Below are 56,831 nucleotides of genomic sequence, written 5' to 3' on the forward strand. Positions count from 1 at the left end.
TTCGGTAGAATGGGCGCCGTTTCGGCCTGCCGGCTTGCCGCGCACGGCCGTCCCTTTCCCGATACGTTGAAAGAAGAGTCCTCCGCATGCAGATCCTGCTCGCCGCCTTCGTTGCCTACCTGATCGGTTCGGTGTCGTTCGCCGTCGTCGTCAGTTCCGTGATGGGGCTGGCCGACCCGCGTTCGTACGGATCGAAGAATCCCGGCGCGACCAACGTGCTGCGCAGCGGCAACAAGAAGGCCGCGATCCTGACGCTCGTCGGCGACGCGTTCAAGGGCTGGATCGCCGTCTGGCTCGCCCGGCGCTTCGGCCTGCCCGACGTCGCGATCGCGTGGGTCGCGATCGCCGTGTTCCTCGGCCACCTGTACCCGGTGTTCTTCCGCTTCCAGGGCGGCAAGGGCGTCGCGACCGCGGCCGGCGTGCTGCTCGCCGTGCACCCGGTGCTCGGGCTCGCGACCGCGCTGACCTGGCTGATCGTCGCGTTCTTTTTCCGCTATTCGTCGCTCGCGGCGCTGGTCGCGGCCGTGTTCGCGCCGGTATTCGACGTGTTCCTGTTCGGCATGCCGGGCCACAACCCGGTCGCGTGGGCCGTGCTGGCGATGAGCGTGCTGCTCGTGTGGCGTCACCGCGGCAACATTTCGAAGCTGCTCGCGGGGCAGGAGAGCCGGATCGGCGACAAGAAGAAGGCGGCCGCGGACGGCGGCGCGCAGGACGGCGGGAAAGCCTGAGCACGCGCGGCGCTGGCCGCGCGCCGGGCGCGCCGCGTGTGCGGGGCCCGGCCGGATGACGCGACGGATCGGCGGCCGGTCAGTCGCGGAAGTTGTTGAAGTCGAGCGGCGTGTCGGTCACGTCCTTGCGCAGCATCGCGATCGTGCTCTGCAGGTCGTCGCGCTTCGTGCCCGAGATGCGCACCGCGTCGCCCTGGATGCTTGCCTGCACCTTGATCTTGCTGTCCTTCACGAGGCGCACGATCTTCTTCGCCAGGTCGCCCGTCACGCCTTTCTTCACGGTGACGATCTGCTTGACCTTGTCGCCGCCGATCTTCTCGACCTTGCCGTAGTCGAGGAAGCGCACGTCGACGTTGCGCTTGGCCAGCTTGCCGATCAGCACGTCCTTGACCTGGCCGAGCTTGAAATCGTCGTCGGCGAACAGCGTCAGCTCGCGTTCCTTCTGCTCGACGCGCGCGTCGGAGCCCTTGAAGTCGAAGCGCGTCGAAATTTCCTTGTTCGACTGCTCGATGGCGTTCTTCACTTCGATCATGTTCGCTTCGGAAACGACGTCGAACGATGGCATGGCATTCTCCCTTGAGATTCGGGCACCCGGCTCGCGCGCGGGCACTCGCTATAATTGCGGACTGTTTGCCATTTTACCGATGCCCCTCCGTTTGCCCAAGGCCGGCCATGCGCCGCCCGGCCGACGTGACCGCGAATGCCGATGCCTCCTGACGATTGCTCCCTGTCGCTGCTTCCCGACCATCCGCTCGCCGCGCACAATACGTTCGGCATCGCCGCGCGCGCGCGTTTCGCCGCGTGCATCACGCAGGCGGCGCAGTTCGAGGCGCTGCATCGCGACCCGCGGGTCGCGAGCCTGCCGCAGCTCGTGCTCGGCGGCGGCAGCAATATCGTGTTCACGCGCGATTTCGACGGCATCGTGCTGCTCGACGAGATCGCGGGCCGCCGCGTCGTGCGCGAGGACGACGACGCGTGGTATGTCGAGGCCGGTGGCGGCGAGAACTGGCACGCGTTCGTCGCGTGGACGCTCGAGCACGGGATGCCGGGCCTCGAGAATCTCGCACTGATCCCGGGCACCGTCGGCGCCGCGCCGATCCAGAACATCGGCGCGTACGGCCTCGAGATGAAGGCGTATTTCGATTCGCTGGTCGCGGTCGAGCTGGCGACCGGGCGCAGCGAGCGGTTCGACGCCGCGCGCTGCGCGTTCGGCTATCGCGACAGTTTCTTCAAGCGGGAAGGGCGCGGCCGGTTCGCGATCGTCGCGGTGACGTTCCGGCTGCCGAAGCAATGGACGCCGCGGCTCGGCTACGCGGACGTCACGCGCGAGCTCGACGCGCGCGGCATCGCGTCCGATGCGGCGACGCCGCGCGACGTGTTCGATGCGGTCGTCGCGATCCGCCGCGCGAAGCTGCCCGATCCGCTCGTGCTCGGCAATGCGGGCAGTTTCTTCAAGAATCCGGTGATCGACGCCGCGCAGTTCGACACGCTGCGCGCCCGCGTGCCGGAGGTCGTGTCGTATCCGCAGCCGGACGGGCAGGTGAAGCTCGCGGCCGGCTGGCTGATCGACCGCTGCGGCTGGAAGGGGCGCGCACTCGGGGCGGCGGCCGTGCACGACCGCCAGGCGCTCGTGCTCGTCAATCGCGGCGGCGCGACCGGCGCCGACGTGCTGGCGCTGGCGCGGGCGATCCAGGCTGACGTGCGCGCGCAGTTCGGCGTCGAGCTGGAGGCCGAACCGGTCTGCCTGTAACGGCGCGCGCCGGTTTTCGCGCATCCAAACGAAAAGCGCCGGTCGTCGACCGGCGCTTTTTTACGCGGGTGCGTTGGGCGGCGCGTCAGTGCTTGAGGCGGCCGAGCAGCAGGAACTCCATCAGCGCCTTCTGCACGTGCAGGCGGTTTTCCGCTTCGTCCCACACGACGCTCTGCGGGCCGTCGATCACGCCGGCCGTCACTTCCTCGCCGCGGTGCGCGGGCAGGCAGTGCATGAAGAGCGCATCCGGATTCGCGTGGCCCATCATTTCCTCGTCGACGCACCAGTCGGCGAATGCCTGCTTGCGCGCCTCGTTTTCGGCCTCGAAACCCATGCTCGTCCACACGTCGGTGGTGACGAGATCGGCGCCCTTGCACGCTTCGTTCGGATCGTCGAACACCTCGTAGAACGGCGCGCTGTCGGGCGACACGAGCTTCATGTCGAGCGCATAGCCGGGCGGGGTGGACAGGCGCAGCTTGAAGCCGAGGATCTGCGCGGCCTCGATCCACGTGTACAGCATGTTGTTCGCGTCGCCGACCCACGCGACGGTCTTGCCGGCGATCGGCCCGCGGTGCTCGTAGTACGTGAAGATGTCCGCGAGCACCTGGCACGGGTGGTAGTCGTTCGTCAGCCCGTTGATCACCGGCACGCGGGAATTCTGCGCGAAGCGCGTGATCACGTCCTGTTCGAACGTGCGGATCATGATGATGTCGACCATTCGCGAGATGACCTGCGCGGAATCCTCGACGGGCTCGCCGCGGCCGAGCTGCGTGTCGCGCGTGCTCATGAAGACGGCGTGGCCGCCGAGCTGGAAGATCCCGGCCTCGAACGACAGGCGCGTGCGCGTCGAGCTCTTCTCGAAGATCATCGCGAGCGTGCGGTCGTGCAGCGGGTGATAGGTCTCGTAGTTCTTGAACTTGCGCTTCAGGATACCCGTGCGTTCGAGCACGTACTCGTAGTCTTCCAGCGAGAAATCCTTGAACTGCAGGTAGTGACGAATGGTTTTGGCGGTCATGAAACGAAATACGGCGGGTCTCACCCGGCAGCGAGGCCGGACGGCGCCGCCGTCGGGTGTGGATAACTCAAAGCAGCATAAAGGATTTTCTGTGCTTTGACGAGCCGTGAAAAAGCCGTGGAAAGACGCGGGGCAGGATCGCTGCGCGCGACCGGCCGTGCGGGAAGAGGGGTGTCGGGACGACGCGCGATGGCGCGCTGCGGTATAATTCGAAAGTTTTCTCCAGCCCGGCAGGCAAGGCTTTTCGCGCTCTGCCGGACACAAGCCGTGCGCTGCACACATCCGGTGCAGTCCACCGGCGGCGCGCATCGACGCTCCGTTTTCGGGATATCGATCGGCGCGTGCGGCCGACCCTCCAGCTTTGTGTTCGCGTATCCAGGCGCCGTTGCCTGGGCATCGCCGGGCCGTCACTTGGGTAACCACATGGCTGAAACCCCTCCGACCGAATTTTTCATCCAGGGCATCACGAAAGACGGGAAAAAGTTTCGCCCGAGCGACTGGTCGGAACGTCTGGCCGGTGTGATGGCCTGCTTCGGGCCGGGGGCGAGCGGGCCGAACGCGCGTCTCAAGTATTCGCTGTACGTGCGCCCGACGATGCTCGGCGACCTCAAATGCGTGATCCTCGATTCGCGGTTGCGCGACATCGAGCCGATGGCGTTCGATTTCGTGCTGAATTTCGCGAAGGACAACAACCTCGTCGTGACCGAGGCGTGCGAACTGCCGGACTACAACACGAAGAAGTGACTGATGCCGACGGGCGAGGGTGCGTGTCGCGCCCGCCCCCAAGGCAAGCACTGCCGCCGCGCACGATGCGCCGGCGGCAGGCAACGAAAAAGCCCGCCTAGGCGGGCTTTTTCGTGATCGCAGGAAACAGGAACGCCCGCGTGAGCGGGCGCACCGGAGTTACGCTGCTGCCTGCAGGCCCTTGACGGCTGCGGCCAGGCGGCTCTTGCTGCGAGCGGCCTTGTTCTTGTGAACGATCTTCTTGTCGGCGATCGTGTCGATCGTCTTCACGGCAGCCTTGAACAGCTCGGCAGCCTTTGCCTGGTCGCCGGCTTCAACAGCCTTGCGAACCGACTTGATCGCGGTACGGAATTTCGAGCGCAGCGCCGAGTTGTGCGAGTTTGCCTTCGCGGCCTGGCGGGCGCGCTTGCGTGCTTGTGCGGAGTTAGCCATGACGGTTCCTTATCCTGTCCTGTTTCCAGAGCTTGGAGCCTGACGGCCAAGCGCTGCTTTTCGATCCGTCCCCTGAGAATGATTGCCCAGGGGCGCATAAAAAAACGGTGATTTTAACCGAGGCCGGGACATGAAAACGGCAGTTGCCGTGCATGTACGAGCCCAGAAACCGGCGATTATAGCAACAAAATCAAGCGAGTGGCAAGTTCGACGTAACGTCCGCCAACTGGAGCGCCGGCGGCGGCCGCGCTTTTCGGCATCGGCCGGTGGCCGGGTCGCGCAACGTCCGTATAATAAGCGCCCCATGAATCTATTCCGAGCCCTGCTGACGGTCAGCGGCTTCACGCTGCTGTCGCGCGTGACCGGACTGGCCCGCGAGACGCTGATCGCCCGTGCGTTCGGCGCCAGTCAATACACCGACGCGTTCTACGTCGCCTTCCGTATCCCGAACCTGCTGCGCCGCCTGTCCGCCGAAGGCGCGTTCTCGCAGGCGTTCGTGCCGATCCTCGCCGAGTTCAAGAACCAGCGGGGGCACGATGCGACGAAGGCGCTCGTCGACGCGATGTCCACCGTGCTCGCGTGGGCGCTGGCCGTGCTGTCGGTCGTCGGCATCGCCGGCGCGTCGTGGGTCGTGTTCGCGGTCGCGTCCGGCCTGCACGCCGACGGCCAGGCGTTCCCGCTCGCGGTCACGATGACGCGGATCATGTTCCCGTACATCGTGTTCATTTCGCTGACCACGCTCGCGTCGGGCGTGCTGAACACGTACAAGAGCTTCTCGCTGCCCGCGTTCGCGCCGGTGCTGCTCAACGTCGCGTTCATCGCCGCGGCCGTGTTCGTCGCGCCGCACCTGAAGGTGCCGGTCTACGCGCTTGCATGGGCGGTCATCGTCGGCGGCGTGCTGCAGTTTCTCGTGCAGTTGCCGGGCCTCAAGAAGATCGACATGGTGCCGCTGATCGGCATCAACCCGCTGCGCGCGCTGCGTCATCCGGGCGTGAAGCGCGTGCTCGCGAAGATGGTGCCCGCGACGTTCGCGGTGTCCGTTGCGCAACTGTCGCTGATCATCAACACCAACATCGCATCGCGGCTCGGGCAGGGCGCCGTGTCGTGGATCAATTACGCCGACCGCCTGATGGAATTCCCGACCGCGCTGCTCGGCGTCGCGCTCGGCACGATCCTGCTGCCGAGCCTGTCGAAGGCGCACGTCGACGCCGACTCGCACGAGTATTCGGCGCTGCTCGACTGGGGGCTGCGCGTCACGTTCCTGCTCGCGGCGCCGAGCGCGCTCGCGCTGTTCTTCTTCGCGACACCGCTCACCGCGACGCTGTTCAATTACGGCAAGTTCGACGCGCATACCGTCACGATGGTCGCGCGCGCGCTGGCCACCTACGGGATCGGCCTCGTCGGCATCATCCTGATCAAGATCCTCGCGCCGGGCTTCTATGCGAAGCAGGACATCAAGACGCCGGTGAAGATCGCGGTCGGCGTGCTGATCGTCACGCAGCTGTCGAACTACGTGTTCGTGCCGCTGATCGGCCACGCGGGCCTTACGCTCAGCATCGGCGTCGGCGCGTGCCTGAATTCGCTGCTGCTGTTCCTCGGGCTGCGCAAGCGCGGCATCTACCAGCCGTCGCCGGGCTGGCTGCGCTTTTTCGTGCAGCTCGTCGGCGCGGCGCTCGTGCTCGCGGGCCTGATGCACTGGTGCGCGATCAATTTCGACTGGACCGGCATGCGCGCGCAGCCGCTCGATCGCATTGCGCTGATGGCCGCGTGCCTCGTGCTGTTTGCTGCACTATATTTCGGTATGTTGTGGGTGATGGGCTTCAAATACGCTTACTTCAGAAGGCGCGCCAAGTGACGACCGCAATGACCCGCGTCCTCGACTACTTCAGCACGCTCGTGGCGGACGACGACAGTCTGCCCGTCACGGAAGCCGCGCTGTCGCTGGCGCAGGACGCGTATCCCGACCTCGACCTGCAGGGCACGCTGGCCGAACTCGACATGCTGGCGGCGCGGCTGCGCCGGCGGCTCGCCGACGATACGGACCTGAAGGGCCGCGTCGCCGCGCTGAACGACTTCTTCTTCCGCGAGCTCGGCTTCGCGTGCAATCACAACGATTACTACGACCCCGATAACAGCCACCTGAACGCCGTGCTGAAACGGCGCCGCGGGATCCCGATCTCGCTGTCGGTGCTGTACCTGGAGCTCGCCGAGCAGATCGGCGTGCCGGCGCGCGGCGTGTCGTTTCCCGGCCATTTCCTGCTGCGCGTGACGCTGCCGGACGGCGACCTGATCATCGATCCGACCAATGGCCATTCGCTGTCCGAAGCCGAGATGGTCGAGATGCTCGAGCCGTACGTCGCGCGCGCGGCCGGCGCCGTCGACAGCGCGTTGCGCGCGCTGCTGCAGCCGGCGACGAGCCGCGAGATCATCGCGCGGATGCTGCGCAACCTGAAGACGATCTATCTGCAGACGGAGCGCTGGCAGCGGCTGCTCGCGGTGCAGCAGCGGCTCGTGATCCTGTTGCCCGAGCAGCTCGACGAGGTGCGCGACCGCGGCTTCGCGTATGCGCGGCTCGATTACCTGCGTCCCGCGCTCGAGGATCTCGAGCAGTATCTCGGCGAGCGGCCGGAGGCGGAAGACGCGACCGTCGTCGAGTCGCAGGTCAGCGAATTGCGGCAGCGGATGCAGCGCGACGGCGAGGATTGAGCGCGCCGGCACGCCCTTGCCCGCACACGGAAAGAACGCCCGCATCGCGGGCGTTTTTCTTGCACGCGTGCCGTTGCTACTTCGGCTGCATCCGGATCGCGCCGCCCACGCGAATCACTTCGCCGTCGAGCCTCGGACGCTTGCGGCGGCGACACGCGCACGCGCGTGCACGTCGCGGCAGGCGAAAAAAAGCCGCCCGGAACGGGCGGCTTGCGGGTGCGCGACGCGCTGCTTACTTCAGTGCGTCAAACGCGCGCTCGCGGATTTCGTCGACGGTTCCGAGGCCCGAGATCTTGCGATACTGCGGCGCCTTCAAACCGTTTTCCTCGCCGCGCTGCGCCCAGTCGCCGTAGTACGTGATCAGCGGCTTGGTCTGCGCTTCGTATACTTCGAGACGCTTTTTGACAGTTTCTTCCTTGTCGTCGTCGCGCTGGATCAGCGGTTCGCCCGTCACGTCGTCGTGCCCTTCGACCTTCGGCGGGTTGAACTTGACGTGGTACGTGCGGCCCGATGCCGGGTGCGTGCGGCGGCCGCTCATGCGCTCGATGATTTCCGAGAACGGGACGTCGATCTCGAGCACGTAGTCGATCGCGACGCCGGCATCCTTCATCGCGTCAGCCTGCGCGATCGTGCGCGGGAAGCCGTCGAACAGATAGCCGTTCGCGCAGTCGGATTCCTTCAGGCGTTCCTTGACGAGACCGATGATCAGCGCGTCCGGCACGAGCTTGCCGGCATCCATGTAGCCCTTCGCCTCGACGCCGAGCGGCGTGCCGGCCTTGACGGCCGCACGCAGCATGTCGCCGGTCGAGATTTGCGGAATCCCGAATTTTTCCTTGATGAAGTTTGCCTGGGTGCCCTTTCCCGCGCCGGGCGCGCCCAACAGGATCAAACGCATGGTGATATCTCCAAGTATGTAGATTCGTGTGGCGAGACTCGAAGGCGTCGGCGACGGCGGGCGCGGGGCTTGCACGGCGCGTGGCGGACCGGTCTGATGCGGCGCGTCGGTTCGAGCGACGCGCGGCTGCCGGCAGGGCCACGGGCGGGGTCAAGCGAGGACGCGCTGGTCGCGGACGGCTCGCACAATCGCCTGATTATGCCACGGGTTATTTTGAACCCGGCTGAAAAAGGGCCTGCACGCGCGCGAGATCGGCCGGCGTGTCGATGCCGGCTTCGGGCGCGGACTCGGTGATCAGCACTGCGATGCGCTCGCCGTGCCACAGCGCGCGCAGCTGTTCGAGCTGCTCGGCCTGTTCGATCGGCGCCTGCGCGAGCGACGGATAGGTGCGCAGGAAACGCGCGCGATACGCATAGAGGCCGATGTGCCGGTAGACCGGGAAAGCCGGTGCTGGCATGGCCGAGACGTCGGGCCAGTGCGGCTGGTACGCGTCGCGGCTCCACGGAATCGGCGCGCGCGAGAAGTACAGCGCGACGCTCTGCGCGTCGAGCGCGACCTTCACGACGTTCGGGTTGAACACGTCGGCCGCGTCGTGGATCGGATGGGCTGCGGTCGCGATCGCGCACGCCGGATGGGCGGCCAGGTGCGACGCTACGTCGCGGACGAGCGCGGGGTCGATCAGCGGTTCGTCGCCTTGCACGTTGACGACGACGGTGTCGTCGCGCCAGCCGAAGGCCGCCGCGACTTCCGCGAGCCGGTCGGTGCCGGACGGATGATCGGCGCGGGTGAGCACCGCTTCGAAGCCGTGATCGCGCGCCGCGTCGAGCACGCTCTGCGCATCGGATGCGACGAGCACCTGCTGCGCGCCCGCTTCGCGCGCGCGTTCGGCGACACGCACGACCATCGGCTTGCCGCCGAGATCGGCGAGCGGCTTGTTCGGGAGCCGCGTCGACGCGAGCCGGGCGGGAATGACGGCGATGAAGGGTTGCGGCTGAGTCATCGGGGAGCGCTGGGAAGGACGGGGTGGGCGACGCCGGAAGCCGGTCGCCCGGCGGAGGGCGGCGACCCGGCCGGGGCCGGGCCGCCAGTGTCGAATCGGTGCGCCGGGCGAGCGGCGCGGCGGTTCAGCGGCCGGCCGGATCGACCGGCGTGCCTTCGACGGTCTGGCGCGCTTCGTCGACGAGCATCACCGGGATGCCGTCGCGGATCGGGTACGCGAGCTTGTCCGCGTTGCAGATCAGCTCCTGCGCGGCACGGTCGTAGTGGAGCGGGCCTTTGCAGATAGGGCACACAATGATTTCAAGCAGGCGAGCGTCCACGGAGTTTCTCCACAACGAGGGCAATGAGGCGAGGGTCGAGCGCGGCTTCGACGGGGACTACCCACAGTCGGGCGTCGCGCCAGGAAGCGCCCAATTTTACTGCATCCTTCTCGGTGATCAGGATCGCATCGACGGCATCGTCGACGAACGGATTGTCGGCGAACGCGTAATGGTCGGGCAGCGCGCGGGTCGCCGGCGAGAGGCCGGCCGCGCGCAGCGTCGCGAAGAAGCGTTCCGGCGCGCCGATGCCGGCCGCGGCGAGCACGCGTTCGTTCGCGAATTGCGACAGCGGGCGGCGCAGCGCGGGCTGGTCGAGGTGCCATGCGGCGCCCGGCGTCAGCGCGAGCGCGTAGGTGTCGGGCCACGGCGGCAGCGCGCCGCTGTACGGATCGTTGACGAGCGTCGCGTCGCGATGCCGCGACAGCGGCTCGCGCAGCGGGCCGGCCGGCAGCAGGAAGCCGTTGCCGCCGAGCCGGTGGTCGAATACGACGAGCTCGACGGTGCGCGCGAGGCGGTAGTGCTGCAGGCCGTCGTCGCTGACGATCACGTCGACGTCCGGATGCGCGGCGCGCAGCGCCTGCGCGGCCGCGACGCGGTCGGGGCACACCCACACGGGCGCGCCGGTGCGGCGCGCGATCAGCAGCGGTTCGTCGCCGGCCGCGCCCGGGCGCGACGCCGGCGTGACGGCCGTCGGCGCCTTCACGTTCGCGCCGTAGCCGCGCGACACGACGCCGGGCGTGAAGCCGGCCGCGCGCAGCGCGTCGACGAGCGCGATCACGGTCGGCGTCTTGCCGGTGCCGCCGACGGTCACGTTGCCGACCACGACGACCGGCACGCCGACGTCGACCGGCTGCTTCCAGCCTTGCGCGTAAGCGGTGCGCCGCAGCGCCGCGCCCAGGCCGAACACGCAGGCGAACGGCGTGAGCGCCCACGCGAGCGCGCCGCGCCGCTGCCATTCGCGCGTCAGGCGCGCTTCGAGTCGCGCGAGCGGGCCGCCGGGCGCGCTCATCGGGCCGGGCGCGGCGCGTCGGGCGCCGCGGCGAGGGACGGATTCGTCAAGGCGGGTTCTCCATTGGGCGGCGCATGCCGCGGGGTCCGTGGAAGGCGGCACTCTAGCGCGCCGCACGCCGGCGCGGCAAGCGCGACCGGCCGCCGCGGCGCGCGGGGCCGGATCGCGACGGCCTGTGGATAACTCTGTGAAAAACTCGCCGGTCGATCGTGTCAAACGCCCGCCCGGCGGGCATCGAATCGGATGAGAATCATTTCGAAAGGTTTAAAAGATTATAAAAATCAACGTGTTGCGAAGAATCGTCTGGCTTTTTTCGCGGTTTCCGGGCGTTTTACGCGGACGAATGCCAGAGTGTGGACACCTTCCGCGCACGGTGGCGAATGCGGCGGCGCTGGACGCCGCGCGCGCGTCGGACTATCGTGACGCCGCCAGCATTCATCCGACCGCCCATGCTTTCCGATTCTCCTTTTTCCGCACCCGGCGCCACGCGCGGCGGCGACGAAGTGATTCCCGTTTCGGCGCTCAATCGTGCGATCTCGACGATGCTCGAGCGTTCGTTTCCGCTGCTGTGGATTGCCGGCGAAGTGTCGAATTTCACGCGCGCCGCGAGCGGCCACTGGTATTTCTCGATCAAGGACCAGCAGGCGCAGATGCGCTGCGTGATGTTCCGCGGCCGCGCGCAGTACGCGGAATTCACGCCGCGCGAAGGCGACCGCATCGAGGTGCGCGCGGTCGTCACGATGTACGAGCCGCGCGGCGAGGTGCAGCTCAACGTCGAAGCCGTGCGGCGCACCGGGCAGGGGCGCCTGTACGAAGCGTTCCTGCGGCTGAAGGCGCAGCTCGAAGGCGAGGGCCTGTTCGCCGCCGAGCGCAAGCGGCCGCTGCCGGCCCATCCGCGCGCGATCGGCATCGTCACGTCGCTGCAGGCCGCCGCATTGCGCGACGTGCTGACCACGCTCGCCCGCCGCGCGCCGCACATTCCGGTGATCGTCTATCCGGCCCCCGTGCAGGGCGCCGGCTCCGCCGAAAAGCTCGTCGCCGCAGTTGCGACCGCGAACGCGCGGCGCGAGGTCGACGTGCTGCTGGTGTGTCGCGGCGGCGGCTCGATCGAGGATCTGTGGTCGTTCAACGACGAGGCGCTGGCGCGCGCGATCGCAGCGAGCGAGCTGCCGGTCGTCAGCGGCGTCGGGCACGAAACCGATTTCACGATCGCGGACTTCGCGGCCGACCTGCGCGCGCCGACGCCCACTGGCGCGGCCGAACTCGCGAGCCCGCAGCGCGCGCTGCTGCTGCGCGAGGTCGACGAGCGCCAGCGCGCGCTCGCGCGCGGCATGGCGCGCCGGCTCGAACAGCGCGCGCAGCAGCTCGACTGGCTTGCGCGGCGGCTCGTGAGCCCGGCCGAGCGGCTGCAGCGGCAGCGCACGCACGTCGAGCAGCTCGCGGTGCGGCTCGCGTCCGCGGCATCGCGGCCGGTGCGCGATGCACGTGCGCGTTTCGCGCTCGCGCAACTGCGCTGGCAGCGCGCGCGGCCCGATCCGTCCCAGGCGCGCCACGCGCTCGCCGGGCTGTCGCAACGTCTCGCGAGCGCGGTGCAGCGCCGTCACGAACGCGACACCGCGCGTGTGTCGGCCTGTGCGGCACGGCTCGAGGTGCTGAGCCCGCAGCGCACGCTCGAGCGCGGCTATGCGGCGCTGATCGATGCGCAGACGGGCCGCGCGGTGCGCGCACCGAACGCGCTGAAGCCGCAGCGGCGCCTGACCGTGCATCTCGCCGAAGGCTCGGCCGACGTGTCGCTCGCCGACGTGCAGCCACGGCTGACGGATACGATCTGACGTAACGGGTGCCAAGCGAAACGCGTGTCGTCGCAACACGCGCATCGCGGCGGGAACGGATGCTGCGCATCGTCGGGCTCGTCCTGCCCGGCGTTGCGCCAGCAGCGCTTTTCCGCATACCGCGGATAAATGGCCCGTGAGTTTGCGGGGTTATTCGTCCTCGCCTACAATCGGACGCTCGGCAGCATCCAACACAGCCTCCCTACATACTCAACGAAGGAATCGCCATGGCTCATACGCTCCCGCCGCTCCCGTACGCTGAAGACGCACTCGCGCCGACCATCTCGAAAGAGACGATCGAGTACCACTACGGCAAGCACCATCAGGCTTATGTGACGAACCTGAACAATCTGATCCCGGGCACGGAATTCGAAAACCTGCCGCTGGAAGAGATCGTGAAGAAGTCGTCGGGCGGCATCTTCAACAACGCCGCGCAAATCTGGAACCACACGTTCTTCTGGAACAGCCTGTCGCCGAACGGCGGCGGCGCACCGACGGGCGCGCTGGGCGATGCGATCAACGCGAAGTGGGGTTCGTACGACGCATTCAAGGAAGCGTTCACGAAGGCCGCGGTCGGCACGTTCGGTTCGGGCTGGGCATGGCTCGTGAAGAAGGCCGACGGTTCGCTCGACATCGTGTCGACGAGCAACGCCGCCACGCCGCTGACGACCGCCGACAAGGCGCTGCTGACGATCGACGTGTGGGAACACGCGTACTACATCGACTACCGCAACGCGCGTCCGAAGTTCGTCGAAGCGTTCTGGAACATCGTGAACTGGGACTTCGCCGCGAAGAACTTCGCGTAAGTCCGGCGCCTGCGCGCCGCCACGGCGCGCGGCATCGAAGCAAAGCCCTCGTTTCGAGGGCTTTTTGTTTTTTGCGCGGCCCGAACGTGCGGCGTTCGCTGGCTCAGCCGGCCATGCCGAGCATCCAGCCGAGCGCCGCGCTCGCGATCACGACGGCCCACGGCGGCACGCGCCAGAATACCAGCGCGACGAAGGCGACCAGCGCGGCGGCCAGGTCGCGCGGCGCGACGATCGTGTCGGTCCAGACCGGGTGGTAGAGCGCGGCGAGCAGCAGCCCGACGACGGCCGCGTTCACGCCGGCAAGCGCGGCCTGCATGTGCGCGCTGCGGCGCAGGCGCTCCCAGAACGGCGCGGTGCCGGCGATGAGCAGGAACGACGGCGCGAAGATCGACACGAGTGCGAGCGTGCCGCCGAGCCAGCCGTTCGGCGCATCGCGCAGCGACGCACCGAGGAAGGCCGCGAACGTGAACAGCGGCCCCGGCACGGCCTGCGCGACGCCATATCCGGCGAGAAACGCCGAATCGCCGACCCAGCCGGGTGCGACCACGGCCGCCTGCAGCAGCGGCAGCACCACATGGCCGCCGCCGAACACAAGCGCACCCGTGCGGAAGAATGCGTCGACGACAGCGAGCGAATCCGAGCGCAGCGCACGGGCTGCGGACGGCAGCGCGACGAGCAGCGCCGCGAACAACGCGAGCCACAGCACGCCCGCGTGGCGCGACACGTGCAGCGGCAACGGTTCGTGTGCATCGCGTGCCGGTTGCGGCAGCAGCACGAGACCGGCCGCGCCGGCCACGACGATCACCGCGACCTGCATCCACGCAGCCGGCGCGAGCAGCGCGACGCACGCGGCCGCGGCCATCAGCGTGACGCGCCGCGCATCCGGGCACAGCGTGCGCGCCATGCCCCACACGGCCTGCGCGATCACCGCGACCGACACGATGCGCAGCCCGTGCAACGCGCCGGCTTCGATCGGCGCGCCCGTTGCGTGAACGCCGAGCGCGAACAGCATCATCAGCAGCGCCGACGGCAGCGTGAAACCGAGCCACGCGGCGAACATGCCCGCATAGCCTGCACGCGCGAGACCGATCGCCATCCCGACCTGGCTGCTCGCGGGCCCCGGCAGGAACTGGCACAGCCCGACGAGATCGGCATAGGTGCGCTCGGTGAGCCAGCCGCGCCGCGTGACGAATTCCGCGCGAAAGTAGCCGAGATGCGCGACCGGGCCGCCGAACGACGTGAGGCCGAGCCGCAGGAATGCGATGAAGACGGGCCACGGATGGCGGGCGGAGGCGGGGACGGTCGACGTGTTCAAGGCGGTGCGCGCGGCGGACGGAACGAGTTGCCACGATAGCGCAACTCGGCGGCCGCGGGCAGCGCATGGCGCCAATCGCGGCCAATCGCGGCCGATAGATGTCGTTGCGCGTCGTTCAGTACGGGCCGTCGCCGAGCCCGCTCGCGCGGCGCAATGCGTCGATGTCCACGAGTTCGATCTCGCCGACGTGCAGCCGCACGACGCCATCCGCCTGCAGCGCCTTCAGCAACTGGTTGGTGGTCTGCCGCGTCAGCGACAGCATCGACGCGAGCGTTTCCTGCGACAGCCGGATGTGCGTGCGCCCGGCGCTGATGCCGCCGTAGCCTTCGGCGATCATCAGCAGCCGCGCGGCGAGCCGCTGCGCGGCCGGCATCACGCTCATCGATTCGACGGTCAGGAAGCTCAGGCGCAGCTTTTGCGCCATCAGCAGCGCGAACTGCCGCCAGTATTGCGGCGTCGTCTCGAGGATCGCGAGCAGCCCGGCCTGCGGCACGTGCAGCAGCAGCGCGTCGTCGAGCGCGATCGCGTCGTGCGTGCGCGGCTGGCCGTCGAACAACGCGATCTCGCCGAACCACGTGACGGGCTCGGCCACCGTCAGCAGCGTCTCCTTGCCCTGCGGATCGACCGCACCTATCGTGAGTGAACCGGCCAGGACCGCGTACAGTCCGCACGGCGGGTCGCCGCGCCGGAACAGCGCGTGGCCGGACGGCAGCCGGCGCAGCGTCGCGCGGGCGATCAGCTCCGCGCGCAACGCGGGCGGCAGCGCGGCGAACCACGGGTTCGATTCGAGCTGCGGCAGGTATGGGGCGAGCGAGGCAGGCATGGGCACGCGATGTCGGGTAGCTGACAGAGGTTCTCGGGCGTGACGCGCATCATAGCGCTCAACAACCGATCAGGAGACGCGATGAAGACCCTCGAAGACCATCTTTCCCAGTATGCGGCCTACCATCGCGACGCGCGCAACATCGCGACGCATCTGATCGGCATCCCGATGATCGTGTTCGCGGTCGAGGTGCTGCTGTCGCGGCCGGCGCTCGGGATGCTGGCCGGCATCGCGCTGTCGCCGGCGCTGCTGCTCGCCGTCTTGTCCGCGCTGTTCTACCTGCGTCTCGACCTGCGGTTCGGGATCGTGATGACCGTGCTGCTCGCGCTCGGCCTGTGGGCCGCGCAGTCGCTGGCGCCGCTGCCGACCGCGCAATGGCTCGCGATCGGCGTCGGCGCGTTCGTCGTCGGCTGGATCGTGCAGTTCGTCGGGCACTGGTTCGAAGGCCGCAAGCCGGCATTCGTCGACGATCTGGTCGGCCTGATCGTCGGGCCGTTGTTCGTCGTCGCCGAGGTCGCGTTCTTCGCGGGACTGCGCGGCGACGTGCGCCGCGAAGTCGAGCGGCGCGCCGGTCCCGTGCATGGCGGTGCGCATTCGCATGTCTGACGGGCCGGCCGGGCCGGTCTGCGTGTTCGGCGCGGGCGCGTCCACGACGCCGAACGCGCGACGGCGCGTCGGGCTTGGCGCGGCGATGCGCGGTGGGCCGATCTGACCGCGCAGGCGCCGCGTGCGGGCCACGTGCCGGCCCCGTAGACCGGCGTCGCGCGAACCCGGTCGGCGCGGGCCGCGCGCAGCGACTAAGATGCGGAGTGCGTCATCCGACGCCCTTGCGGAGCACTCGCCATGGCGGATCGCCCGACTCTCGATGCCTACGACACCCATGCCGCGCAATACGCGCAGGACTGGCTCGACCAGGCCGCGCCCGACGACATGTACGCGCTGCTCGAACAGCATTTCACGCCGGGACCGACCGCCGACGTCGGCTGTGGGGCGGGGCGCGACACGGCCTGGCTCGCGTCGCGCGGCTTCGACGTGCGCGGCTACGACGCGAGCGCCGCGCTGCTCGACGAGGCGCGGCGTCGCCATCGCGGGCTGACTTTCGAGCTGACCGCGCTGCCGGCGCTGGCCGGCGTACCGTCCGGCGCGTTTCGCAACGTGCTGTGCGAAACGGTCGTCATGCATCTCGAACAGGCGGACGCAGCGGCGGCTGCCGCGCGGCTGGCCGATCTGCTGATGCCGGGCGGCACGTTGTACCTGAGCTGGCGGGTGGCCGGACACGGCGTGTTGCGCGACGAGCGCGGCCGCCTCTATACGCCGCTCGACTCGGCGCGGATGCATGCGGCGCTGGGCGCCGGCGTGCAGGTGATCGACGAACACGAAGTCGTCAGCGCGTCGTCCGGCAAGCGCGTGCACCGGCTGATCGTGCGCAAGGCGGCCGGCGACGCGTGAACGCGGCGCGCCGGCGCGCTTACTCGCGGCTGAGCGCCGCTTCCCAGTTGATGTCGACGCAGAGCACCTGCATGCCGGTCGCGGCCGGCGCGGCGATCGACGCGGTCACGCACAGGTGCGCCTCGTTGATCGACAGGTAGGGCGGCGTCAGGTGCACGCGGCCCGGCGCGCGCATCGCGTCGATGAAATACGGGCGGCGTTCCCAGCTCGCGCCTTCGGAATGCAGCAGCGGCCGGAAGCGCTTCGCGCGTTGCGACACGCTGCCGCGCGCGAGCACGTTGTCGCCGATCTGGCGGCCCGACGCGTCGAGCAGGAAGCAGCGCGCGGTCTCGGGCAGCCCGAGCACGGCGGTGGCCGCATCGGTGAGCGATTCGCCCGCGCCGAGCCGGCGGCTCGCTTCCTCGAGTGCGGCGACGTACGGCGCGAGCCGTTCCGACTGCGTGCGCTCGCGCTGCGCGACGCGCAGCCGCAGCGCGGCCGACAGCGTATCCATGCAGCCCGCGGCGGCCTGCGGCTGCACGGGATCGACGCTCGGCCCCGCGAAGTACTGGCCCTGCACGAAATCGACGTCGCATTCGAGCGCGATCAGCGCGTCGCGTTCGGTCGAGAGGCCGCCCATCAGCACGAGCTGGCCGGATTCGTGCAGCAGCGACACGAGCCCCGGCAGCACGCGTTCGAGATGCGAGTGCTCGCTCGCCTGCGCGAGGATGCCGCGGTCGAGCGTGACGATGTCGGGATGCAGATGCCACACGCGATCGACGTTCGAGTGCTTCGCGCCGAACCCGACGAGCGCGATCAGGAAGCCGGCCTTGCGCAGCCCGTCGATGATCGCCGCATAGCGCGGCGTCTCGCCGCCGGCCTGCTCGGGCACCTCGAGCACCACGCGGTGCGGCGGCAGCCCGAGCGCCTTCAGGTTCGCGAGCAGCGCGTCGCCGTAGACGGTGTCCATCAGCGCGGCCGGATGCAGGCTCAGGAAGAGCCATTCGTCGTGGCTGTCGAACGCGTGGAAGTTACCGAGATGCAACGATTCGGCGAGCCGGCCGAGCTCGAGCAGGTCGCCGCGCCGCGCCGCCTGCGTGAATACCTCGTGCGACGCGACCTGGCGGCTTTCCTCGTCGTGCGCGCGCAGCGACGCGTGATAGCCGATCGCGCGCCGGTGCGACACCGAGAAAACGGGCTGGAACACGCTGAACACGGTGTAGCCGCCGTACAGCACGGTGCGCCGGTTCCCGTCGTCGCCGGCGACCGGGCGGGGCGGCTGAAAGCCGGGGGGATCGATTTCGATCATGCTCATGATGTCGGCCGAAGGAAGACTGCCAGTTTACCTACAGAATAGGCGAGCAAGAAGCATGCACGGCAGGGCGCCACGTGCGGCCGCCGGTCGCGGTCGATACGCGCACGCGTGCCGGGCCGCGTTGCACCGCGATGGTGCGCGCGGGCCCGATTCGGCGCGCGCCGCCGGTCACGCGCGCTCGGACGGGTCGGTCTTGCGCGCGGTGCTGCGGATCTCGGGCGCGAGCTGCGCGAAGATCCACGCGGACGCGGCCGTGATGATCCCGACGCAGATGAACGTCGCATGGAACGCCGGCAGCGTGTTGCTCGGCGTCACGGTGCGCAGCATGCCGGTGAACGTCGCGAGCAGCGCGCCGGCGACCGTGACGCCGAGGCTCATCGACAGCATCTGCACGAGCGAGAACAGGCTGTTGCCGCTGCTCGCGCCGCCGGTGCCGAGATCCTTCAGCGTCAGCGTATTCATCGCGGTGAACTGCATCGAGTTGAAGCCGCCGAACAGCGCGAGATGCACGACCTTCACCCACACCGGCACCGTGTCGCGCATCAGCGCGAAGCTCGCCATCATCACGCCGACCATGATCGTGTTCGCGAGCAGCACCTTGCGATAGCCGTGCTGCGTGATCAGCCGCGTGATGATCCGCTTCGAGAACATGCCGGCTGCCGCGACCGGCAGCATCATCAGCCCGGCCTCGAACGCCGAGTAGCCGAGGCTCACCTGCAGCAGCAGCGGGATCAGGTACGGCATCGCGCCGCTGCCGATCCGCGCGAACAGGTTGCCGAGCAGCCCGACGCTGAACGTGTGGATCTTGAACAGCTCGAGCGAGAAGATCGGCTGCGGCGCGCGCACCGCGTACAGCCCGTACGCGACGAAGCACGCGAGGCTCAGGATCAGCAGCACCAGTACGGCCGCGTGCTGCATGCCGAGATCGGCGAGCCCGTCGAGCGACAGCGAGATCGCGACCATCCCGATCGTCAGCAGCAGATAGCCCTTCAGGTCGAAGCGGCCGGCGGCCGGGTTGCGCGAGTCGGGCATCGAATAGAAGGTCGCGATGCAGCCCGCGACGCCGACCGGCACGTTGATCAGGAAGATCCAGTGCCACGACGCGATCTTCACGAGCCAGCCGCCGAGCGTCGGCCCGATCAGCGGGCCGATCAGGCCCGGAATCGCGACGAACGACAGCGCGGGCAGGTAGCGTTCGGCCGGGAACGTGCGCAGCACCGCGAGCCGCCCGACCGGCAGCAGCATCGCGCCGCCGACGCCCTGCACGACGCGGAACGCGACGAGCTGCGTCAGCGTATGCGCGTTCGCGCACAGCAGCGAGCCGAGCGAGAACACCAGGATCGCGCTGAAGAACACGCGCCGCGTGCCGAACGTATCGGCGAGCCAGCCCGACACGGGGATCATCACCGCCATCGTCAGCGAGTACGCGATCACGACCGATTGCATCCGCAGCGGCGATTCGCCGAGGCTCGCGGCCATCGACGGCAGCGCCGTGTTGACGATCGTCGCGTCGAGCGTCTGCATGAAGAAGCCCGTCGCAACGAGCCAGAGCATCACGGTGAGGTTCTTTTCGCCGGGAGCGGCGGCGGGCGGGCTTTGGAACATGACGGCGGGGGGCGGTGGCGCGGGACAGCCGACATTGTAGGGAAAGCCGCCGCGCCTTGCAGATTCTGCGCGGTATGTCGTGCGGTTCCGGCCGGACCGGGCGGGCGCGGCGGCCGGCTGCCTGTCCCCGTCGGGCGGCCAGTACAGTTCAGCCGGAACTGTTCGCGGCCGTATCTGTCCGGGTGCGGCCGCTCTCCGAAATACTGGTGTCATCGAACCGGTGCGACCAGGAGGCTGCGATGCGCGAACTGCGACTTTACGTAATGGACGGCGACGAGCCGGCCGGACGGTGGCGGATCGTCGATCGTACGCTGCTCGAAGTGGCCGAAGGCGACGTGTGGGTGACCGTCGAGGGCCGGCCAGACGATCACTGGCTGGGCGCGGGCGAATCGTTGACGTTGCTGCCCGGCACGCGCGCGTGGGTCAGCGCCGGGCCGCGCGGCGCGACGTTCGCGTTCGGGCCGCTGGCGGTGCCGGCCGTGCGCACCGCGCCCGCGTGGTGGCGCCCGTTCGCCGCATGGCGCGACGGCCGGCGTCACCCGGCCGCGTCGCTGCCGACGTAGCGTGCGCGCGGCCGGATCAGCTTTCCGTCCGCGTACTGTTCGAGCGCGTGCGCGATCCAGCCGGCCGTGCGGCCGGCCGCGAACAGCGTGAACGCCGCGCCGTCGGGCAGCGCGAGCGTGCGCTCCAGCACCGCGAGCGCGAAATCGATCGTCGGCCGCAGGCCCGTCGCTGCTTCGACGCGTGCGGCGAGCGCGCGCGCCGCGCGCAGCGCCGGCCGGCCGGGCGCCGTCGCATGCAGCGCATCGAGCAGCGCCCGTGCGCGCGGGTCGCCGTCGGGGTACAGCGGGTGCGCGAAGCCGGACAGGGCCGTGCGCCCGCCGTCCGCGCGTTCGTCGTGCGCCAGCCGCAGCGCGAGGTAGCGATCGAGATCGGCGGCGCGGGCCGCTTCGTCGAGCAGCGTGCCCGCGCGGAACGTCTCGCCGCCGTGACGCGGCCCCGACAGCGCCGCGAGCCCGCCCGAGATCGCACCGAACAGATGGGTGCCGGTCGATGCGATGCAGCGCACCGCGAAGGTCGACGGATTCAGTTCGTGATCGGCGCACAACACGAGCGCACGCCGCAGCAGGTCGGCTTCGTTGCGCCGCCGCACGCGCCACGCGGCCGCGAGCTGGCGGTGCACGGGCGCGTCGCCCGGCGCGATGCCGGCGAGCGCAGCCGTCGCGACGCGCAGCAGCAGCGCCGCGGCATCGAGCTGCGCATCGCGCCCTTGCGCCCACAGGCGCGGCAGCGATGCGGCCGCGGCCGGCAGCAGCACCAGCGTGCGTTCGAGCGGTGCGAGATGCGCCCAGCGACGCGCACAGTCGTCCCACTGCGCCGCATCGAAACCGCCGGAAGCGAGCGACGCGGCGGCCAGCCGCGCGGGCGGACAGTCCCACAGCCGCGCGGCCGTTTCTTCGAGCGTCGCCGCGTCGGCCAGCGCGAGTGCATCGACGCCGCGGTAGCGCAGGCGGCCGTCGGCGATCTGCGTGATCCGCGATTCCAGGACGGGCACACCCCAGTCGAGCGAACGTTCGGCGACACCGCCCGCGCGTTTCGCATCGGCGCGGCGGCGCGCGAGCAGGCGCACCTCGTTGGCGTCGTAGCGGCGGCGCTTCGTCGCGCCGTCGGGCAGCGAGCGCAGCAGGCCGCGGCTCACGTACGCGTAGAGCGTGCTCACGCTGACGCCGAGCATGCCCGCGGCTTCCTGCGCACTGACGGATGTCATGCCGGTGGCTCCTGTCGCCGCGCATGAAGCGCGGGCCCGTTACGACTATTCGTTATGTATTGATTCGCGCAATCAAGATTGATCGCGCCTGTCGCGAATTCTAGACTCGATTCCGTCTCCTCAACGGCGTCTCCTCCACCATGACACCCGAATCCGCATTGGCGCATCTTTGGCAACTCGCACGTGGCGAGCGCGACGCGCTGGCCCGCACGACCGTGACGGGGCAGGACCCGACGCTGCCGTCGACGTTTCATGTCGGCACGCTCGCTGCCGCGACGATCGCCGCGGCCGGGCTCGCGGCAGCCGAATGCCATCGGCTGCGAACGGGCGTGGCGCAATCGGTCGACGTATCGGTGCGCGACGCGCTCGTGGCGTTCCGCAGCGAACGCTACCTGCGCGTGGACGACGGGCCGCCGCCGGAGCTGCGCCATCCGGTGACCGGCTTCTTCGAGACGGGTGACGGACGATGGATTCAGCTGCACGCGAATTTCCCGCATCATTTGCACGGCATTCTCGACGTGCTCGGCTGCGGCCCGCAGCCCGCCGACGTCGCCGCCGCGATCCGTACGTGGGACGGCGAGGCGCTCGATACCGCGCTGGCCGACGCCGGCCTGTGCGCGGCATTGATCAGAACCCCTGATGAATGGGCGGCGCACGAGCAGGCGCACGCGATCGCGTCGCTGCCGCTGTTCGAGATCGAGCGGATCGGCGACGCACCGGCCGAGCCGATCGGCCGCGGCGAAGCCGGCCAGCCGCTGGCCGGTGTGCGCGTGCTCGATCTCACGCGCATCATCGCGGGGCCGGTCGCGGGCCGCACGCTGGCGTCCCACGGCGCGCAGACGCTGCTCGTCAACGGTCCGCACCTGCCGAACATCGCGCCGCTCGTGATCGACAACGGGCGTGGCAAGCGCTCGACGCGGATCGATCTGCGCGACGCGGCAGGCGTCGATACGCTGCGCGCGCTCGCGCGCGAGGCGGACGTGTTTCTGCAGTCGTACCGGCCCGGCGCGCTCGCGGCGCGCGGTTTCGCGCCGCAGGCATTGGCCGAACGGCGGCCCGGCATCGTCTACGTGTCGGTGTCGGCGTACGGGCATGCAGGGCCATGGGCGAAGCGGCGCGGGTTCGACAGCCTCGTGCAGTCGGCGAGCGGAATCGCATGGCAGGAGCAGCAGGCCGTGCAGGCGCGCGGGCCGCGCCATCTGCCGTGCCAGGCGCTCGATCATGCAACGGGGTATCTCGCGGCGTTCGGCGCGATGATCGCGCTCGCGCGGCGGGCGCGCGAAGGGGGAAGCTGGCACGTGCGGATGTCGCTCGCGCAGACGGGGCGCTGGCTGCAGTCGTTCGGCGCGGTGCCGGACGGGTTGCACGCGCCCGATCTCGCGTTGGCCGACGTGCGCGACCGGATCGACCGCATCGCGTCGCCGTTCGGCGTGCTCGACACCGTGCGGCCGGCCGAGCGACTGTCGGCGACGCCGCCGTCGTTCGCGCGGCCGCCCGTGCCGCTCGGCACCGACGACGCGCGCTGGCTGTGAGCGCCGGCGACGCGCGTCGCGTTACTTGCGCAGTTCGACGACGAAATCGTAGTAGTCGTTGCGGCAGTAGGTATCGGTCAGTTCGATCGCGCGCTGGTCGGACGTATAGCCGATCCGCGTGATCAGCAGCAGCGCGTCGTGCGGGGCGATGCCCATCTGCTCGGCGATCTCGTCGGTCGCGTTGACCGCGCGGAAATGCTGCAGCGCGCGCACGATCGGCGTGCCGCGCGCTTCGAGATAGCTGTACAGCGAGCCGACGATCGCCTGCGGATCGGGAATCAGCGTCGCGGGGAACGTCGAATTCTCGACGGCCATCACGATGCCGTCGGCGAGACGCAGACGTTTCAGGCGTGTTACCGATGCGGCCGGCGACAGCCCGAGCTGGATCACTTCGTCGCGGTTCGCGGGCTGAATTTCGCGCGCTAGCCACTGCGAGCTCGGCTTGAAGCCGCGGCGCTCGAGCATTTCGCTGAAGCTCGACAGCCGCGACAGCGGATCCTCGTAGCGCGGCTGGATGAAGTTGCCGGCGCCCTGCGTGCGACGGATCAGGCCCTGCTCGACGAGCAGCGCGATCGCCTTGCGCGCGGTGATGCGCGACACGCCGAGCGCTTCGGACAACACGCGCTCGGACGGCAGCGCCTCGCCGGCCGTCCAGCGGTTGTCGTGGATCGCATCGCCGAGCTTGCGGGCGAGCTGCAGGTAGAGCGGCGTATCGTTGTCGGGGTCGGGGCGCAGGTCCTGCCAGCGGTCGTCCGTGGGTGCCTTCATACAATGGGTATCGATCAGGTTGCGGCCATTCTAAGTCATCATGCCGCGCCGTTATAGCCGGTTTTTGCCGCGCAATAGGCCGGGGGCGCACCGATTGACTACACTGATGCGTCGTATCCGATGCTTCGGCCGCGGTGTGCGGCCACGAATTCGCCACGAGGAAACGCATGACAGACACGATCGCCACGGTCGTTTTGCCGAACGGCGAGACGATTCCGAAGCTGGGCCTGGGCACCTGGGAAATGGGGGAGCGGCCGGCGCGGCGCGCGGACGAGATCGCCGCGCTGCGCGAGGGCGTCGAGCTCGGAATGACGTTGGTCGATACCGCGGAGATGTACGGCGACGGCGCGACCGAGGAACTGGTCGGTGACGCGCTTGCGGGCCTGCGCGACGACGTGTTCCTCGTCAGCAAGGTCTATCCGCACCATGCGAGCCGGCGCGGCGTCGCCGCCGCGTGCGACGCGAGCCTCAAGCGCCTGCGTACCGATCGCCTCGACCTGTACCTGCTGCACTGGCGCGGTTCGGTGCCGCTCGCGGAAACGGTCGAGGGTTTCAACGCGTTGCAGCGTGCGGGCAAGATCCGGCACTGGGGCGTGAGCAACTTCGATACGGCCGACATGGCCGAACTCGTCGACGACGCGGGCGGCGGGGCGTGCGCCACCAACCAGATTCTCTACAACATCGCGCGACGCGGTCCGGAGTTCGACCTGCTGCCGTGGCTGGCCGATCGTCGGATCCCGGCGATGGCGTACAGCCCGGTCGATCACGGGCGGCTGCCGAAACGCTCGCCGCTCGACGACATCGCGCGGCTGCGCGGCGTGTCGGTGACGCGCGTCGCACTGGCATGGGTGCTCGCGCAGCCGGGTGTATTCGCGATTCCGAAGGCGTCGCGGATCGAGCACGTGCGCGACAACCGCGCCGCGCTCGATGTCGTGTTCAGCGATGACGAGCGCGCGCAGCTTGACGCGTATTTCCGTCCGCCGCGCAGCAAGCGCGCGCTCGAGATGCTCTGACCGACTTCAGCCGGGCAACGCTTCGGGTCAGTGGCGGCCGCCCGACGATCCGCCGTTGCCGGGACCGCCGCCGTTGCCGTTGCCGGCGCCACGGCCGTTGCCGACGCCGTTGGCCCCGCCGTTGCCGGCGCCGCCACTGCCATTGCCGTTACCGTTGCCGCCGCCATTGCCGTGGCCGCCGGTGCCGTTGGCGCCGCCGCTTCCGCCGCTCCCGCCGTTACCGTTTCCACCGCCATTGCCACCGGCGCCATTGCCGTTACCGCCGCCGTTGCCCGCGCCACCACCGCCGTTTCCGTGGCCACCTCCGCCGTTACCATGGCCGCCGCCGCCGCCGCCGCCGCCGCCGCCGCCGCCGCCGCCGCCGCTGCCGCCGCTGCCACCGCTGCCACCGCTGCCGCCACCGCTGCCGCCGCCGCTGCCGCTGCCGCTGCCGCTGCCGCCGCTGCCGCCGCCGCCGCTGCCGCCGCTGCCGCCGCTGCCACCGCTGCCACCGCTGCCACCGCTGCCACCGCCACCGCCACCGCCACCGCCACCGCCACCGCCACCGCCACCGCCGTTGCCGTGACCGCCGCCGCCGCCACCATGACCACCGCCGTTGCCGTGACCGCCGCCGCCACCATGACCACCGCCGTTGCCGTGACCGCCACCATCGCCATGGCCGCCGCCGTTGCCGTGACCGCCACCATCGCCATGGCCGCCGCCGTTGCCGTGACCGCCACCGTCACCATGGCCGCCGCCGTTGCCGTGACCACCGCCGTCACCATGGCCGCCGCCGTCGCCGTGACCACCGCCGTCACCATGGCCGCCACCGTCGCCATGACCGCCGCCATGACCGTGACCGCCGCCGTCACCATCGCCACCACCACCGTGGCCACCGCCACCCGAAGTGCCGCCACCCGAAGTGCCGCCACCCGAGGTGCCGCCACCCGAGGTGCCGCCACCCGAGGTGCCGCCACCCGAAGTGCCGCCACCCGAAGTGCCGCCACCGGAAGTGCCGCCACCCGAGGTGCCTCCACCGGAAGTGCCGCCGCCCGAAGTCCCACCACCTGAACCACCGTTCCCGGACGCATTGCCTCCGCGGCCCGTGCCGTTCGTACTGCCGGAGGTTCCGCCTGTCGTTCCGCCGACACCCGCAGGTCCGACGGCGCCGTTCCCGTTGTTGCCGCCGCTACCGTTCCCATTCCCGGTGCCGCCGCCGTTTCCGTTTCCGCTGCCGCCCGCACCGGCGCCGCCATTACCGACGCCCCGGCCGGCATACACGTGTACCGCGCACGCAGCCGGATTGGCGGCGCACGGCGATGCGTTCTCGACGAGCGTCATGATGGTGTCCGCGCTGGCGTTCGCGTCGGGCGCGGCGTCAGGCGTCGTGTTCTGTGCGACCGCATACGAGCAGCAGCACGCGAACGCGGCCACGGCCAGCAAGGTTGCACGAGGGCGCCGTCCCGCCGCGCGGAACGGTTGTTTCGTTTTATGCATCATGGCCTCCCCATGCGCGCGATGCCTCGTAGCCGCGCGACGATTTACGTGTGGTGCAGGGGGGCGTAAAAGATTCGTAGTCCTATCGTCGGCCGATCGCCTTCGGGCCGACGCTGGACGTCAGCCGCGAACGCGGATCGGCACGCGGGCCCGCCGTGCGAATCTCACTCTGCGAGATTCGTGCCATCGGCCGCTCGGGCCCGTCGGTAAAGGCGGGCGCAGTCGCGTGACCGCGCATGCAACGTCGTAGGGGAGCGTTTTGTTTCCGGAATGAAACGTCGGAGGAGTCGTTCAGCGCGCCGGCGCGTCGGCCGCGCGTTGCCAGCGGTGGAACAGGATCGACGCGATCCAGCAGACGAGGAACAGCGCGACGATGCCGTAGCCGATCGAGCCGAAGCGTTCGCCGAGCGCGTCGAGCGTGTCGCGCACGGGGCCCGTCAGCGACAGCTTGTCGGCCAGCAGGCCGGCTGCCTCGATCCCGCCGATCGCCAGCGCGACGGCCGCCGAGACGAACGTGATGCTCGCGTTGTAGAGCAGCTTGCGCTGCGGATCGTCCATTGCCCAGCCGTATGCCTGAATCATCAGCACGTTGTCGGTCGAGTCGATCAGCGTCATGCCGGCGGTGAAAAGCGCGGGAAACAGCATGACCGTATAGACCGGCAGCCCCTGGCTCGCCTGCGCGGCGGCGATCGCGAGCAGGCCGATTTCGGTTGCAGTATCGAAACCGAGCCCGAACAGCACGCCGACCGGATACATGTGCCAGCTCTTCGACACGAACCGGAACAGCGGGCGCAGCAACCGCGATACGAGTCCGGCGGGACGATGCTCGTGCGCGCCGTCGTGCGTGTGCCCGGACGCGCCGCGATAGCGTCGCCACACGTCGCGCAGGATCATCAGGTTCACGCACGCGAGCACCAGCAGGAAGGTAGCCGATACCGCCGTGCCGATCGTGCCGCCGATCTCGCGGAATGCATCGAACCGGTCGCGCAGCGCGAACGCTGTCAGCGCGATACCGAGCGTCGCCGCGATCACGATCGTCGAATGACCGAGCGAAAAGAACAGGCCGACGCTCGCCGGACGCTGGCCGTCCTGCATCAGCTTGCGCGTCGCGACGTCGATCGCGGCGATGTGATCCGCGTCGACCGCATGACGCAGCCCGAGCCCGTATGCGATCGCCGCGGTGCCGAGCAGCAGCGGATGGTCGTGCAGCACCGCGAGCGCCCACAGCCAGACGGCGACGTTCGCGGCGATCAGGCCGGCATAGAGGGTCAGCAGGCGGCGCAGGGCAGGGGTGGGCGGCATCGGGCGGGTTCCATCTGACGAAACGCCATCCATTGTGGCACGCGAAAAAAAGCGCGGCACGCCGATCGACAAGCCGCGAACGCGATGCGCGCCGGACGAAAAAAAGCCCGTCCGGAATGAACCGGACGGGCCTTGTGCGCATGCGCCGAAGCGCGAGCGAGCGGCGCTTACTTCACTTTCGCGTTGATCACGGCTTCCGACACGTTCGCCGGCGTTTCCGCGTAATGCTTGAACTCCATCGTGTATGTCGCGCGGCCCTGCGTGGCCGAACGCAGCGACGTCGAATAGCCGAACATTTCCGCGAGCGGCACCTCGGCGCGCACCAGCTTGCCGCCGCCGCCCGCGATGTCCTCCATCCCCTGCACGATGCCGCGCCGGCTCGACAGGTCGCCCATCACGTTGCCCATGAAGTCCTCGGGCGTCTCGACCTCGACGGCCATCATCGGCTCGAGCAGCACCGGCTTCGCCTTGCGCATCGCTTCCTTGAACGCCATCGAGCCGGCCATCCGGAACGCGTTTTCGTTCGAGTCGACGTCGTGGTACGAACCGAACGTCAGATGCACCTTCACGTCGACGACCGGGTAGCCCGCGAGCACGCCGCTCTTCAGCGTCTCGGTGATGCCCTTGTCGACGGCCGGGATGAACTCGCGCGGAATCACGCCGCCCTTGATCTCGTCGAGGAACTCATAGCCCTTGCCGGGGTTCGGCTCCAGCGTGATCACTGCATGGCCGTACTGGCCGCGCCCGCCCGACTGCTTGACGAACTTGCCTTCGACGTCGGCCGCCGTCGTGCGCACCGTTTCGCGATACGCGACCTGCGGCTTGCCGACCGTCGCCTCGACGCCGAACTCGCGCTTCATCCGGTCGACCAGGATTTCGAGGTGGAGCTCGCCCATCCCCGAAATGATGGTCTGGCCGGACTCTTCGTCGGTCTGCACGCGGAACGACGGATCCTCCTGCGCGAGACGGTTCAGCGCGAGGCCCATCTTTTCCTGGTCGGCCTTCGTTTTCGGCTCGACGGCCTGCGAGATCACCGGCTCCGGGAATTCCATCTTTTCCAGGATGATCGGCTTGGCCGGATCGCACAGCGTGTCGCCGGTGGTCGCTTCCTTCAGGCCGACGGCCGCCGCGATGTCGCCCGCGCGCACTTCCTTGATTTCCTTGCGCTCGTTCGCGTGCATCTGCAGGATCCGGCCGAGCCGTTCCTTCTTGTCCTTCGTCGCGTTGAGCACCGTGTCGCCAGACTCGACGACGCCCGAATACACGCGGAAGAAGATCAGCTGGCCGACGAACGGGTCGGTCATGATCTTGAACGCGAGCGACGAGAACGGCTCGTCGTCGCTCGGATGACGTTCCGCCGGCTTTTCCGGATCGGCGAAGTCGTGGCCGAGGATCGCGGGCACGTCGACCGGCGACGGCAGGTAGTCGATCACCGCGTCGAGCATCGCCTGCACGCCCTTGTTCTTGAACGCGCTGCCGCACAGCATCGGCACAATCTCGTTCGCGATCGTGCGCTGGCGCAGCGCGGCCTTGATCTCGTCCTCGGTCAGCGATTCATGGTCGTGCAGATACTTCTCGAGCAGTTCCTCGCTCGCTTCGGCCGCGGCCTCGACCATCTTCTCGCGCCATTCGTGCGCGAGCTCGACGAGGTTCGCGGGGATGTCCTCGTACGTGAACTTCACGCCCTGGCTTTCGTCGTCCCACACGATCGCCTTCATCTTCACAAGATCGACGACGCCCTGGAAATGGTCTTCCGCGCCGATCGGAATCTGGATCGGCACGGCGACGCCTTTCAGGCGCTCGCCGATCTGCTTCTGCACGCGGAAGAAGTCGGCGCCGATCCGGTCCATCTTGTTGACGAACGCGATGCGCGGCACCTTGTACTTGTTCGCCTGGCGCCACACGGTCTCGGATTGCGGCTGCACGCCGCCGACCGAGTCGTAGACCATGCACGCGCCGTCGAGCACGCGCATCGAGCGCTCGACTTCGATCGTGAAGTCGACGTGCCCGGGTGTATCGATGATGTTGATCCGGTGTTCCGGATAGTTGCCGGCCATGCCCTTCCAGAAGGCCGTGGTCGCGGCCGACGTGATCGTGATGCCGCGTTCCTGCTCCTGCTCCATCCAGTCCATCGTGGCCGCGCCGTCGTGCACTTCACCGATCTTGTGGCTCACGCCGGTGTAAAACAGGATGCGCTCGGTCGTCGTGGTCTTGCCGGCATCGATGTGAGCGCTGATCCCGATATTTCTATAGCGCTCGATGGGGGTTTTGCGGGGCACGTGAACCTCCTGGTGGTTCGGATCGTAAGCGGGCCGGCTGATTGGGTGCCGGCCCGGGCTGGAACTAGCGAGATTTAAAGGATAGCGCTTGTCCGTGGCTTTTGCAGATGCGGGCAGCGGGTGCCGAATCAAGGCGGGCGCCGCCGGCGGGCGAAAAAAAAGCCGGCGCCCGACAAGAAATGACGGGTGGCCGGCTGTCGGTCGGTGCGCGACGCGATGCCGCCGCGCGGGCCGTGGCGGTTACTGGGCCCTCGGCAGGCCGTCGAGCTTCATGCCGGGCTTGATGCCTTTCGCGGCGAACCAGCCCTTGCTCATTTCCAGCGCATAGACGCCGTTGTTGCGCGGGCAGTGGTTGTCGGTGGTTTCCGCGCGCATCTCGTCGATGTCGGTGATCGTGCCGTCGGCGCGGATGAACGCGATCGACAGCGGAATCAGCGTGTTCTTCATCCAGAAGCAGTGCACGGCGTTCTCGTTGAAGACGAACAGCATGCCTTCGTTCGGCGCGAGCTGCGAACGGTACATCAGCCCCTGTTCGCGGTCGGCGTCGTTCGCGGCGACGGCCGCGTCGATCACGTACATGCCGGCGCGCAGCTTCACGCGCGGGAACTCGCCCGGCTGCTTGGCGCCGGGCGGCACTTGCGCGCCGGCGGCCTGCATGCCGAGCGCGAGGACGGCGAGCGCGGCGGGAAACACGGCGGCACGCGCAAGGCGGCCGAGCGACGGGCGCAGGGAGAAGTGCACAGCATGGCTCCTGTCTGGAAAACGAGACCCGCATGGTACGCGATGCGTGCCGGCGGGCACAAAAAAGAAAAAGGCAGATCGCCTTGCGGTGATCTGCCTTTCAACGCCGTAAGAACGGCAGGACTGCGTGTTCTTGACTGCGTTATTACAGCTTGCTTACTTAGTTCGAAGCAGCTGCCGGTGCTGCTGCGTCGCTTGCTGCAGCCTTCTTCGATGCCTTGTGGTGCTTCTTGGCAGCGTGGTGCTTCTTGGCAGCGTGCTTAGCCGGTGCCGAAGCAGCTTCTGCTGCTGCCGGAGCAGCTTCCGGAGCCGAAGCTTGTGCGAAAGCAGCCGTTGCGAAGAGGCCAGCGACCAGAGCGGCGATCAGTTTGTTCATGTTGTGTTCCTCAGCTTTAGTTAATTAACCAAATGACCCGGCAATAGGAGTCATGTCGTCTAACGGTGCCATCCACCTTTCGGTTGACAGACGCTTCGAGAAATTTCTCTTTGCGCTGCGGGCGCCGAATCGTATTCGAATAAAACGTCGCTTTCGTGACGCAAACACGGGTTCGGCTGCCAATGCCGGATAGCTAAGGTTGGCATCTGCGTGATTTAACGCGCGATCTGCGCGGGTGGTTGACGAAAAAGATGACGAAAAATTCGCGCGTCCCGGATTCGTCATCCGGCCGGCGCGAAACCGTCCCACGGCGCGCGCGGCGGCAGCGCGATTGTTTCGCCCGGCGCAATGCCGAGCGCGAATATATCGAGCGCGCCGATGCCGACGCGCACCAGACGCAACGTCGGGAAGCCGACGGCCGCCGTCATCCGGCGTACCTGCCGGTTCTTGCCCTCGGTGATCGCCAGCTCGATCCACGTGGTCGGGATCGCGGCGCGGTAGCGGATCGGCGGATTGCGCGGCCACAGCGTGTCGGGCGGCTCGATGAATTCGGCGCGGCACGGGCGCGTCACGTAGTCGCCGAGGTCGACGCCGCGTGCGAGCGCCTTCAGGTCGGCCGGCCCCGGCGCGCCGTCGACCTGCGCCCAGTAGCGCTTCACCAGCTTGTGGCGCGGCTCCGCGATGCGGGCCTGCAGCGCGCCGTCGTCGGTGAGCAGCAGCAGCCCCTCGCTGTCCGCGTCGAGCCGGCCGGCCGCATACACGCCGGGCGTTTTTACCCAGTCGCCGAGCGACGGTCGCGTCTCGTGCGCGGAAAACTGGCAAATCGTGCCGAACGGCTTGTTGAGGGCGATCAGGTTCATGGCGGGGCGCCCGCCCGGCGCCCCGCGGGAAGCGGGGGCGGGCGGTCTATGGCAAATGGCGGAATCTTAATGCATAATACGGAACGGCAAGTCCTCTGTCTTATATAAGACATAAGTGAGGTCTTGATACGCAGTGCCGCGGTTCGCGCCGAAGTGCCCGGTTGGGGCGCTAGAATAGCGGCTCGCTGTTGTCGTCACGGGGTGGCCATGCCTCGCCCCGCCGCGCGCGCAGCTTCGACCAGCATCACCTGCTCAGCCACGTCACTGGAGTCGATCATGCCGTATCAGCACATCAAGGTTCCGGAGGGCGGTGACAAGATCACCGTCAACAAGGACTTCTCGCTCAACGTTTCCGATCAGCCGATCATTCCCTATATCGAAGGCGACGGTACGGGCTTCGATATCACGCCGGTCATGATCAAGGTCGTCGACGCGGCGGTCGCGCATGCGTACAAGGGCCAGCGCAAGATCCACTGGATGGAGATCTTCGCGGGCGAGAAGGCGACCAAGGTGTACGGTCCGGACGTGTGGCTGCCGGACGAAACGCTGCAGGTGCTGAAGGAATACGTGGTGTCGATCAAGGGGCCGCTCACGACCCCGGTCGGCGGCGGCATCCGTTCGCTGAACGTCGCGCTGCGCCAGGAGCTCGACCTGTACGTGTGCCTGCGCCCGGTCCAGTACTTCAAGGGCGTGCCGTCGCCGGTGCGCGAACCGCAGAAGATCGACATGGTGATCTTCCGCGAGAATTCGGAAGACATCTACGCGGGCATCGAATGGGCCGCGGGCTCCGAGCAGGCGAAGAAGGTGATCAAGTTCCTGCAGGACGAGATGGGCGTGAAGAAGATCCGCTTCCCGGAAACGTCCGGGATCGGCGTCAAGCCCGTGTCGACCGAAGGCACCGAGCGTCTCGTGCGCAAGGCGATCCAGTATGCGATCGACAACGATCGCAAGTCGGTCACGCTGGTGCACAAGGGCAACATCATGAAGTTCACGGAAGGCCTGTTCCGTGACGCCGGCTACGCGCTCGCGCAGAAGGAATTCGGCGGCGAGTTGATCGACGGCGGCCCGTGGATGCGCGTGAAGAACCCGAAGACGGGCAACGAGATCGTGATCAAGGATTCGATCGCCGACGCGTTCCTGCAGCAGATCCTGCTGCGCCCGGCCGAATACGACGTGATCGCGACGCTGAACCTGAACGGCGACTACATCTCCGACGCGCTGGCCGCGCAGGTCGGCGGCATCGGGATCGCGCCGGGCGCGAACCTGTCGGATTCGGTCGCGATGTTCGAGGCGACGCACGGCACGGCGCCGAAGTACGCGGGCAAGGATTACGTGAACCCGGGTTCCGAGATCCTGTCGGCGGAAATGATGCTGCGCCACCTCGGCTGGACGGAAGCAGCCGACACGATCATCGCCGCGATGGAGAAGTCGATCCTGCAGAAGCGCGTCACGTACGACTTCGCGCGCCTGATGGAAGGCGCGACGCAGGTGTCGTGCTCCGGCTTCGGCGAAGTGCTGATCGAGAACATGTAAGACCCCTTCCGGGGTGGGCCGGCAGGTTGCCGGCCGCCCCGGCGCTGACTGCCGGCGCCGGAGCGTTTCGTGGATGGCAGGTTTGTTGGCAGGGTGGCCCGGCATGCGGGCCGCGGCGCCGCGAAGCGGCCCGCAAGCCCTGCAAGGTAGAACATGACGGCCCTCGCAACACCACCGCCCGGCTGAGCCGGCGCGCCCCTTTCGCGATCGACCCGGTCGCTTCCCGCCGGTTACCGCCGGCGCTCCTCAGTCCCATCATCACGTAGCAATGCTTTGACCACCATGTCCACTTCGCCCAAGATCATCTACACCCTCACCGACGAAGCGCCGGCGCTCGCGACCTATTCGCTGCTGCCGATCGTCAAGGCCTTCACGCGTTCGTCGGGCGTCGCCGTCGAAACGCGCGACATCTCGCTCGCCGGCCGCATCATCGCGGCATTCGCAGACATCCTGCCGTCGGAGCAGAAGGGTTCCGACGATCTGGCCGAACTGGGCCAGCTCACGCTGAAGCCGGAAGCGAACATCATCAAGCTGCCGAACATCAGCGCATCGGTGCCGCAGTTGAAGGCCGCGATCGCCGAACTGCAGGCGCAGGGCTACGCGCTGCCGGCCTATCCGGAAGATCCGTCGACGGACGAAGAGAAGGCCGTCAAGGCGCGCTACGACAAGATCAAGGGCAGCGCGGTGAACCCGGTGCTGCGCGAAGGCAACTCCGACCGCCGCGCGCCGCTGTCGGTCAAGAACTACGCACGCAAGCATCCGCACAAGATGGGCGCGTGGAAGGCCACGTCGAAGGCCCACGTCGCGCACATGACCGAAGGCGATTTCTACGGCAGCGAGAAGTCGGCGCTGATCGCCGATGCCGGCAGCGTGAAGATCGAACTGACGACGACCGACGGCGCGAAGAAGGTGCTGAAGGAAAAGACGGCCGTGAAGGCCGGTGAAGTGATCGACGCGTCGGTGATGAGCCGCAACGCGCTGCGCCGCTTCATCGAAGCGCAGATCGCCGACGCGAAGGCGCAGGACGTGCTGTTCTCGGTGCACCTGAAGGCGACCATGATGAAGGTCTCGGACCCGATCCTGTTCGGTCACTTCGTGTCGGTGTTCTACCGCGACGCGCTCGCGAAGCACGCGGACGTGCTGGCGAAGGTCGGCTTCAACCCGAACAACGGGATCGGCGACCTGTACGCGCGCCTGAAGGACCTGCCGGCCGACACGCGCGAAGCGATCGAAGCCGACGTCAAGGCCGAGTACGCGGTGCGCCCGCGCCTCGCGATGGTCAACTCGGACAAGGGCATCACGAACCTGCACGTGCCGAGCGACGTGATCGTCGACGCATCGATGCCGGCGATGATCCGCGATTCGGGCGGCATGTGGGGCCCGGACGGCCAACTGTACGACGCGAAGGCGGTGATTCCGGACCGCTGCTACGCGGGCGTCTACCAGGCCGTGATCGAGGACTGCAAGCAGCACGGCGCGTTCGATCCGGTCACGATGGGCAGCGTGCCGAACGTCGGCCTGATGGCGCAGGCGGCCGAGGAATACGGTTCGCACGACAAGACGTTCCAGATCCCGGCGGACGGCGTCGTGCGCGTCACCGACGAAGCCGGCAACGTGCTGCTCGAGCACGCGGTCGAGGCGGGCGACATCTGGCGCATGTGCCAGACGAAGGACGCGCCGGTGCAGGACTGGGTCAAGCTCGCGGTCAACCGCGCCCGTGCGACCGGCGCGCCGGCCGTGTTCTGGCTCGATCCGGCGCGCGCGCACGATGCGCAGATCATCGCGAAGGTCGAACGCTACCTGAAGGATCACGACACGAACGGCCTCGACATCCGCATCATGACGCCGGAAGACGCGACCCGCTTCTCGCTCGAGCGCATCCGCGCGGGCAAGGACACGATCTCGGTCACCGGCAACGTGCTGCGCGACTACCTGACCGACCTGTTCCCGATCATGGAGCTCGGCACCAGCGCGAAGATGCTGTCGATCGTGCCGCTGATGGCCGGCGGCGGGATGTTCGAAACGGGGGCGGGCGGCTCCGCGCCGAAGCACGTGCAGCAGTTCGTCGAGGAAGGCTTCCTGCGCTGGGATTCGCTCGGCGAATTCCTCGCACTGGCCGCGTCGCTCGAGCACCTCGGCAACGCGTACCAGAACCCGAAGGCGCTCGTGCTCGCGAAGACGCTCGACCAGGCGACCGGCAAGTTCCTGGACGAGAACAAGTCGCCGGCGCGCAAGGTCGGCGGCCTCGACAACCGCGGCAGCCACTTCTACCTGTGCCTGTACTGGGCGCAGGCGCTGGCCGAGCAGACCGAGGACGCCGCGCTGAAGGCACAGTTCGAGGGCGTGGCGAAGGCGCTGTCCGACAGCGAAGCGCGCATCCTGGAGGAACTGGCGGCCGCGCAAGGCAAGCCGCAGGCGATCGGCGGCTACTACCGTCCGAACGTCGACCTGACGAGCCAGGCCATGCGCCCGAGCGCGACGCTGAACGGCATCGTCGACGCGGTCGCCTGACCCCGGGCGCGCACTCGCGCGAGCCGATGTGTGTGTCGACGCGGCGCGGTGAGCCGTTCGCCGCCCGACACCCAATAAAAACGCCCCGGTCGCCCGGGGCGTTTTTCGTTGCAGGCGTGCCATTCAGACGTGAACGATTTCCCATTCGGCGATTTCGTCCGGCACTTCGAGCGTGGCCGTGTCCAGTTCGGACGGCTGCGCGCAGTCGCCGCGGGAGATGCGGTCGGCTGCGACTTCGGGGCACGAGAACGCACCGAGCGAAGCGTTGCCGAACGTCGCTTCCCAGCCGCCGTTTGCCGGCAGGATGTAGAACGACCCGAGCGCTGAACCAAAGCGAAATCCCTTCATTTCCGTTCTCCCTTTCTGATCACAAGCGATTCTGTTGTGCCGCCTGCCGGATCGACCGGCCGTGGCCCGACTGACTGCTTTGCGCCGGGTTCCGTGTCGAACGTCGTGGCGAAGCGTCAGTGCATGGAACAAAGTCTACGTCCGCGACTCGCCCGGATGGTGCATGTAGAACGGCTTCTCGAAACAAAAATTCTCTTTTAAAAACAAATAATTATTTGCATCGTTTTGTATGGCGGAACGTTTTTCGGCATCGCGAAACGGGAAATTTGTGCCCTGCACCACGAATTTTTATAACGCAGGGACTTGTTCCGCATCGTGAAAAATTGACGGGTTGACGGATCGTCGATGCAGCGGATGGGGGTAACGTGGGGGCGGGCGCAACGCGTAAAGGGACGGCAGATGAGCAGCGATGGCTGCCGAAGCGTCGTTTGGCGATGCTGATCGTCGCGCCGCATCCGGCGCGGTAGCGATGCTCGCTGCGGCGTATCGCCGCCCGCCCGGCAGCGCTTTTCGATCCGGCCCTGCGGTTATGATGACGTGACCGCCGCGGCTGTCGCGCGGCGCTGTATGAACGACGAGGATCGATTGATGAGACGGAGAACCTTCCTGTCGCGCACCATCGGTGTCGCGGCCGCATCGCTGTTCGCGCGCACCGCGTGGGCGCAGCATGCCGGTCACGCGGGCATGGCCGGCATGGATTCGATGGACGACATGCCTGGCATGTCGGGTATGTCAGGGATGTCGGCGCACGCGCAGCACGGCAAGCTCGCACCGGGCGCGCTCGCGGCCGCCGACGCGCTGCCGGCCGGCGCGCCGCTCGCGACGTTGCGCACGCTCGCCAACGAAAGCCGCGAGCCCGGCACGTTCCGGGCCACGCTGGTTGCTCAACCGGTGGCGCGACCGCTGCTGCGCGGCGCGCGGCCGACCGCGTTCTGGCAGTTCGGCGCGGGCACGCAAGGCCCCGTCGTCGGCCCGCTGATCGACGTGCGCGAGGGCGATACGGTCGAGATCAGGTTCGTCAACAAGCTGCCGCAGCCGTCGACGATCCACTGGCACGGCCTGCCGGTGCCGCCCGACCAGGACGGCAACCCGTCCGATCCCGTCGCGCCCGGCGCGTCGCGCGTGTATCGCTTCACGCTGCCGAAGGGCAGCGCCGGCACCTACTGGTACCACCCGCATCCGCACATGATGACCGCCGAGCAGGTGTTCCGCGGGCTGGCCGGCCCGTTCGTCGTGCGCGCCGCGGACGATCCGCTCGCCGGCTGGCCCGAGCGCCACCTGTTCGTGTCGGACCTGAAGCTTGCACGCGACGGCACGATTGCGCCGAACGACATGATGGACTGGATGAACGGCCGTGAAGGCCAGTTCGTGCTGGTCAATGGCGCGCGCCGGCCGCGCATCGATGTCGCGGGCGACGAACGGTGGCGGGTCTGGAACGCGTGCAGCGCACGCTACCTGCGCATCGCGTTCGACGACGGCCGCGCGTTCGAGCACGTGGGCACCGACGGCGGATTGTTCGATGCGCCGCGGCGCGTGACGTCGCTGCTGATTGCGCCGGGCGAGCGCGCGGAGCTGCTGGTCCGCGCCGGCGACCGTGCGTCGCGCGCGGTGCTGCAGGCGGCCGAGTACGACCGCCGCAAGATGGCGATGTCGCACGACGACGGTCACGGCAGCCTGCCGCCCGACCCGGCGCTGGCGCTGGCCGACGTCGCGTTCGCGCCCGCCGCGGCCCGCGCGCTGCCTGCCACGCTGCGCGCGGTGCGGCCGCTGGGCGAACCGGCCGCGCACAAGACGGTTGCGTTCGGCGAGGAAATGGACATGGACGCGATGATGAAGGGCGCGGCCCACGGCCGGCCGGCGGGCATGCGCTTCACGATCAACGGCGACACCTACGCGCCGCACCGCGCGACGCTGACGAGCCGCCGCGGCGACGTCGAGCGCTGGGAGATCCGCAATACGACGGACATGGATCACCCGTTCCATTTGCACGGCACGCAGTTCCAGGTGATCGAGCGGGCGTCGGGTGGTTCACGCACGAGCGAGCCGTTCCGCGCATGGCGCGATACGGTGAACGTGCGCAGCGGCGAAACCGTGTCGATTCTCGTCACGCAAGACATGCCGGGCGAGCGCATGTTTCACTGCCATATTCTCGAACACGAGGATCTCGGCATGATGGGCACGCTGAAGGTCGTGTAACTAAGCCGCGAATGCGTTTCACGCGCGGATTCGTTATCCGATCTGCATGCGCGACGAGACAATATGCGTTCAACGGTCGGGATTGAACGAAAAGGCCGGCCAATCGATTATCGACGGGCCGGCCTCAAAAAAAGAAACCCGGCGCAATGCGCCGGGTTTCTTCGTCAGATATCCGATGCCTTATACGGCCTGGATGTTCGACGCTTGCTTGCCCTTCGGCCCTTGGACGACGTCAAAGCTCACCTTCTGGCCTTCCTTCAGCGTCTTGAAGCCATTCATGGTGATAGCCGAGAAGTGCGCAAACAGATCCTCACCGCCCTCGTCGGGAGTGATGAAACCGAAGCCCTTCGCGTCGTTGAACCATTTAACGATACCAGTTGCCATTTCCTACTTCCCCTGTCACACAGTCGCTGCTACTTACCACGAGCACGCTCGAAAAGCTAAACGACCGGAAAATGCAGCCGTTCCCCCCTCACAAGCTCACCTCGGCCCCTTTCGTTTCGCCAACCGGCGAATTGAAAAAAGTGCCAGCTTGATTGTTGGCGCTCTTTATTGGAGTGTCAAGTGGAATTTTTAGACGTTTAGAGGGTCGTTGTAAAGAACCCATTTTCAGGGTTTTTCCGGCTTTGCCTGGCTGCATGCGGCCAAGCGCGAGGGTTTGAAAAGCCGCATAATCGGCTCATATACCAGGCTCGAGTGACACGCGTTCGAGTCGTCCCGGCTTGTGGGATACTGGATGCGGACACGACGTTCCGGTGCGATTCCCCCTGACGGTTCGTGTTCCGCGCCACGCGTGAAAGCCGGCACCGCAGCCGGCTTTCGTATGGCGCGAAGGCGATCGCGTGTTCCGGGATACCGGGGAGGGCGCCGGCCGGTCGGTCGGGTAATGGCAGGATTGCGGGCCTGTCCGAGTTGTTTAGAATGGGTGTATGGCGATTATCCCGGACAAGCAGGACAGTACCGTCCTGGAACGCAAGCAGCAGAAGCTGAAGCCGCCTTCGATGTACAAGGTGGTGCTGCTGAACGACGACTTCACCCCGATGGAGTTCGTCGTGATGGTGGTCCAGGAGTATTTCAAGAAGGATCGCGAGACGGCCACGCAGATCATGCTGAAGGTCCATCGCGAAGGACGAGGGGTATGTGGGGTCTATACGCGGGACATCGCGTCGACCAAGGTTGAGCAAGTCGTTACCCATGCGCGGCAGGCAGGGCATCCGCTGCAGTGCGTGATGGAGGAAGCATGATTGCCCAGGAATTGGAAGTCAGCCTGCACATGGCGTTCATGGAAGCACGCCAGGCGCGCCATGAGTTCATTACGGTCGAGCATCTGCTGCTGGCCCTGCTGGATAATCCGACGGCGGCCGAGGTGTTGCGCGCGTGCGCGGCAAACATCGAGGACCTGCGTCAGAACCTGCGCAATTTCATCCACGACAACACACCTACCGTCCCGGGCACCGACGATGTCGATACCCAGCCGACGCTCGGTTTCCAGCGCGTGATCCAGCGCGCGATCATGCACGTCCAGTCGACGTCGAACGGCAAGAAGGAAGTGACGGGCGCGAACGTGCTGGTCGCGATCTTCGGCGAGAAGGATTCGCATGCCGTGTACTACCTGCAGCAGCAGGGCGTCACGCGCCTCGACGTGGTGAATTTCATTTCGCACGGCATCGCGAAGACGAACAGCGGCGAAGCCGCGAAGTCGACCGACGCGAACGCGGAAAGCGAAGACGCGAACGCGCAGAAGGAAACGCCGCTCGCGCAGTTCACGCAGAACCTGAACCAGATGGCGAAGGACGGCCGCATCGATCCGCTGATCGGCCGCGAGCCCGAGGTCGAGCGCGTCGTGCAGGTGCTGTGCCGCCGCCGCAAGAACAATCCGCTGCTCGTCGGCGAAGCCGGTGTCGGCAAGACCGCGATCGCCGAAGGGCTCGCGTATCGGATCACGCGCGGCGAAGTGCCGGACATCCTCGCGAACGCGCAGGTGTACTCGCTCGACATGGGCGCGCTGCTGGCGGGCACCAAGTACCGCGGCGATTTCGAGCAGCGTCTGAAGACGGTGCTGAAGGAGCTCAAGGAGCGTCCGCACGCGATCCTGTTCATCGACGAAATCCATACGCTGATCGGCGCGGGCGCCGCGTCGGGCGGCACGCTCGATGCGTCGAACCTGCTGAAGCCGGCGTTGTCGTCGGGCACGCTCAAGTGCATCGGCGCAACCACGTTCACCGAGTATCGCGGCATCTTCGAGAAGGATGCGGCGCTGTCGCGGCGCTTCCAGAAGGTCGACGTGACGGAGCCGAGCGTCGAGCAGACGGTCGCGATCCTGCGCGGGCTGAAGTCGCGCTTCGAGGAGCACCACGGCGTCAAGTATTCGTCGGGTGCGCTGTCGGCCGCGGCCGAGCTGTCGGCGCGCTTCATCACCGACCGTCACCTGCCGGACAAGGCGATCGACGTGATCGACGAGGCGGGCGCCGCGCAGCGCATCCTGCCGAAGTCGAAGCAGAAGAAGACGATCGGCAAGGGCGAGATCGAGGAAATCATCTCGAAGATCGCGCGCGTGCCGGCGCAAAGCGTGTCGCAGGACGATCGCAGCAAGCTGCAGACGCTCGACCGCGACCTGAAGAGCGTCGTGTTCGGCCAGGATCCGGCGATCGACGCGCTCGCGGCGTCGATCAAGATGGCGCGCGCGGGCCTCGGCAAGATGGACAAGCCGATCGGCGCGTTCCTGTTCTCCGGCCCGACGGGCGTCGGCAAGACCGAAGTGGCGCGCCAGCTGGCGTTCACGCTCGGCATCGAGCTGATCCGCTTCGACATGTCGGAATACATGGAACGTCACGCGGTGAGCCGGTTGATCGGCGCGCCGCCGGGCTACGTCGGGTTCGACCAGGGCGGCCTGCTGACCGAAGCCGTCACGAAGAAGCCGCATTGCGTGCTGCTGCTCGACGAAATCGAGAAGGCGCATCCGGACATCTTCAACGTGCTGCTGCAGGTGATGGACCACGGCACGCTGACGGACAACAACGGCCGCAAGGCGGATTTCCGCAACGTCATCATCATCATGACGACGAACGCGGGCGCCGAGTCGATGCAGAAGGCGACGATCGGCTTCACGACGCGCCGCGAAACCGGCGACGAGATGACCGACATCAAGCGCCTGTTCACGCCGGAGTTCCGCAACCGGCTGGATGCGATCATCAGCTTCCGCTCGCTCGATGAGGAAATCATCATGCGCGTGGTCGACAAGTTCCTGATCCAGCTCGAGGAACAGCTGCACGAGAAGAAGGTCGACGCGCTCTTCACCGACGCGTTGCGCAAGCATCTCGCGAAGCACGGCTTCGACCCGCTGATGGGCGCGCGGCCGATGCAGCGGCTGATCCAGGACACGATCCGGCGTGCACTGGCCGACGAGCTACTGTTCGGCAAGCTTCTCAACGGCGGTCATGTGACGGTCGACGTCGACGAAAACGACAAGGTGCAGTTGTCGTTCGACAAGCTGGCGAATCCGCCGCACAAGCCGAACGAAGAGACGGTCGAAGTCGAGTAAGCGATAATTCGTTGTTCATGCGAACGGCGCGGGAAGTTCTCCGCGCCGTTTCGTTTTATCCGGCGCCGGCGGCGCGATGGTGGGGCAGGGGAGTGGTAACGCAGTGACACGACAACAACGGTCGTTCGACGCTATCGTCGCGCGTGAACAAGGGCTGCGCCACGCGCTGACGTCGGGGCAGATGGCGATGATCGCGATCGGTGGCGCGATCGGCACGGGGCTGTTCCTCGGCAGCGGGTTTGCGATCGGGCTCGCGGGCCCGAGCGTGCTGCTTTCCTATGCGATCGGCGCACTGATTGCGCTGCTGCTGATGGGCGCGCTTGCGGAAATGACGGTCGCGCATCCGACGGCCGGCTCGTTCGGCGCCTATGCCGAGCATTACGTCGGCCCGCTCGCGGGCTTCCTGGTGCGCTATGCGTACTGGTTCGCGGTCGTGTTCGCGATCGGTACCGAGATCAGCGCGATCGCCGTGTTCATGAAGTACTGGTTCCCGGCCGTGCCCGGCTGGTACTGGGTGATCGGATTTTCCGCGCTGCTGATCGCCGTGAACCTCGCGAGCGTCACGCTGTACGGGACGGTCGAATACGCGTTCTCGCTGCTGAAGATCGCGGCGATCGTCGTGTTCATCGTGCTCGGCGCGTTTCTCGTGTGGTCGGCGCCGCCCGCATCGGGCATCGGTTTCGTGAACTACACCGCGCACGGCGGCTTCATGCCGAAGGGGCCGTGGGGCACCTGGGTTGCCGTGATCGTCGCGATCTTCAGCTACATGAGCATCGAGGCCGTCGCGATCGCGGCCGGCGAGGCGCGCGATCCGCAGCACGCGGTCACGCGCGCATTCCGCTCGACGGTGTTCCGGCTCGTGCTGTTCTACCTGCTGACGCTCGCGCTGATGCTCGCGATCGTGCCGTGGACGCAGGCCGGCACCGACGAAAGCCCGTTCGTGAAGGTGATGGCCGCGACGCACGTGCCGTATGCGGCGGGCGTGATCAACTTCGTGCTGTTGATCGCGGCGCTGTCGGCGATGAACAGCCAGCTCTACGTGACGACGCGGATGATGTTCAGCCTGTCGCGCGCGCAACTCGCGCCGGCGGTGTTCGGCCGGCTCGGCGCGAACGGCGTGCCGCGCGCCGCGCTGTGGATCTCGACGAGCGGCGTCGCGGTGGCGGCCGTGCTGGTCGCGCTCGCGCCCGACACCGCGTTCACCGTGATGATGGCGATCGCGATGTTCGGCGCGCTGTTCACGTGGCTGATGATCTTCGTCACGCACCTGCGGTTCCGTGCGCGGTATCGCGGCCCTGCGCTCGCGTTCCGGATGTGGGGGCACCCGTTCGGCAGCCTGGCCGGTGCGGGGCTCGTCGCGGCGATCCTGCTGACGACCCCTTTCACGCGCGAATTCCGGATGACGATGGTGGTCGGTGTCGTGTTCGTCGTGCTGCTGACGCTCGCCTACGCGTTGCACTACCGCCACCAGCACGCGCGCTGACCGCGGCGTCGCGAACCCGCGCCTGCGCGAATCGCGCAACCGGGCTGCACGTGGCGGTGCGCAAAAAGAAAAAGGGGCCGTGGCCCCTTTTTTCGTGCTGTGTGGCTCAGTGACGGCCGGTGCTGCCGAAGCCGCCTTCGCCGCGGTCGCTTTGCGCGAACTCGTCGACGATGTTGAATTGCGCCTGCACGACCGGCACGATCACGAGCTGCGCGAGGCGTTCGAACGGGTTCAGCACGAATTCGGTCTGGCCGCGATTCCACGTCGACACCATCAACTGGCCCTGGTAGTCGGAATCGATCAGGCCGACGAGGTTGCCGAGCACGATCCCGTGCTTGTGGCCGAGGCCCGAGCGCGGCAGGATCAGCGCCGCATAGCCGGGATCGGCGAGGTGGATCGCGAGGCCGGTCGGCACCAGCGTGGTTTCGCCCGGCTGCAGCGTGACCGGCGCGTCGAGGCATGCGCGCAGGTCGAGGCCGGCGCTGCCGGGGGTCGCGTAGGCGGGCAGGTAATCGCGCATGCGCGCGTCGAGAATCTTCAGGTCGAGTTTCATGCGGTGGTCGAATCGGTCGGGAAGGGCGCGGCGGCGTCTGCCGCCGCGCAAGGGATCAGATCAGGCGGTTGTCCGGCAGGCGCTTCGCGATTTCGGCCACGAGCGTATGCGCGAGTTCGTCTTTGGGCGCGCGCGGCAGGCGCGTGAGGCCGGCCGCTTCGAACAACACGACTTCGTTGTCGTCGCGCCCGAACGTCAGCGGGCCGAGGTTGCCGACGAGCAGCGGCACGTTCTTGCGCTTGCGCTTCTCGTCGCCATGCACGTCGAGGTCGCCGCTTTCGGCCGCGAAGCCGACGCAGAACGGCGCATCGGGCAGCGCCGCGACCGATGCGAGGATGTCGGGGTTCTCGACGAACGCGAGCGCCGGCATCTTGCGGTCGGCCGTCTTCTTCATCTTGTGCTCGGCCGGCTGGTCGACGCGCCAGTCGGCGACTGCGGCCACCGCGATGAAGATGTCGGCATCGTTCACGGCATGCATCACCGCGTCATACATCTGCTGCGCGGTCTGCACGTCCTGGCGGGTCACGCCCCACGGCGTGTCGAGCGCGACCGGCCCGGCGACGAGATGCACGTCGGCGCCGGCCTGTTGCGCGGCGCGCGCGAGCGCGAAACCCATCTTGCCGCTGGAGCGGTTCGTCAGGCCGCGCACCGGGTCGAGCGGTTCGAATGTGGGCCCGGCCGTGATCAGCACGCGGCGGTGCGCGAGCACCTTCGGCGCGAAGTGCGCGACGATCGCTTCATAGATCGCCTCGGGTTCGAGCATGCGGCCGTCGCCGACTTCGCCGCAGGCCTGCGCGCCCGAATCCGGGCCGAGCACCGACACGCCGTCCGCGCGCAATTGCGCGGCGTTGCGTTGCGTGGCCGGGTTCTGCCACATCTGGCGGTTCATTGCGGGCACGACGAGCAGCGGACAGTCGCGCGCGACGCACAGCGTCGACAACAGATCGTCGGCGAACCCGTGCGCGAGCTTCGCGAGGAAATCCGTCGACGCGGGCGCGATCACGATCGCGTCGGCTTCGCGCGACAGGTCGATGTGCGCCATGTTGTTGTCGATGCGCGCGTCCCACTGGCTCGTATAGACGGGCCGGCCCGACAGCGCCTGCATCGTGACGGGCGTGATGAACTGGGTGGCGGCGTCGGTCATCGCGACCTGCACGGTCGCGCCGGCCTTCACGAGCAGCCGCGTGAGTTCGGCGATCTTGTAGCAGGCGATGCCGCCCGTCAGGCCGAGAACGAGGTGTTTTCCTGCGAGTTCTGCGTGTGCCAACTCAGGCCTCCTGGGGTCAAACGGAACGGCCGGCGCGAAGCCGGCCGTCGACACGGAGTATGCGCGCTCAGCGCGCGCCGCGCACGCGCCGCAGCTCGTCGTAGATCAGCAGCACCGCGCCGACCGTGATCGCGGAATCGGCGAGGTTGAACGCCGGGAAGTGCCACGCGCCGACGTGAAAATCGAGGAAGTCGATCACGTGGCCGTAGACGAGCCGGTCGATCACGTTGCCGAGCGCGCCGCCGAGGATCAGCGCGAGCGACACGCTGAATAGCCGCTGGTGGCCGTGGCGCTTCAGCAGGAAGCAGATCACGAGCGTCGCGCCGACGCCGAGCGCGGTGAACGCCCAGCGCTGCCAGCCGCTCGCGGTCGACAGGAAGCCGAACGCGGCGCCGCGGTTGTACACCAGCACGAGGTTGAAGAACGACGTCAGCGCATGCTGCGCGCCGTACGCGAATGTCTTGAGGATCGCGATCTTCGACAGCTGGTCGAACAGGATCACGATCAGCGAAATGCCGAGCCAGGGCGCGAGCGCGCCGCTGGCCGGTTTCGACAGGGTCTTCGCCATAATTTAAGCAGCGCTCCGGATTTCGCCGTTTTCAAACAGGTTCGAGAAGCAGCGGCCGCACAGCGTCGGATGATCGGCGTGCGCGCCGACATCTTCACGGTAGTGCCAGCAGCGCTCGCACTTCTGGTACTTCGACGCGGCCACGTCGACGCTTTCCTGCGCTTCGTCGTCGACCTTCACGACGGTCGCCGCCGACGTGATCAGCACGAACTTGAGATCGTCGCCGAGGCTCGTCAGCGCGTCGTAGCGCGCGCCGCTCGCATGCACGGTCACTTCGGCCTGCAGCGACGAACCGATGCGGTTCGCGGTGCGCGCTTCCTCGAGCGCCTTCGTCACGTTGCCGCGCACGTCGCGCAGCAGCGCCCACTTGTCGATCAGCGCGGCCGAGCCGGCGACTTCCGGATACGCATAGTAGGTTTCCGTGAAGATCGTGTCGCTCGCCGGCTGGAACACCTTCCACGCTTCTTCCGCCGTGAACGACAGGAACGGCGCGAGCACGCGCAGCAGGCCGTGCGTCAGGTGATACAGCGCGGTTTGCGCGGAGCGGCGCGCGCGCGAATCGGCGGCGCTCGTGTACAGGCGGTCCTTCAGCACGTCGAGGTAGAAGCCGCCGAGGTCTTCCGAGCAGTACGTCTGCAGCTTCGCGACGACCGGGTGGAATTCGTACTTCTCGTAGTGGCCGAGCAGTTCGGTCTGCAGTTGCTGCGAGAACGCGACCGCATAGCGGTCGATCTCGAGCCATTCGTCGACCGGCACCGCGTGCTGCGCGAAATCGAAATCCGACAGGTTCGCGAGCAGGAAGCGCAGCGTGTTGCGGATGCGGCGATAGCCTTCCGTTACGCGCTTCAGGATTTCCTCGGAGATCGCGAGTTCGCCCGAGTAGTCGGTCGATGCGATCCACAGGCGGATGATTTCCGCGCCGAGACGGTTCGCGACTTCATGCGGGTCGATGCCGTTGCCGAGCGACTTGCTCATCTTGCGGCCTTCGCCGTCGACCGTGAAGCCGTGCGTGAGCAGGCCCTTGTACGGCGCGCGACCGTCGATCATCGATGCCGTCAGGAGCGACGAGTGGAACCAGCCGCGATGCTGGTCCGAGCCTTCGAGGTACAGGTCGGCCGGGAACTGCAGCTGATCCTTGTGCGAGCCGCGCAGCACGTGCCAGTGCGTCGTGCCCGAATCGAACCACACGTCGAGCGTGTCGCGGTTCTTTTCGTACAGGTTCGCGTCGTCGCCGATCAGCTCGTGCGGGTCGAGCGATTGCCACGCCTCGATGCCCGACTGCTCGACGCGCTTCGCGACTTCCTCGAGCAGCTCGAGCGTGCGCGGGTGCAGCTCGCCGGTTTCCTTGTGCACGAAGAACGCCATCGGCACGCCCCACTGGCGCTGGCGCGACAGCGTCCAGTCGGGACGGTTCGCGATCATGCTGAACAGGCGCTGCTTGCCCCACGACGGGTAGAACGCGGTCGCGTCGACGCCTTCGAGCGCCGTCTCGCGCAGCGTCTTGCCGCCGTCGCGCGGCGTCACGTCCATGCCGGCAAACCACTGCGACGTCGCGCGGTAGATGATCGGCGTCTTGTGGCGCCAGCAGTGCATGTAGCTGTGCGTGTACTTCTCGCTGCGCAGCAGCGAGCCGGCCGCGTTCAGCGCGTCGACGATCTTCGGGTTCGCGTCCCAGATCGACAGGCCGCCGAACAGCGGCAGCGATTCGATATAGCGGCCGTCGCCCATCACCGGGTTGATGAAGTCGGAATCGGTCATCCCGTGCGCCTTGCACGACTGGAAGTCCTCGATACCGTACGCGGGCGACGAGTGCACGACGCCGGTACCCGTGTCGGTCGTCACGTAGTCGCCGAGATAGACGGGCGCGGTGCGCTGGTAGCCGGGGTGGGCCGAGGCGAGCGGGTGGTGGAAGCGCAGGTTCGCGAGCTTCACGCCGGGCGCGGTCGCGACGACGCGGCCGGTCAGCTTGAAGTCGGCCATGCAGGCTTCGACGCGCTCTTGCGCAATGATCAGCAGCCCGCGCTCGGTGTCGACCAGCGCGTAGACGATTTCCGGATGGAGGTTCAGCGCCTGGTTGGCGGGAATCGTCCACGGCGTGGTGGTCCAGATCACGATGCCGCCGTCGGCGCGCGGCAGCGCCGGCAGGCCGAACGCGTGCGCGGTCTTTTCCGGTTCCGCGAACGCGAACATCACGTCGATCGTCGGGTCGGTGCGGTCCTTGTACTCGACTTCCGCTTCCGCGAGCGCCGAGCCGCAGTCGAAGCACCAGTTGACCGGCTTCAGCCCGCGGTACACGTAGCCCTTCTCGATGATCTTGCCGAGCGCGCGGATTTCTTCCGCCTCGTTCACGAAGTTCATCGTCTTGTACGGATTCGCCCAGTCGCCGAGCACGCCCAGGCGCTTGAAGCCGACCTTCTGCTTCTCGATCTGCTCGGTCGCGTACGCGCGCGCCTTGCTCATCACCTCGGCCGCCGGCAGCGACTTGCCGAACTGCTTCTCGATCTGGATCTCGATCGGCATCCCGTGGCAATCCCAGCCGGGCACGTACGGCGCGTCGAAGCCGGCCATGTTGCGCGACTTGACGACGATGTCCTTCAGGATCTTGTTGACCGCGTGGCCGAGGTGGATGTCGCCGTTCGCATACGGCGGGCCGTCGTGCAGGATGAACTTCGGCCGGCCCTGGCTGGCCGCGCGGATCTTCTCGTAGATGCCGCGCTCCTCCCACTCCTTGACCCACTGCGGCTCGCGCTTGGGCAGGTCGCCGCGCATCGGGAACGGCGTGTCGAGCAGGTTGACCGGATACTTGGCCTGCGGTTTCGAATCGGCTTTCTTGTTGCTCATGATGGGATCGCTATCTAAATCGGGGACGCTCGGCGTCGTGAATCGGGTAGGCGCGCGACGGGGCGGCGCGAGGGTGCGGCGCGAGGCGCCGCCGTCCGGATCAGCTAATTCGGTCGGTAGCCGACGTCGCGAAGCCCGTCGCGCGGCTGCCCGGCGCACGGTCGCGTTCGACGAAATAAGCGCGTGCATTCGCGACGTCCAGCGCGATCGCGCGCGACAGCGCCTCGAGATCGTCGAACTTCGCCTCGTCGCGCAGCTTCTTCAGGAATTCGACACGGATCAGCTTGCCGTACGCATCGCCGTGCCAGTCGAGCAGGTGGACTTCGAGCAGCACGCGGCCCGAATCGTCGACGGTCGGGCGCAGCCCGAGGCTTGCGACGCCGGGCAGCGGCTCGGGGCCGAGGCCGTGCACCTGCACGACGAAGATGCCCGCGAGCGCCGGCCGCTTGTGCGCGATCGGCAGGTTCAGCGTCGGGAAGCCGAGGTCGCGGCCGAGCTTGAGGCCGTGCGCGACGTGGCCGCTGATCGCGTAGCCGTGGCCGAGCGCCTGCGCGGCCGCGTCGAGATCACCCGCGGCGAGCGCCGCGCGCACGCCGGAGCTGGAAATGCGCGTGCCGTCGCTGCCGGACACCGTGCCCATCTGCTCGACCTCGAAGCCGTGCAGCTCGCCGGCCGCCTTCAGCGTGTCGAAGGTGCCCGCGCGCTTCGCGCCGTAGCAGAAATCGTCACCGACCATCATCCAGCGCGCGTGCAGCCCGTTCACCAGCGTGCGCTCGACGAACGCCTGCGGCGACTGGCTCGCGAAGGTGTGGTTGAAGTGCTCGACGACGACGCGGTCGACCCCGTGGTCGCGCAATGCTTCCAGCTTGTCGCGCAGCATCGCGATGCGCGGCGGCGCGCCGGCCGGGTTGAAGAATTCGCGCGGGTGCGGCTCGAACGTCATCACGCACACGGGCAGGCCGCGTGCGTCCGCTGCCGCGCGCACGCGCGCGAGCAGGGCCTGATGCCCGCGATGGACACCGTCGAAGTTGCCGATCGTCAACGCGCACGGGGCGCGGCTCTCGGCGTTGGGCAGGCCGCGGAAGACTTTCACGATAGCGGATGCAGCGTCGGGGGAATGGGCGGTGGGATGCCGCAAAGCAGAAGATTATAAACGTTCGGGCGGCCCGACGGCCGAGAAGGCGGGAAACGCGAGGGCGAATGGTAAAATTCGCGGATGAAAAAACTCGTGATCCTGATTTCCGGTCGCGGCAGCAACATGGAGGCCATCGTCCGCGCGTGCGCGCAGGAACGCTGGCCGGCCGAGATTGCCGCCGTGATCGCCAACCGGCCCGATGCGGCCGGGCTGGCTTTTGCCGCGTCGCACGGGGTGGCGACGGCGGTGGTCGACCACCGGTCGTTCGACGGCCGCGACAGCTTCGACGCGGCGCTCGCCGCCGAGATCGACCGTTTCGCGCCCGATCTCGTCGTCCTCGCCGGCTTCATGCGCATCCTCACGCCCGCATTCGTCAGACGATACGAAGGCCGGCTGCTGAACATCCATCCGTCGCTGCTGCCGAGCTTCAAGGGCATCCACACGCATCAGCAGGCGCTGGATGCCGGCGTCGCGCTGCATGGCGCGAGCGTGCATTTCGTCATTCCCGAGCTCGACAGCGGCGCGATCGTCGCGCAGGGCGCGGTGCCCGTGCGCGCCGGCGACGACGCGGCCGCGCTCGCGCGGCGCGTGCTGACGGTCGAGCACGTGCTGTATCCGCGCGCGGTGCGCTGGTTCGTCGAGGGGCGTTTGCGCCTCGAGGACGGCCGTGCAGTGGTCGCGCCCGAAGAGGCGCGCTGGATTTTCGCGGATCAACCGCAAACCGAAACGAGTGAGGGCGTATGAAGCTGCACGGATTCCTGATTGGCCAGACCGAAACCCTGCTCGCCGAGGTGCTGAAGTTCGCCGGCCCCGCCGACGCGACGACGAGCCGGTTCTTCCGCGCGCACCCGAAGCTCGGGCATGCCGAGCGCGGCGTGATCGCCGAGGCCGTGTTCGCGGTGCTGCGCCGGAAGATGGAGTTTTCGCATCTGGCCGAGAGCGGCACCGGCACGCCCGCGCGGCGCCTGACGCTGCTCGGCCTGATGCAGACGATGGGGCGCAATGCGCTGAAGCCGTTCCTGTCCGACACCGAGTCCGCATGGCTCGAGCACGTGTCGAAGATCGATCCGGCGAGCCTGCCCGTGCGCATTCGCACGAACCTGCCCGACTGGATTCACCAGGCGCTGTCGGCCCGCTTCGACGCGGACGAGCTTGCGCAGCTCGCCGCCGCGCTGAACTACCCGGCGCCGCTCGACCTGCGCGCCAACGCGCAGAAGGCGAGCCGCGACCAGGTGATCGAAGCGCTGCGCGTGAGCGGCATCGACGCGGGCGCGACGCCGTTCGCGCCGTTCGGCGTGCGCGTGGTCGGCAAGCCGGCGCTGACGCGCCTGAAGCTGTTCGAGGAAGGCGCGATCGAGGTGCAGGACGAAGGCAGCCAGCTGCTGTGCTCGCTGGTCGCGCCGCGGCGCGGCGAGATGGTCGTCGATTTCTGCGCGGGCGCGGGCGGCAAGACGCTCGCGCTCGGCGCGATGATGCGCTCGACCGGGCGCCTCTATGCGTTCGACATCTCGGAGAAGCGCCTCGCGAAGCTGAAGCCGCGCCTCGCGCGCAGCGGGCTGTCGAACGTGAACCCGGTGCTGATCGACAGCGAGCACGACGCGAAGATCAAGCGGCTCGCCGGCAAGATCGACCGCGTGCTGGTCGACGCGCCGTGCAGCGGCCTCGGCACGCTGCGCCGCAATCCGGACCTGAAGTGGCGCCAGACGCGCACCGCGATCGACGAGCTGACGCCGAAACAGGCGTCGATCCTCGCGAGCGCCGCGCGGCTCGTGAAGAAGGGCGGCCGGCTCGTCTACGCGACCTGCAGCGTGCTCGACGCCGAGAACGAGCGCATCGTCGAGCAGTTCCTCGCCGATCACCCCGAGTTCGTGCTGGTGCCGGCGCAGCAGGTGCTGGCCGACCAGCGCATCGAGCTCGAGACGGGCGACTACCTGTCGCTGTGGCCGCACCGTCATGCGACCGACGGCTTCTTCGCCGCGGTGCTCGAACGCCGCGCCGCGCAGTAACGACCGGCCGGACGGACGATGGAGAATCTGCAGAGCCGCCTGCTGTCGCACCGGCTGGAATCGGTGATTCGCGATTTCCACCAGCCGGTGATGATCTGGCAGGCGGCGATCCTCGTCGGTGCGCTGTGTTTCGCATGGGTGGCCGCGCGTTTCGTGCACGGCCGGATCGATGCGCGGCGGCGGGCGGCCGGGCGCGCGCCCGGCGCGGGCGCGCAGAGCCTGAAGCGTGCGCTGTTTCCGCTGTTCGGCAGCGTGTTCGTCGGCGGCGCGCAGCTCGCGTTCGAGCCGTTCATGTCGACGTCGCTGCTGTCGCTCGCGCTCGTGCCGCTGTTCGGCATCGGGCTGATCTACGTGCTGTTCTTCTTCGCGCGGCGCGTGTTCGCACGCGACGGCCACACGCACGCGTGGCTGTCGATCGTCGAGAAGATTGTGTCGACCGTCGTGTGGGCCGCGATGGTGATGACCGTGCTCGGCATCCAGCGCGACGTGCTCGGCTGGCTCGACAGCGTGCAGTTCCGGGTCGCGACCGCGCACCTCACGCTGCTGTCGGTGATCTCCGGCGCGCTGTGGGTGCGCGTGACGCTGATGGTCGCGATGTGGCTCGGCTCGGTGCTCGAGGATCGCCTGTCGCGCGCGAGCACGCTCGACGCGAACCTGAAGGTCGTGCTGTCGCGGGTCGGCCGCGCGCTGCTCGTGTTCGCGGCGATCCTGATCGGGCTGTCGCTCGTCGGCATCGACGTGACGGTGCTCGGCGTATTCGGCGGCGCGGTGGGCGTCGGCCTCGGCTTCGGGCTGCAAAAGATCGCGAGCAACTACGTGTCGGGTTTCATCATCCTGCTCGACCGCTCGTTGCGGCTCGGCGATGCGATCAGCGTCGGCGGGCTGCAGGGCGTCGTCACGCAGATCCGCACGCGCTACACGGTCGTGCGCGGCCTCGACGGCAACGAGACGCTGATCCCGAACGAGAAGCTGATCACCGACGTCGTGCAGAACCAGTCGTCGTACCTGACGCGCGGCTATGCGAAGGTCGCGGTGCAGGTCGCGTACACGAGCGACGTCGAGCAGGCACTCGCGTTGCTCGCCGACGCCGCGAAGGACGTGCCGCGCGTGCTGGCCGAGCCGGCGCCGACCCCGTACCTCGTGAGTTTCGGCGCGGACGGGATCGATCTGGAGCTCGGTTTCTGGATCGAGGATTCGGCGAAAGGCACGTCGGGCGTGCGATCGAGCGTGAACCGCAACATCTGGCGGCTGTTCGGCGAGCACGGGATCTCGATTCCGTTTCCGCAGCGCGAAGTGCGCGTGGTCGGGCTGCCGGACGGCTTTCCCGCGGCGAGCGCGGCGGCCGGGCGCCCGCCGGCGGCGGCCAACGGTGCGCTGGACGGGCACGCGCCGGCGGCGTAGCGGGCGCGGGCGGTCAATCGTACCGATTCCGCGGCCGAAACCGGATCGCGGGCCTTTCCGAGTCCGCGCATGGACCGCGCGGATTGCGTCAGGGCAAGAAAATATTCATTTTTTACAAAGACTTGGAACGGTTGAAGTAAAATTCTGGTCTACACGCGGTATGCTTTCATTCTTCTGACGCCAGCGTGGCGTCGCTCTCATCACGGGTAACTGCCTTGTTGAATTCTGTGCTCGATTTTCTTTCCCACGGGCTCCTGCATTTTTCGTGGTGGCAAGTCGCGTTGTTCGCGCTCGCCGTCACGCACGTCACGATCATCGGCGTGACCGTCTACCTGCACCGCTGCCAGGCGCACCGCGCACTGGAGCTGCATCCGATCGCGAGCCACTTCTTCCGGTTCTGGCTGTGGATGACCACCGGCATGCTGACCGGCCAGTGGGCCGCGATTCACCGCAAGCACCACGCGAAGTGCGAGACCGAGGAAGATCCGCACAGCCCGCAGACGCGCGGCATCTGGAAGGTGTTCCTCGAAGGCGCCGAGCTGTACCGCGCGGAAGCGAAGAACGAAGAGACGATGCGCAAGTTCAGCCACGGCACGCCGAACGACTGGCTCGAGCGCAATGTGTACTCGAAGTACCCGATTCTCGGCATCAGCATGATGATGGTGATCGACGTCGCGCTGTTCGGCGTGCTCGGCCTGACCGTGTGGGCCGTGCAGATGGTCTGGATTCCGTTCTGGGCCGCTGGCGTCGTGAACGGCTTCGGTCACTTCTGGGGCTATCGCAACTTCAACTCGGCTGACGCGAGCACGAACCTGTTCCCGTGGGGCATCGTGATCGGCGGCGAGGAACTGCACAACAACCACCACACGTTCGCGACGTCGGCGAAGCTGTCGAACAAGTGGTACGAGTTCGACATCGGCTGGATGTACATCCGCATCATGTCGGCCTTCGGTCTCGCGAAGGTGAAGAAGGTCGCGCCGACGCCGCGCCTGAACAAGCCGAAGACGGTGCTCGATCAGGAAACGCTGCAGGCCGTGCTGTCGAACCGCTACGAAGTGATGGCGCGCTACGGCAAGGCCGTGAAGCGTGCGTACCGTCAGGAGCTTGCGCATCTGAAGGAACTCGGTTCGAGCGAGAAGTACCAGCTGATGCGCGGCGCGCGCAAATGGTTCCACAAGGACGCCGACGGCCTCGACGAGCCGCAGAAGAAGCTGCTGCCGGAAATCTTCGCGAACAGCCAGAAGCTGCATACGTACTTCCAGCTGCGCCAGGATCTCGCCGCGATCTGGGATCGTTCGACCGCATCGCGCGAACAGCTTCTCGCGCAATTGCAGGATTGGTGCCATCGCGCAGAACAAAGCGGCATCAAGGCGCTGCAGGAATTCGCGACACGCCTGCGTCGCTACGCCTGATTCGAAATCGATTAGAATCTCAGGACGTCACAAACCCCGCGTTGGCGGGGTTTTTTCATTTGGGCCGCTGGTTTTTGACGGATCGGCGGCGCCGGGATTGGTATGAGGTTTGGGGCAGGAGATATGGAGATGCAATCGACGATCAAACCCGTCGAGTACGACCGGCCCATCGCAACGGGGACCGTGTGTGGCGTCGGACAGGCATGGGCCAAGGTGCCCGACGCGCCGTCCGCCGAGGAGCGCGCTGCGCTGAAGGCGCGCATCAAGGCGTTGCTCGCCCGTGAAAAGGCCGTGCTGGTCGCCCACTACTACGTGGATGCCGAACTGCAGGAGCTGGCCGACGAAACGGGCGGCTGCGTCGCGGATTCGCTCGAAATGGCCCGCTTCGGCCGCGATCACGACGCGCAGACGCTGGTCGTCGCCGGCGTGCGCTTCATGGGCGAAACCGCGAAGATCCTGAGCCCGAACAAGCGGATCCTGATGCCCGACCTCGACGCGACCTGTTCGCTCGACCTCGGCTGCCCGGTCGACGAATTCTCGGCGTTCTGCGATGCGCATCCGGACCGTACCGTCGTCGTCTACGCGAACACCAGCGCGGCCGTGAAGGCGCGCGCGGACTGGATGGTCACGTCGTCGATCGGCCTCGAGATCGTTGCCGACCTGCATGCGCGCGGCGAAAAGATCATCTGGGCGCCGGACCGCCATCTGGGCAGCTATATCCAGAAGAAAACCGGTGCCGACATGCTGCTGTGGCAGGGCTCGTGCCTCGTCCACGACGAGTTCAAGGGCATCGAGCTCGACCTGCTGCGCGCCGAATATCCGGACGCGAAGGTGCTCGTACATCCCGAGTCGCCGGAAAACGTCGTGGCGCAGGCCGATGTCGTCGGTTCGACCACGCAACTGATCGACGCGGCCGTCAAGTTCGACGCGAAACGCTTCATCGTCGCGACCGATCTCGGCATCCTGCACAAGATGCAGCTTGCCGCGCCCGGCAAGACCTTCATCGCCGCGCCGACGGCCGGCAACAGCGCGACCTGCAAGAGCTGCGCGCACTGCCCGTGGATGGCGATGAACGGCCTCGCGAACCTCGCCGACGTGCTCGAACGCGGTCACAACGAGATCTTCGTCGATCCGGCGATCGGCGAGCGCGCGCGTTTGCCGATCGACCGGATGCTCGAATTCGCGGCTGCACACAAGAAGCGCGTGCAGGCGAGCGGCGACCTGCAGCGCGACCAGCAACTGTTCGCGAACGTGGGGCCCGCATGAGCAACGCCGTCTCCCCGCTGTTCGACGCCGTCCGCGCCCAATACGGCGCGGCATTCGACGAAGCGATCGCGCGCAACGTGGCCGATGCGATCGCCGAAGACGTCGGCCGCGGCGACCAGACCGGGCGCCTCGTGCCGGCCGGCGAGCGCCGCCGTGCGCGGATCATCGTGCGCGAGGAAGCCGTGCTGTGCGGCGTGCCGTGGTTCGAGGGCGTGATCGCACGGATCGATCCGTCGATCGTCGTGCAATGGCGCTATCGCGAAGGCGACCGGATGACGCCGGATTCGACCGTGTGCGAACTCGAAGGGCCGGCGCGCGCGCTGCTGACGGCCGAGCGCAACGGGCTGAACTTCCTGCAGTTGCTGTCGGGTGTCGCGACCGCGACGCGCCGTTACGTCGATCGCGTCGAAGGCACGCGCGCGAAGATCCTCGACACACGCAAGACGCTGCCGGGGCTGCGGCTCGCGCAGAAGTACGCGGTGCGCGTGGGCGGCGGTGAGAACCAGCGTCTCGCGCTGTACGACGGCATCCTGATCAAGGAGAACCACATCGCGGCGGCAGGCGGTGTCGGCGAGGCGCTCGACGCGGCGTTCGCGCTGGAGTCGGGCGTGCCGGTGCAGGTCGAAGTCGAGACGCTCGCGCAGCTCGACACGGCGCTCGCGCATCGCGCGCAGTCGGTGCTGCTCGACAACTTCACGCTCGACATGATGCGCGAAGCGGTGCGCGTGACGGCGGCCAGGGCCGTGCTCGAAGTGTCGGGCGGCGTCAATTTCGATACGGTGCGTGCGTTCGCGGAGACGGGCGTCGATCGTATCTCGATCGGCGCGCTGACGAAGGACGTGCGGGCGACCGACTATTCGATGCGGATCGTCGACTGACCGAAACGCGTTCGTCAGACAAAAAGCCGTTGGCGCGCACACGCCAACGGCTTTT

At 67.6% G+C, this 56,831-nt stretch carries 50 protein-coding genes; 24 read left to right on the top strand and 26 right to left on the bottom strand.

The window, feature by feature from the left end; all coding sequences use genetic code 11:
* Nucleotides 1-86 precede the first annotated feature (86 nt).
* Complete coding sequence (plsY, locus tag J8I35_RS17105) at nt 87-728, top strand: glycerol-3-phosphate 1-O-acyltransferase PlsY (protein WP_209926305.1); 642 nt, start codon at nt 87-89, stop codon at nt 726-728.
* A 79-nt stretch (nt 729-807) separates the two neighbouring features.
* On the opposite strand, the gene J8I35_RS17110 is transcribed toward plsY, so the two are convergent.
* Nucleotides 808-1,293, bottom strand: a complete 486-nt coding sequence (locus tag J8I35_RS17110) for a YajQ family cyclic di-GMP-binding protein (protein WP_006482217.1) — start codon at nt 1,291-1,293, stop codon at nt 808-810.
* A gap of 135 nt (nt 1,294-1,428) precedes the next feature.
* On the opposite strand from J8I35_RS17110, the gene murB reads away from it, so the two are divergent.
* Nucleotides 1,429-2,478, top strand: a complete 1,050-nt coding sequence (gene murB / locus J8I35_RS17115; protein ID WP_209926306.1) for a UDP-N-acetylmuramate dehydrogenase — start codon at nt 1,429-1,431, stop codon at nt 2,476-2,478.
* A gap of 85 nt (nt 2,479-2,563) precedes the next feature.
* Here murB and argF read toward each other — a convergent pair whose 3' ends face one another.
* Nucleotides 2,564-3,493, bottom strand: coding sequence for an ornithine carbamoyltransferase (argF, locus tag J8I35_RS17120; protein WP_027785240.1), 930 nt, complete (start codon nt 3,491-3,493; stop codon nt 2,564-2,566).
* A 423-nt stretch (nt 3,494-3,916) separates the two neighbouring features.
* Here argF and J8I35_RS17125 point away from each other — a divergent pair, with 423 nt between their 5' ends.
* Entirely contained in the window at nt 3,917-4,237 is a 321-nt protein-coding gene (locus J8I35_RS17125) for a DUF3579 domain-containing protein (protein ID WP_011546046.1), read from the top strand.
* A gap of 159 nt (nt 4,238-4,396) precedes the next feature.
* Here the strand turns inward: J8I35_RS17125 and rpsT are convergent, their stop codons facing one another.
* A complete protein-coding gene (gene rpsT / locus J8I35_RS17130) occupies nt 4,397-4,669 on the bottom strand; it encodes a 30S ribosomal protein S20 (protein WP_006482211.1) in 273 nt (90 codons plus the stop codon).
* A 304-nt stretch (nt 4,670-4,973) separates the two neighbouring features.
* Here rpsT and murJ point away from each other — a divergent pair, with 304 nt between their 5' ends.
* Both murJ and J8I35_RS17140 read left to right on the top strand, forming a co-directional pair.
* Nucleotides 4,974-6,524, top strand: a complete 1,551-nt coding sequence (murJ, locus tag J8I35_RS17135; protein ID WP_209926313.1) for a murein biosynthesis integral membrane protein MurJ — start codon at nt 4,974-4,976, stop codon at nt 6,522-6,524.
* A gap of 8 nt (nt 6,525-6,532) precedes the next feature.
* Nucleotides 6,533-7,375 carry a SirB1 family protein gene (locus J8I35_RS17140; protein ID WP_011546044.1) on the top strand — a complete coding sequence of 281 codons (843 nt, stop codon included), beginning with the start codon at nt 6,533-6,535 and terminating at the stop codon, nt 7,373-7,375.
* A gap of 232 nt (nt 7,376-7,607) precedes the next feature.
* Here J8I35_RS17140 and adk read toward each other — a convergent pair whose 3' ends face one another.
* The 4 genes from adk to lpxK form a co-directional block, all read right to left on the bottom strand.
* Nucleotides 7,608-8,270 (bottom strand): adenylate kinase, encoded by a 663-nt coding sequence (gene adk, locus J8I35_RS17145; RefSeq protein WP_050017061.1) that lies wholly within the window; start codon nt 8,268-8,270, stop codon nt 7,608-7,610.
* A gap of 208 nt (nt 8,271-8,478) precedes the next feature.
* Nucleotides 8,479-9,270 carry a 3-deoxy-manno-octulosonate cytidylyltransferase gene (gene kdsB / locus J8I35_RS17150; protein ID WP_050017063.1) on the bottom strand — a complete coding sequence of 264 codons (792 nt, stop codon included), beginning with the start codon at nt 9,268-9,270 and terminating at the stop codon, nt 8,479-8,481.
* A 124-nt stretch (nt 9,271-9,394) separates the two neighbouring features.
* A complete protein-coding gene (locus J8I35_RS17155; RefSeq protein ID WP_006482216.1) occupies nt 9,395-9,589 on the bottom strand; it encodes a Trm112 family protein in 195 nt (64 codons plus the stop codon).
* Nucleotides 9,570-10,598, bottom strand: coding sequence for a tetraacyldisaccharide 4'-kinase (gene lpxK / locus J8I35_RS17160; RefSeq protein WP_124557690.1), 1,029 nt, complete (start codon nt 10,596-10,598; stop codon nt 9,570-9,572). The genes J8I35_RS17155 and lpxK overlap by 20 nt, the downstream gene beginning before the upstream one ends.
* Nucleotides 10,599-11,047: 449 nt before the next feature.
* Here lpxK and xseA point away from each other — a divergent pair, with 449 nt between their 5' ends.
* Both xseA and sodB read left to right on the top strand, forming a co-directional pair.
* The gene (gene xseA / locus J8I35_RS17165) at nt 11,048-12,430 is read left to right on the top strand and encodes an exodeoxyribonuclease VII large subunit (protein WP_089488757.1); all 1,383 of its coding nucleotides are present in this window, start codon (nt 11,048-11,050) and stop codon (nt 12,428-12,430) included.
* Between the two features lie 227 nt (nt 12,431-12,657).
* Complete coding sequence (gene sodB / locus J8I35_RS17170; protein ID WP_006489396.1) at nt 12,658-13,236, top strand: superoxide dismutase [Fe]; 579 nt, start codon at nt 12,658-12,660, stop codon at nt 13,234-13,236.
* 103 nt (nt 13,237-13,339) lie between these two features.
* On the opposite strand, the gene chrA is transcribed toward sodB, so the two are convergent.
* Entirely contained in the window at nt 13,340-14,551 is a 1,212-nt protein-coding gene (gene chrA / locus J8I35_RS17175) for a chromate efflux transporter (protein ID WP_209926314.1), read from the bottom strand.
* A 115-nt stretch (nt 14,552-14,666) separates the two neighbouring features.
* The gene (locus J8I35_RS17180) at nt 14,667-15,374 is read right to left on the bottom strand and encodes a Crp/Fnr family transcriptional regulator (protein ID WP_209926315.1); all 708 of its coding nucleotides are present in this window, start codon (nt 15,372-15,374) and stop codon (nt 14,667-14,669) included.
* A gap of 81 nt (nt 15,375-15,455) precedes the next feature.
* Between J8I35_RS17180 and J8I35_RS17185 the strand changes: the two genes are divergently transcribed.
* Entirely contained in the window at nt 15,456-15,980 is a 525-nt protein-coding gene (locus tag J8I35_RS17185) for an Mpo1-like protein (RefSeq protein ID WP_209926316.1), read from the top strand.
* Between the two features lie 237 nt (nt 15,981-16,217).
* Nucleotides 16,218-16,823, top strand: a complete 606-nt coding sequence (locus J8I35_RS17190; protein ID WP_209926317.1) for a methyltransferase domain-containing protein — start codon at nt 16,218-16,220, stop codon at nt 16,821-16,823.
* Between the two features lie 19 nt (nt 16,824-16,842).
* On the opposite strand, the gene J8I35_RS17195 is transcribed toward J8I35_RS17190, so the two are convergent.
* Nucleotides 16,843-18,117 (bottom strand): EAL domain-containing protein, encoded by a 1,275-nt coding sequence (locus J8I35_RS17195; RefSeq protein WP_050017078.1) that lies wholly within the window; start codon nt 18,115-18,117, stop codon nt 16,843-16,845.
* Between the two features lie 168 nt (nt 18,118-18,285).
* A complete protein-coding gene (gene mdtD, locus J8I35_RS17200; protein ID WP_124595614.1) occupies nt 18,286-19,722 on the bottom strand; it encodes a multidrug transporter subunit MdtD in 1,437 nt (478 codons plus the stop codon).
* A gap of 239 nt (nt 19,723-19,961) precedes the next feature.
* Between mdtD and J8I35_RS17205 the strand changes: the two genes are divergently transcribed.
* The gene (locus J8I35_RS17205; RefSeq protein WP_124595613.1) at nt 19,962-20,285 is read left to right on the top strand and encodes a DUF2917 domain-containing protein; all 324 of its coding nucleotides are present in this window, start codon (nt 19,962-19,964) and stop codon (nt 20,283-20,285) included.
* Here the strand turns inward: J8I35_RS17205 and J8I35_RS17210 are convergent.
* Nucleotides 20,258-21,490 (bottom strand): citrate/2-methylcitrate synthase, encoded by a 1,233-nt coding sequence (locus J8I35_RS17210; RefSeq protein WP_209926318.1) that lies wholly within the window; start codon nt 21,488-21,490, stop codon nt 20,258-20,260. The two genes, J8I35_RS17205 and J8I35_RS17210, sit on opposite strands and share 28 nt — an antisense overlap.
* Before the next feature lie 140 nt (nt 21,491-21,630).
* Between J8I35_RS17210 and J8I35_RS17215 the strand changes: the two genes are divergently transcribed.
* Complete coding sequence (locus J8I35_RS17215; RefSeq protein ID WP_204383372.1) at nt 21,631-23,022, top strand: CoA transferase; 1,392 nt, start codon at nt 21,631-21,633, stop codon at nt 23,020-23,022.
* Between the two features lie 21 nt (nt 23,023-23,043).
* On the opposite strand, the gene J8I35_RS17220 is transcribed toward J8I35_RS17215, so the two are convergent.
* Entirely contained in the window at nt 23,044-23,790 is a 747-nt protein-coding gene (locus J8I35_RS17220) for a GntR family transcriptional regulator (protein ID WP_006489667.1), read from the bottom strand.
* 167 nt (nt 23,791-23,957) lie between these two features.
* On the opposite strand from J8I35_RS17220, the gene J8I35_RS17225 reads away from it, so the two are divergent.
* Nucleotides 23,958-24,803: an aldo/keto reductase gene (locus tag J8I35_RS17225; RefSeq protein ID WP_124557699.1), complete on the top strand. Its 846-nt coding sequence runs from the start codon at nt 23,958-23,960 to the stop codon at nt 24,801-24,803.
* Between the two features lie 27 nt (nt 24,804-24,830).
* Here the strand turns inward: J8I35_RS17225 and J8I35_RS34620 are convergent, their stop codons facing one another.
* From J8I35_RS34620 to J8I35_RS17255, 6 genes are all read right to left on the bottom strand, one after another.
* The gene (locus J8I35_RS34620) at nt 24,831-26,279 is read right to left on the bottom strand and encodes a hypothetical protein (RefSeq protein WP_245170312.1); all 1,449 of its coding nucleotides are present in this window, start codon (nt 26,277-26,279) and stop codon (nt 24,831-24,833) included.
* Between the two features lie 291 nt (nt 26,280-26,570).
* Nucleotides 26,571-27,581: a HoxN/HupN/NixA family nickel/cobalt transporter gene (locus J8I35_RS17235; RefSeq protein ID WP_209926320.1), complete on the bottom strand. Its 1,011-nt coding sequence runs from the start codon at nt 27,579-27,581 to the stop codon at nt 26,571-26,573.
* Nucleotides 27,582-27,748: 167 nt separating this feature from the next.
* Nucleotides 27,749-29,860 (bottom strand): elongation factor G, encoded by a 2,112-nt coding sequence (gene fusA, locus J8I35_RS17240; protein ID WP_023477042.1) that lies wholly within the window; start codon nt 29,858-29,860, stop codon nt 27,749-27,751.
* A gap of 240 nt (nt 29,861-30,100) precedes the next feature.
* Nucleotides 30,101-30,601, bottom strand: a complete 501-nt coding sequence (locus J8I35_RS17245; protein ID WP_089488754.1) for a DUF192 domain-containing protein — start codon at nt 30,599-30,601, stop codon at nt 30,101-30,103.
* 160 nt (nt 30,602-30,761) lie between these two features.
* On the bottom strand, nt 30,762-30,977 hold the full coding sequence (locus J8I35_RS17250) for a hypothetical protein (protein ID WP_011352970.1): 216 nt from the start codon (nt 30,975-30,977) through the stop codon (nt 30,762-30,764).
* 281 nt (nt 30,978-31,258) lie between these two features.
* The gene (locus tag J8I35_RS17255; RefSeq protein WP_006490892.1) at nt 31,259-31,837 is read right to left on the bottom strand and encodes a pseudouridine synthase; all 579 of its coding nucleotides are present in this window, start codon (nt 31,835-31,837) and stop codon (nt 31,259-31,261) included.
* 276 nt (nt 31,838-32,113) lie between these two features.
* On the opposite strand from J8I35_RS17255, the gene icd reads away from it, so the two are divergent.
* Both icd and J8I35_RS17265 read left to right on the top strand, forming a co-directional pair.
* Nucleotides 32,114-33,370: an NADP-dependent isocitrate dehydrogenase gene (gene icd / locus J8I35_RS17260; protein ID WP_039368210.1), complete on the top strand. Its 1,257-nt coding sequence runs from the start codon at nt 32,114-32,116 to the stop codon at nt 33,368-33,370.
* A gap of 282 nt (nt 33,371-33,652) precedes the next feature.
* Complete coding sequence (locus tag J8I35_RS17265; protein WP_209926322.1) at nt 33,653-35,881, top strand: NADP-dependent isocitrate dehydrogenase; 2,229 nt, start codon at nt 33,653-33,655, stop codon at nt 35,879-35,881.
* A gap of 123 nt (nt 35,882-36,004) precedes the next feature.
* Here the strand turns inward: J8I35_RS17265 and J8I35_RS17270 are convergent, their stop codons facing one another.
* A complete protein-coding gene (locus J8I35_RS17270; protein WP_006478028.1) occupies nt 36,005-36,229 on the bottom strand; it encodes a hypothetical protein in 225 nt (74 codons plus the stop codon).
* A 588-nt stretch (nt 36,230-36,817) separates the two neighbouring features.
* Here J8I35_RS17270 and J8I35_RS17275 point away from each other — a divergent pair.
* On the top strand, nt 36,818-38,425 hold the full coding sequence (locus J8I35_RS17275; protein WP_209926324.1) for a multicopper oxidase family protein: 1,608 nt from the start codon (nt 36,818-36,820) through the stop codon (nt 38,423-38,425).
* A gap of 180 nt (nt 38,426-38,605) precedes the next feature.
* On the opposite strand, the gene J8I35_RS17280 is transcribed toward J8I35_RS17275, so the two are convergent.
* The gene (locus J8I35_RS17280; protein WP_006488945.1) at nt 38,606-38,809 is read right to left on the bottom strand and encodes a cold-shock protein; all 204 of its coding nucleotides are present in this window, start codon (nt 38,807-38,809) and stop codon (nt 38,606-38,608) included.
* 545 nt (nt 38,810-39,354) lie between these two features.
* Here J8I35_RS17280 and clpS point away from each other — a divergent pair.
* The 3 genes from clpS (at nt 39,355) to J8I35_RS17295 (ending at nt 43,449) form a co-directional block, all read left to right on the top strand.
* On the top strand, nt 39,355-39,669 hold the full coding sequence (gene clpS, locus J8I35_RS17285) for an ATP-dependent Clp protease adapter ClpS (protein WP_006398529.1): 315 nt from the start codon (nt 39,355-39,357) through the stop codon (nt 39,667-39,669).
* Nucleotides 39,666-41,966, top strand: a complete 2,301-nt coding sequence (gene clpA, locus J8I35_RS17290) for an ATP-dependent Clp protease ATP-binding subunit ClpA (RefSeq protein ID WP_050017548.1) — start codon at nt 39,666-39,668, stop codon at nt 41,964-41,966. The genes clpS and clpA overlap by 4 nt, the downstream gene beginning before the upstream one ends.
* A gap of 103 nt (nt 41,967-42,069) precedes the next feature.
* A complete protein-coding gene (locus J8I35_RS17295) occupies nt 42,070-43,449 on the top strand; it encodes an amino acid permease (protein ID WP_209926325.1) in 1,380 nt (459 codons plus the stop codon).
* A 106-nt stretch (nt 43,450-43,555) separates the two neighbouring features.
* On the opposite strand, the gene dut is transcribed toward J8I35_RS17295, so the two are convergent.
* The 5 genes from dut to J8I35_RS17320 form a co-directional block, all read right to left on the bottom strand.
* Nucleotides 43,556-44,002, bottom strand: coding sequence for a dUTP diphosphatase (gene dut, locus J8I35_RS17300; protein ID WP_209926327.1), 447 nt, complete (start codon nt 44,000-44,002; stop codon nt 43,556-43,558).
* 55 nt (nt 44,003-44,057) lie between these two features.
* On the bottom strand, nt 44,058-45,269 hold the full coding sequence (gene coaBC / locus J8I35_RS17305) for a bifunctional phosphopantothenoylcysteine decarboxylase/phosphopantothenate--cysteine ligase CoaBC (protein WP_050017545.1): 1,212 nt from the start codon (nt 45,267-45,269) through the stop codon (nt 44,058-44,060).
* Between the two features lie 67 nt (nt 45,270-45,336).
* Nucleotides 45,337-45,837, bottom strand: a complete 501-nt coding sequence (lspA, locus tag J8I35_RS17310; RefSeq protein WP_050017544.1) for a signal peptidase II — start codon at nt 45,835-45,837, stop codon at nt 45,337-45,339.
* 3 nt (nt 45,838-45,840) lie between these two features.
* Entirely contained in the window at nt 45,841-48,678 is a 2,838-nt protein-coding gene (ileS, locus tag J8I35_RS17315) for an isoleucine--tRNA ligase (protein ID WP_209926333.1), read from the bottom strand.
* Between the two features lie 100 nt (nt 48,679-48,778).
* A complete protein-coding gene (locus J8I35_RS17320; RefSeq protein WP_050017542.1) occupies nt 48,779-49,771 on the bottom strand; it encodes a bifunctional riboflavin kinase/FAD synthetase in 993 nt (330 codons plus the stop codon).
* A gap of 123 nt (nt 49,772-49,894) precedes the next feature.
* On the opposite strand from J8I35_RS17320, the gene purN reads away from it, so the two are divergent.
* From purN to nadC, 6 genes are all read left to right on the top strand, one after another.
* Nucleotides 49,895-50,557 (top strand): phosphoribosylglycinamide formyltransferase, encoded by a 663-nt coding sequence (gene purN / locus J8I35_RS17325; protein ID WP_006478038.1) that lies wholly within the window; start codon nt 49,895-49,897, stop codon nt 50,555-50,557.
* Nucleotides 50,554-51,819, top strand: a complete 1,266-nt coding sequence (locus tag J8I35_RS17330) for an RsmB/NOP family class I SAM-dependent RNA methyltransferase (protein ID WP_050017541.1) — start codon at nt 50,554-50,556, stop codon at nt 51,817-51,819. Before purN ends, J8I35_RS17330 begins: the two co-directional genes overlap by 4 nt.
* Before the next feature lie 18 nt (nt 51,820-51,837).
* The gene (locus tag J8I35_RS17335) at nt 51,838-53,220 is read left to right on the top strand and encodes a mechanosensitive ion channel domain-containing protein (RefSeq protein ID WP_209926335.1); all 1,383 of its coding nucleotides are present in this window, start codon (nt 51,838-51,840) and stop codon (nt 53,218-53,220) included.
* Nucleotides 53,221-53,435: 215 nt separating this feature from the next.
* Nucleotides 53,436-54,632 carry an acyl-CoA desaturase gene (locus tag J8I35_RS17340; RefSeq protein WP_089488751.1) on the top strand — a complete coding sequence of 399 codons (1,197 nt, stop codon included), beginning with the start codon at nt 53,436-53,438 and terminating at the stop codon, nt 54,630-54,632.
* Nucleotides 54,633-54,761: 129 nt separating this feature from the next.
* On the top strand, nt 54,762-55,898 hold the full coding sequence (gene nadA / locus J8I35_RS17345) for a quinolinate synthase NadA (protein ID WP_050017553.1): 1,137 nt from the start codon (nt 54,762-54,764) through the stop codon (nt 55,896-55,898).
* Nucleotides 55,895-56,776 (top strand): carboxylating nicotinate-nucleotide diphosphorylase, encoded by an 882-nt coding sequence (gene nadC, locus J8I35_RS17350; protein ID WP_209926337.1) that lies wholly within the window; start codon nt 55,895-55,897, stop codon nt 56,774-56,776. Before nadA ends, nadC begins: the two co-directional genes overlap by 4 nt.
* The last annotated feature ends 55 nt before the right edge of the window (nt 56,777-56,831 follow it).

The organism is Burkholderia sp. CpTa8-5, assembly GCF_017815045.1.
Taxonomy (GTDB): Bacteria; Pseudomonadota; Gammaproteobacteria; order Burkholderiales; family Burkholderiaceae; genus Burkholderia; species Burkholderia sola.

Coding starts and splice junctions, on each gene's coding strand:
- J8I35_RS17255 (WP_006490892.1), bottom strand. CDS start 31,837: ATGAACCTGATCGCCCTCAACAAGCCGTTCGGCACGATTTGCCAGTTT.
- J8I35_RS17180 (WP_209926315.1), bottom strand. CDS start 15,374: ATGCCTGCCTCGCTCGCCCCATACCTGCCGCAGCTCGAATCGAACCCG.
- nadC (WP_209926337.1), top strand. CDS start 55,895: ATGAGCAACGCCGTCTCCCCGCTGTTCGACGCCGTCCGCGCCCAATAC.
- J8I35_RS17235 (WP_209926320.1), bottom strand. CDS start 27,581: ATGCCGCCCACCCCTGCCCTGCGCCGCCTGCTGACCCTCTATGCCGGC.
- murB (WP_209926306.1), top strand. CDS start 1,429: ATGCCGATGCCTCCTGACGATTGCTCCCTGTCGCTGCTTCCCGACCAT.
- J8I35_RS17280 (WP_006488945.1), bottom strand. CDS start 38,809: ATGGCAACTGGTATCGTTAAATGGTTCAACGACGCGAAGGGCTTCGGT.
- icd (WP_039368210.1), top strand. CDS start 32,114: ATGCCGTATCAGCACATCAAGGTTCCGGAGGGCGGTGACAAGATCACC.
- adk (WP_050017061.1), bottom strand. CDS start 8,270: ATGCGTTTGATCCTGTTGGGCGCGCCCGGCGCGGGAAAGGGCACCCAG.
- lspA (WP_050017544.1), bottom strand. CDS start 45,837: ATGGCGAAGACCCTGTCGAAACCGGCCAGCGGCGCGCTCGCGCCCTGG.
- sodB (WP_006489396.1), top strand. CDS start 12,658: ATGGCTCATACGCTCCCGCCGCTCCCGTACGCTGAAGACGCACTCGCG.
- kdsB (WP_050017063.1), bottom strand. CDS start 9,270: ATGACTCAGCCGCAACCCTTCATCGCCGTCATTCCCGCCCGGCTCGCG.
- J8I35_RS17210 (WP_209926318.1), bottom strand. CDS start 21,490: ATGACATCCGTCAGTGCGCAGGAAGCCGCGGGCATGCTCGGCGTCAGC.
- J8I35_RS34620 (WP_245170312.1), bottom strand. CDS start 26,279: ATGCATAAAACGAAACAACCGTTCCGCGCGGCGGGACGGCGCCCTCGT.
- J8I35_RS17330 (WP_050017541.1), top strand. CDS start 50,554: ATGAAGCTGCACGGATTCCTGATTGGCCAGACCGAAACCCTGCTCGCC.
- J8I35_RS17265 (WP_209926322.1), top strand. CDS start 33,653: ATGTCCACTTCGCCCAAGATCATCTACACCCTCACCGACGAAGCGCCG.
- nadA (WP_050017553.1), top strand. CDS start 54,762: ATGCAATCGACGATCAAACCCGTCGAGTACGACCGGCCCATCGCAACG.
- J8I35_RS17110 (WP_006482217.1), bottom strand. CDS start 1,293: ATGCCATCGTTCGACGTCGTTTCCGAAGCGAACATGATCGAAGTGAAG.
- J8I35_RS17225 (WP_124557699.1), top strand. CDS start 23,958: ATGACAGACACGATCGCCACGGTCGTTTTGCCGAACGGCGAGACGATT.
- rpsT (WP_006482211.1), bottom strand. CDS start 4,669: ATGGCTAACTCCGCACAAGCACGCAAGCGCGCCCGCCAGGCCGCGAAG.
- ileS (WP_209926333.1), bottom strand. CDS start 48,678: ATGAGCAACAAGAAAGCCGATTCGAAACCGCAGGCCAAGTATCCGGTC.
- J8I35_RS17275 (WP_209926324.1), top strand. CDS start 36,818: ATGAGACGGAGAACCTTCCTGTCGCGCACCATCGGTGTCGCGGCCGCA.
- murJ (WP_209926313.1), top strand. CDS start 4,974: ATGAATCTATTCCGAGCCCTGCTGACGGTCAGCGGCTTCACGCTGCTG.
- clpA (WP_050017548.1), top strand. CDS start 39,666: ATGATTGCCCAGGAATTGGAAGTCAGCCTGCACATGGCGTTCATGGAA.
- xseA (WP_089488757.1), top strand. CDS start 11,048: ATGCTTTCCGATTCTCCTTTTTCCGCACCCGGCGCCACGCGCGGCGGC.
- J8I35_RS17140 (WP_011546044.1), top strand. CDS start 6,533: ATGACCCGCGTCCTCGACTACTTCAGCACGCTCGTGGCGGACGACGAC.
- J8I35_RS17215 (WP_204383372.1), top strand. CDS start 21,631: ATGACACCCGAATCCGCATTGGCGCATCTTTGGCAACTCGCACGTGGC.
- J8I35_RS17250 (WP_011352970.1), bottom strand. CDS start 30,977: ATGAACAAACTGATCGCCGCTCTGGTCGCTGGCCTCTTCGCAACGGCT.
- J8I35_RS17270 (WP_006478028.1), bottom strand. CDS start 36,229: ATGAAGGGATTTCGCTTTGGTTCAGCGCTCGGGTCGTTCTACATCCTG.
- mdtD (WP_124595614.1), bottom strand. CDS start 19,722: ATGTTCCAAAGCCCGCCCGCCGCCGCTCCCGGCGAAAAGAACCTCACC.
- J8I35_RS17185 (WP_209926316.1), top strand. CDS start 15,456: ATGAAGACCCTCGAAGACCATCTTTCCCAGTATGCGGCCTACCATCGC.
- purN (WP_006478038.1), top strand. CDS start 49,895: ATGAAAAAACTCGTGATCCTGATTTCCGGTCGCGGCAGCAACATGGAG.
- J8I35_RS17195 (WP_050017078.1), bottom strand. CDS start 18,117: ATGAGCATGATCGAAATCGATCCCCCCGGCTTTCAGCCGCCCCGCCCG.
- argF (WP_027785240.1), bottom strand. CDS start 3,493: ATGACCGCCAAAACCATTCGTCACTACCTGCAGTTCAAGGATTTCTCG.
- lpxK (WP_124557690.1), bottom strand. CDS start 10,598: ATGAGCGCGCCCGGCGGCCCGCTCGCGCGACTCGAAGCGCGCCTGACG.
- J8I35_RS17125 (WP_011546046.1), top strand. CDS start 3,917: ATGGCTGAAACCCCTCCGACCGAATTTTTCATCCAGGGCATCACGAAA.
- J8I35_RS17335 (WP_209926335.1), top strand. CDS start 51,838: ATGGAGAATCTGCAGAGCCGCCTGCTGTCGCACCGGCTGGAATCGGTG.
- dut (WP_209926327.1), bottom strand. CDS start 44,002: ATGAAACTCGACCTGAAGATTCTCGACGCGCGCATGCGCGATTACCTG.
- clpS (WP_006398529.1), top strand. CDS start 39,355: ATGGCGATTATCCCGGACAAGCAGGACAGTACCGTCCTGGAACGCAAG.
- J8I35_RS17220 (WP_006489667.1), bottom strand. CDS start 23,790: ATGAAGGCACCCACGGACGACCGCTGGCAGGACCTGCGCCCCGACCCC.
- J8I35_RS17205 (WP_124595613.1), top strand. CDS start 19,962: ATGCGCGAACTGCGACTTTACGTAATGGACGGCGACGAGCCGGCCGGA.
- J8I35_RS17190 (WP_209926317.1), top strand. CDS start 16,218: ATGGCGGATCGCCCGACTCTCGATGCCTACGACACCCATGCCGCGCAA.
- plsY (WP_209926305.1), top strand. CDS start 87: ATGCAGATCCTGCTCGCCGCCTTCGTTGCCTACCTGATCGGTTCGGTG.